At 71.0% G+C, this 56929-nt stretch carries 56 protein-coding genes and 3 tRNA genes (2 of these 59 cut by a window edge); 24 read left to right on the top strand and 35 right to left on the bottom strand.

What is annotated here, in order from left to right; all coding sequences use genetic code 11:
• Positions 1–546 carry the 3' end of a CYTH and CHAD domain-containing protein gene (locus MED01_RS25370; RefSeq protein WP_238671059.1) on the top strand. 975 nt of this gene lie to the left of the window's left edge, so 546 of the gene's 1521 nt are visible here — the last part of the coding sequence; its start codon lies off the left edge, out of view; its stop codon occupies positions 544–546.
• Positions 534–1412 (top strand): NUDIX hydrolase, encoded by an 879-nt coding sequence (locus MED01_RS25365; protein WP_238671058.1) that lies wholly within the window; start codon positions 534–536, stop codon positions 1410–1412. The genes MED01_RS25370 and MED01_RS25365 overlap by 13 nt, the downstream gene beginning before the upstream one ends.
• A 29-nt stretch (positions 1413–1441) precedes the next feature.
• On the opposite strand, the gene MED01_RS25360 is transcribed toward MED01_RS25365, so the two are convergent.
• From MED01_RS25360 to leuC, 4 genes are all read right to left on the bottom strand, one after another.
• A complete protein-coding gene (locus MED01_RS25360; RefSeq protein WP_238671057.1) occupies positions 1442–3406 on the bottom strand; it encodes an endonuclease/exonuclease/phosphatase family protein in 1965 nt (654 codons plus the stop codon).
• Positions 3407–3568: 162 nt separating this feature from the next.
• Complete coding sequence (locus tag MED01_RS25355) at positions 3569–4252, bottom strand: HU family DNA-binding protein (RefSeq protein ID WP_238671055.1); 684 nt, start codon at positions 4250–4252, stop codon at positions 3569–3571.
• A gap of 172 nt (positions 4253–4424) precedes the next feature.
• The gene (leuD, locus tag MED01_RS25350) at positions 4425–5012 is read right to left on the bottom strand and encodes a 3-isopropylmalate dehydratase small subunit (RefSeq protein ID WP_238671054.1); all 588 of its coding nucleotides are present in this window, start codon (positions 5010–5012) and stop codon (positions 4425–4427) included.
• Positions 5013–5026: 14 nt separating this feature from the next.
• Complete coding sequence (leuC, locus tag MED01_RS25345) at positions 5027–6472, bottom strand: 3-isopropylmalate dehydratase large subunit (protein ID WP_238671053.1); 1446 nt, start codon at positions 6470–6472, stop codon at positions 5027–5029.
• Positions 6473–6521: 49 nt separating this feature from the next.
• On the opposite strand from leuC, the gene MED01_RS25340 reads away from it, so the two are divergent.
• Entirely contained in the window at positions 6522–7208 is a 687-nt protein-coding gene (locus MED01_RS25340) for an IclR family transcriptional regulator (RefSeq protein ID WP_007456408.1), read from the top strand.
• A 206-nt stretch (positions 7209–7414) separates the two neighbouring features.
• On the opposite strand, the gene MED01_RS25335 is transcribed toward MED01_RS25340, so the two are convergent.
• The 4 genes from MED01_RS25335 to MED01_RS25320 all read right to left on the bottom strand — a co-directional run bounded on the left by MED01_RS25335 (position 7415) and on the right by MED01_RS25320 (position 8851).
• Positions 7415–7487: transfer RNA gene (locus MED01_RS25335), tRNA-Glu, on the bottom strand.
• Positions 7488–7660: 173 nt separating this feature from the next.
• A tRNA-Glu gene (locus MED01_RS25330) sits at positions 7661–7733 on the bottom strand.
• Positions 7734–7867: 134 nt separating this feature from the next.
• Positions 7868–7939 (bottom strand) — tRNA-Gln (locus MED01_RS25325).
• 108 nt (positions 7940–8047) lie between these two features.
• The gene (locus MED01_RS25320) at positions 8048–8851 is read right to left on the bottom strand and encodes a fumarylacetoacetate hydrolase family protein (RefSeq protein ID WP_238671052.1); all 804 of its coding nucleotides are present in this window, start codon (positions 8849–8851) and stop codon (positions 8048–8050) included.
• A 174-nt stretch (positions 8852–9025) separates the two neighbouring features.
• On the opposite strand from MED01_RS25320, the gene MED01_RS25315 reads away from it, so the two are divergent.
• Together MED01_RS25315 and MED01_RS25310 are read left to right on the top strand one after the other, a co-directional pair.
• The gene (locus tag MED01_RS25315; RefSeq protein ID WP_238671050.1) at positions 9026–10444 is read left to right on the top strand and encodes a hypothetical protein; all 1419 of its coding nucleotides are present in this window, start codon (positions 9026–9028) and stop codon (positions 10442–10444) included.
• A 34-nt stretch (positions 10445–10478) separates the two neighbouring features.
• Positions 10479–11345, top strand: a complete 867-nt coding sequence (locus MED01_RS25310) for a 3-methyladenine DNA glycosylase (RefSeq protein ID WP_238671048.1) — start codon at positions 10479–10481, stop codon at positions 11343–11345.
• Positions 11346–11527: 182 nt separating this feature from the next.
• On the opposite strand, the gene arfB is transcribed toward MED01_RS25310, so the two are convergent.
• The 7 genes from arfB to MED01_RS25275 form a co-directional block, all read right to left on the bottom strand.
• Complete coding sequence (arfB, locus tag MED01_RS25305; protein WP_210786405.1) at positions 11528–11953, bottom strand: alternative ribosome rescue aminoacyl-tRNA hydrolase ArfB; 426 nt, start codon at positions 11951–11953, stop codon at positions 11528–11530.
• A gap of 34 nt (positions 11954–11987) precedes the next feature.
• Positions 11988–12284 carry a hypothetical protein gene (locus MED01_RS25300; protein WP_238671047.1) on the bottom strand — a complete coding sequence of 99 codons (297 nt, stop codon included), beginning with the start codon at positions 12282–12284 and terminating at the stop codon, positions 11988–11990.
• A 98-nt stretch (positions 12285–12382) separates the two neighbouring features.
• Complete coding sequence (locus MED01_RS25295) at positions 12383–13237, bottom strand: S1C family serine protease (RefSeq protein WP_238671046.1); 855 nt, start codon at positions 13235–13237, stop codon at positions 12383–12385.
• 38 nt (positions 13238–13275) lie between these two features.
• On the bottom strand, positions 13276–14235 hold the full coding sequence (locus MED01_RS25290; RefSeq protein WP_238671044.1) for a VWA domain-containing protein: 960 nt from the start codon (positions 14233–14235) through the stop codon (positions 13276–13278).
• Entirely contained in the window at positions 14232–15245 is a 1014-nt protein-coding gene (locus tag MED01_RS25285; protein WP_238671043.1) for a DUF58 domain-containing protein, read from the bottom strand. The genes MED01_RS25290 and MED01_RS25285 overlap by 4 nt, the downstream gene beginning before the upstream one ends.
• The gene (locus tag MED01_RS25280; RefSeq protein WP_238671041.1) at positions 15242–16291 is read right to left on the bottom strand and encodes an AAA family ATPase; all 1050 of its coding nucleotides are present in this window, start codon (positions 16289–16291) and stop codon (positions 15242–15244) included. Before MED01_RS25280 ends, MED01_RS25285 begins: the two co-directional genes overlap by 4 nt.
• Before the next feature lie 308 nt (positions 16292–16599).
• Complete coding sequence (locus MED01_RS25275) at positions 16600–17106, bottom strand: hypothetical protein (protein WP_238671040.1); 507 nt, start codon at positions 17104–17106, stop codon at positions 16600–16602.
• Between the two features lie 386 nt (positions 17107–17492).
• Between MED01_RS25275 and MED01_RS25270 the strand changes: the two genes are divergently transcribed.
• A complete protein-coding gene (locus MED01_RS25270) occupies positions 17493–18431 on the top strand; it encodes an endonuclease/exonuclease/phosphatase family protein (protein ID WP_238671083.1) in 939 nt (312 codons plus the stop codon).
• Positions 18432–18596: 165 nt separating this feature from the next.
• Here the strand turns inward: MED01_RS25270 and cimA are convergent, their stop codons facing one another.
• Positions 18597–20180: a citramalate synthase gene (cimA, locus tag MED01_RS25265; RefSeq protein WP_238671039.1), complete on the bottom strand. Its 1584-nt coding sequence runs from the start codon at positions 20178–20180 to the stop codon at positions 18597–18599.
• Positions 20181–20495: 315 nt separating this feature from the next.
• On the opposite strand from cimA, the gene MED01_RS25260 reads away from it, so the two are divergent.
• The 4 genes from MED01_RS25260 (at position 20496) to MED01_RS25245 (ending at position 22777) form a co-directional block, all read left to right on the top strand.
• Positions 20496–20690, top strand: a complete 195-nt coding sequence (locus MED01_RS25260) for a hypothetical protein (protein ID WP_238671037.1) — start codon at positions 20496–20498, stop codon at positions 20688–20690.
• A 2-nt stretch (positions 20691–20692) separates the two neighbouring features.
• Positions 20693–21223 (top strand): alkylhydroperoxidase, AhpD family, encoded by a 531-nt coding sequence (gene ahpD / locus MED01_RS25255; RefSeq protein WP_238671036.1) that lies wholly within the window; start codon positions 20693–20695, stop codon positions 21221–21223.
• 269 nt (positions 21224–21492) lie between these two features.
• On the top strand, positions 21493–21951 hold the full coding sequence (locus MED01_RS25250) for a PRC-barrel domain containing protein (RefSeq protein WP_238671035.1): 459 nt from the start codon (positions 21493–21495) through the stop codon (positions 21949–21951).
• Positions 21952–21970: 19 nt separating this feature from the next.
• Positions 21971–22777: a tyrosine-protein phosphatase gene (locus MED01_RS25245; protein WP_372493714.1), complete on the top strand. Its 807-nt coding sequence runs from the start codon at positions 21971–21973 to the stop codon at positions 22775–22777.
• A gap of 52 nt (positions 22778–22829) precedes the next feature.
• Here MED01_RS25245 and MED01_RS25240 read toward each other — a convergent pair whose 3' ends face one another.
• Positions 22830–23927 carry a branched-chain amino acid aminotransferase gene (locus MED01_RS25240; RefSeq protein ID WP_238671032.1) on the bottom strand — a complete coding sequence of 366 codons (1098 nt, stop codon included), beginning with the start codon at positions 23925–23927 and terminating at the stop codon, positions 22830–22832.
• Between the two features lie 154 nt (positions 23928–24081).
• Positions 24082–25113: a 3-isopropylmalate dehydrogenase gene (locus tag MED01_RS25235; protein WP_238671031.1), complete on the bottom strand. Its 1032-nt coding sequence runs from the start codon at positions 25111–25113 to the stop codon at positions 24082–24084.
• Positions 25114–25339: 226 nt separating this feature from the next.
• Here MED01_RS25235 and MED01_RS25230 point away from each other — a divergent pair, with 226 nt between their 5' ends.
• Complete coding sequence (locus tag MED01_RS25230; protein WP_238671029.1) at positions 25340–26182, top strand: FAD:protein FMN transferase; 843 nt, start codon at positions 25340–25342, stop codon at positions 26180–26182.
• 297 nt (positions 26183–26479) lie between these two features.
• Complete coding sequence (locus MED01_RS25225) at positions 26480–26836, top strand: hypothetical protein (RefSeq protein WP_238671028.1); 357 nt, start codon at positions 26480–26482, stop codon at positions 26834–26836.
• 75 nt (positions 26837–26911) lie between these two features.
• Here MED01_RS25225 and serA read toward each other — a convergent pair whose 3' ends face one another.
• From serA to MED01_RS25200, 5 genes are all read right to left on the bottom strand, one after another.
• Complete coding sequence (gene serA / locus MED01_RS25220) at positions 26912–28510, bottom strand: phosphoglycerate dehydrogenase (RefSeq protein WP_238671026.1); 1599 nt, start codon at positions 28508–28510, stop codon at positions 26912–26914.
• Between the two features lie 392 nt (positions 28511–28902).
• Entirely contained in the window at positions 28903–29916 is a 1014-nt protein-coding gene (gene ilvC / locus MED01_RS25215; RefSeq protein WP_112625850.1) for a ketol-acid reductoisomerase, read from the bottom strand.
• Positions 29917–30011: 95 nt separating this feature from the next.
• Complete coding sequence (gene ilvN / locus MED01_RS25210; protein ID WP_088946549.1) at positions 30012–30527, bottom strand: acetolactate synthase small subunit; 516 nt, start codon at positions 30525–30527, stop codon at positions 30012–30014.
• The gene (locus MED01_RS25205) at positions 30527–32407 is read right to left on the bottom strand and encodes an acetolactate synthase large subunit (RefSeq protein ID WP_238671025.1); all 1881 of its coding nucleotides are present in this window, start codon (positions 32405–32407) and stop codon (positions 30527–30529) included. The genes ilvN and MED01_RS25205 overlap by 1 nt, the downstream gene beginning before the upstream one ends.
• A 188-nt stretch (positions 32408–32595) precedes the next feature.
• Positions 32596–34950 (bottom strand): putative bifunctional diguanylate cyclase/phosphodiesterase, encoded by a 2355-nt coding sequence (locus MED01_RS25200; RefSeq protein WP_274526245.1) that lies wholly within the window; start codon positions 34948–34950, stop codon positions 32596–32598.
• 129 nt (positions 34951–35079) lie between these two features.
• On the opposite strand from MED01_RS25200, the gene ilvD reads away from it, so the two are divergent.
• Both ilvD and MED01_RS25190 read left to right on the top strand, forming a co-directional pair.
• Positions 35080–36927 carry a dihydroxy-acid dehydratase gene (gene ilvD / locus MED01_RS25195; RefSeq protein ID WP_238671023.1) on the top strand — a complete coding sequence of 616 codons (1848 nt, stop codon included), beginning with the start codon at positions 35080–35082 and terminating at the stop codon, positions 36925–36927.
• A gap of 197 nt (positions 36928–37124) precedes the next feature.
• Positions 37125–37949 (top strand): SCO4651 family lipoprotein, encoded by an 825-nt coding sequence (locus tag MED01_RS25190; protein ID WP_238671021.1) that lies wholly within the window; start codon positions 37125–37127, stop codon positions 37947–37949.
• 271 nt (positions 37950–38220) lie between these two features.
• On the opposite strand, the gene MED01_RS25185 is transcribed toward MED01_RS25190, so the two are convergent.
• Genes MED01_RS25185 through MED01_RS25175 form a run of 3 tightly spaced genes read right to left on the bottom strand, consistent with a single transcriptional unit; the run spans position 38221 to position 40594 of the window.
• A complete protein-coding gene (locus MED01_RS25185; RefSeq protein WP_238671020.1) occupies positions 38221–40056 on the bottom strand; it encodes a hypothetical protein in 1836 nt (611 codons plus the stop codon).
• Positions 40053–40304 carry a hypothetical protein gene (locus MED01_RS25180; protein WP_204943698.1) on the bottom strand — a complete coding sequence of 84 codons (252 nt, stop codon included), beginning with the start codon at positions 40302–40304 and terminating at the stop codon, positions 40053–40055. Before MED01_RS25180 ends, MED01_RS25185 begins: the two co-directional genes overlap by 4 nt.
• On the bottom strand, positions 40301–40594 hold the full coding sequence (locus MED01_RS25175; RefSeq protein ID WP_238671019.1) for a DivIVA domain-containing protein: 294 nt from the start codon (positions 40592–40594) through the stop codon (positions 40301–40303). The genes MED01_RS25180 and MED01_RS25175 overlap by 4 nt, the downstream gene beginning before the upstream one ends.
• 207 nt (positions 40595–40801) lie before the next feature.
• On the opposite strand from MED01_RS25175, the gene MED01_RS25170 reads away from it, so the two are divergent.
• The 3 genes from MED01_RS25170 (at position 40802) to MED01_RS25160 (ending at position 42301) form a co-directional block, all read left to right on the top strand.
• A complete protein-coding gene (locus tag MED01_RS25170; RefSeq protein WP_238671082.1) occupies positions 40802–41683 on the top strand; it encodes a helix-turn-helix domain-containing protein in 882 nt (293 codons plus the stop codon).
• Positions 41676–41870: a DUF397 domain-containing protein gene (locus tag MED01_RS25165; RefSeq protein ID WP_238671018.1), complete on the top strand. Its 195-nt coding sequence runs from the start codon at positions 41676–41678 to the stop codon at positions 41868–41870. The genes MED01_RS25170 and MED01_RS25165 overlap by 8 nt, the downstream gene beginning before the upstream one ends.
• 89 nt (positions 41871–41959) lie before the next feature.
• Positions 41960–42301: a hypothetical protein gene (locus tag MED01_RS25160; RefSeq protein WP_238671017.1), complete on the top strand. Its 342-nt coding sequence runs from the start codon at positions 41960–41962 to the stop codon at positions 42299–42301.
• Between the two features lie 84 nt (positions 42302–42385).
• Here the strand turns inward: MED01_RS25160 and MED01_RS25155 are convergent, their stop codons facing one another.
• Together MED01_RS25155 and MED01_RS36180 are read right to left on the bottom strand one after the other, a co-directional pair.
• Complete coding sequence (locus tag MED01_RS25155) at positions 42386–43627, bottom strand: hypothetical protein (protein ID WP_238671016.1); 1242 nt, start codon at positions 43625–43627, stop codon at positions 42386–42388.
• Between the two features lie 199 nt (positions 43628–43826).
• The gene (locus tag MED01_RS36180) at positions 43827–43991 is read right to left on the bottom strand and encodes a hypothetical protein (protein ID WP_238671015.1); all 165 of its coding nucleotides are present in this window, start codon (positions 43989–43991) and stop codon (positions 43827–43829) included.
• A 3-nt stretch (positions 43992–43994) separates the two neighbouring features.
• On the opposite strand from MED01_RS36180, the gene MED01_RS25145 reads away from it, so the two are divergent.
• Positions 43995–44465, top strand: a complete 471-nt coding sequence (locus tag MED01_RS25145) for an RloB family protein (protein ID WP_238671014.1) — start codon at positions 43995–43997, stop codon at positions 44463–44465.
• A 15-nt stretch (positions 44466–44480) separates the two neighbouring features.
• Here MED01_RS25145 and MED01_RS25140 read toward each other — a convergent pair whose 3' ends face one another.
• On the bottom strand, positions 44481–45308 hold the full coding sequence (locus MED01_RS25140; protein WP_238671013.1) for a DUF3152 domain-containing protein: 828 nt from the start codon (positions 45306–45308) through the stop codon (positions 44481–44483).
• Positions 45309–45430: 122 nt separating this feature from the next.
• Positions 45431–46621 (bottom strand): ROK family transcriptional regulator, encoded by a 1191-nt coding sequence (locus MED01_RS25135; RefSeq protein WP_238671012.1) that lies wholly within the window; start codon positions 46619–46621, stop codon positions 45431–45433.
• A gap of 163 nt (positions 46622–46784) precedes the next feature.
• Here MED01_RS25135 and MED01_RS25130 point away from each other — a divergent pair, with 163 nt between their 5' ends.
• Genes MED01_RS25130 through MED01_RS25105 form a run of 6 tightly spaced genes read left to right on the top strand, consistent with a single transcriptional unit; the run spans position 46785 to position 51784 of the window.
• The gene (locus MED01_RS25130; RefSeq protein WP_210781094.1) at positions 46785–47513 is read left to right on the top strand and encodes an amino acid ABC transporter ATP-binding protein; all 729 of its coding nucleotides are present in this window, start codon (positions 46785–46787) and stop codon (positions 47511–47513) included.
• A 19-nt stretch (positions 47514–47532) separates the two neighbouring features.
• Complete coding sequence (locus MED01_RS25125) at positions 47533–48501, top strand: glutamate ABC transporter substrate-binding protein (protein WP_238671011.1); 969 nt, start codon at positions 47533–47535, stop codon at positions 48499–48501.
• 16 nt (positions 48502–48517) lie between these two features.
• Complete coding sequence (locus MED01_RS25120; RefSeq protein ID WP_112582064.1) at positions 48518–49162, top strand: amino acid ABC transporter permease; 645 nt, start codon at positions 48518–48520, stop codon at positions 49160–49162.
• The gene (locus MED01_RS25115) at positions 49159–50028 is read left to right on the top strand and encodes an amino acid ABC transporter permease (protein WP_238671010.1); all 870 of its coding nucleotides are present in this window, start codon (positions 49159–49161) and stop codon (positions 50026–50028) included. The genes MED01_RS25120 and MED01_RS25115 overlap by 4 nt, the downstream gene beginning before the upstream one ends.
• Positions 50025–51044, top strand: a complete 1020-nt coding sequence (locus MED01_RS25110; protein ID WP_238671009.1) for an asparaginase — start codon at positions 50025–50027, stop codon at positions 51042–51044. The genes MED01_RS25115 and MED01_RS25110 overlap by 4 nt, the downstream gene beginning before the upstream one ends.
• Positions 51041–51784, top strand: a complete 744-nt coding sequence (locus MED01_RS25105) for a copper homeostasis protein CutC (protein WP_238671006.1) — start codon at positions 51041–51043, stop codon at positions 51782–51784. The genes MED01_RS25110 and MED01_RS25105 overlap by 4 nt, the downstream gene beginning before the upstream one ends.
• A gap of 119 nt (positions 51785–51903) precedes the next feature.
• On the opposite strand, the gene MED01_RS25100 is transcribed toward MED01_RS25105, so the two are convergent.
• The 5 genes from MED01_RS25100 to MED01_RS25080 all read right to left on the bottom strand — a co-directional run.
• Positions 51904–52440, bottom strand: coding sequence for a hypothetical protein (locus MED01_RS25100; RefSeq protein ID WP_238671004.1), 537 nt, complete (start codon positions 52438–52440; stop codon positions 51904–51906).
• A gap of 144 nt (positions 52441–52584) precedes the next feature.
• On the bottom strand, positions 52585–53121 hold the full coding sequence (locus MED01_RS25095; protein WP_238671003.1) for a hypothetical protein: 537 nt from the start codon (positions 53119–53121) through the stop codon (positions 52585–52587).
• Between the two features lie 76 nt (positions 53122–53197).
• Positions 53198–54889, bottom strand: a complete 1692-nt coding sequence (locus tag MED01_RS25090; RefSeq protein ID WP_238671002.1) for a SulP family inorganic anion transporter — start codon at positions 54887–54889, stop codon at positions 53198–53200.
• Positions 54886–55224, bottom strand: a complete 339-nt coding sequence (locus tag MED01_RS25085; protein WP_112604395.1) for an ArsR/SmtB family transcription factor — start codon at positions 55222–55224, stop codon at positions 54886–54888. The genes MED01_RS25090 and MED01_RS25085 overlap by 4 nt, the downstream gene beginning before the upstream one ends.
• A 492-nt stretch (positions 55225–55716) precedes the next feature.
• A protein-coding gene (locus tag MED01_RS25080; protein ID WP_238671001.1) for a glycoside hydrolase family 2 protein crosses the window boundary here: on the bottom strand, positions 55717–56929 show its end. 1253 nt of this gene lie beyond the right edge of the window; the window shows 1213 of its 2466 coding nt (coding positions 1254–2466); its start codon lies beyond the right edge, outside the window; its stop codon occupies positions 55717–55719.

Below are 56929 nucleotides of genomic sequence, written 5' to 3'. Positions count from 1 at the left end.
GCCGAACGGCAGCGGCGGGCGCTCACCGCCATCGACGAGATGCTGCGTTCCGCGCGCTACCTGGCCCTGGTGGACTCCCTGGTGCTGGCCGCCCGCGCGCCCCGGTTCACCCGCCGGGCCGCAGCGCCCGCCGGGCAGGCGCTACCCGCGCTGGTGGCCCGCCCCTGGCGACTGTTGGCCGGGCCGGACGGCGTCGGTGGGCTCGACGCGCAGTCGCCGGACGACCGCTGGCACGCCGTCCGCAAGGAGGCCAAGCAGACCCGGTACGCGGTCAACGCGGTGGCCTCGACGGTCGGCACTGGCGCACGACGGCTGTCCCGCGCACTCGCCGGCGTGCAGGACGTGCTCGGCGAGCACCAGGACGCGGCGGTGGCGGCGGACACCTGGTTGGAAATCGCCGCCGAGCGACCGGACGACCACGAGCTGGCCGTCACCGCCGGGCGGCTGGCCGAGCGGGAACGTCTGTCGGTACGCCGGATGCGGGGTCTCCTCCCGGCCGCCTGGCACCGGGCCACCCGGCGACGGCGTACCAGTTGGCTGCCGTGACGGGCATCCGGGCGGCCGGCGGGGTGCCCTGGCGGCCGACCGACGACGGCGTACACGTCTGCGTGGTGCACCGCCCCCGCTACGGCGACTGGACGCTGCCGAAGGGCAAGCTGGAGCCGGGCGAGCACGCGCTGGCCGCGGCGGTCCGTGAGGTGGCCGAGGAGGCCGACGTGCGGGGTGTGCCGCAGGTGCGGCTGCCGTCGGTGCGGTACCGCAGCGAGGGGCAACCCAAGCTGGTCGACTACTGGTCGATGCTCGCGGTGGCCAGCGGCGGTTTCCAACCGGACACCGAGGTGGACGACATCCGCTGGCTCGCGGTGGACGACGCGATCCGGTTGGTCAGCTACCCGCACGACGCCGAGGTGTTGGCGGCGTTCGCCGCGCTGGAGTCGGTCACGGCGACTGTCGCGCTGGTCCGGCACGCGCACGCCGGTAAGCGGGCCACCTGGTCCGGCCCGGACGTCGGGCGGCCCCTGGACGCCGAGGGGTGGGCCCAGGCGAGCAGGCTGGCCGAGCTGATCGCCCTGATCCGACCGGCCCGACTGGTGTCGGCGTCACCGCGACGGTGCGTGCAGACACTCGACCCGGCCGCCGCGTTGCTCGACCTGCCGATCGAGGTCTGCGGCGACCTGGACGAGCCACAACCCGGCCAGCAGAGCGACGAGCAGATCCTGGCCACCGCCGCCCGAGTGCTGGAGCTGGCCAGCGCCGGTGGGCAGTCGGCGGTGTGCAGCCAGGGCAAGGTCCTGCCGGGCGCCCTGGAGCGGCTGACCGGCCGCACCGATGAGGACTTCACCACCCCGAAGGGCGCCGGCTGGCTGCTCGCCTTCGCCGCGGACCGGCTGCTCGCCGCCGACCGGCTGTAGGGCACCGCGTTCGTACGGACCCGGCCTGGTCAGCGGGGCGGCAGGGTCACTGTCACAGCGACCGGCAGATGATCGCTGGCGGTGCTGCGCGGCGCGACCGGATCGCCGGGGGTCAGGCCGGGCGAGACGAAGATGTGGTCGATCTGCTGGCGCGGGTCGTCCGCCGGGCTGGTCGCCAGTGGTCGGGCGGCGGCCAACGCGTCGACCAGGCCGGCCTTGGTGAACTGGGCGAACGCCTCGTCGCCCGGCTCGGTGTTCAGGTCACCCGCCACCACCAACGGCCGACCGGCGGCGTACCGGGTGGCGAAGTCGGCGACCGCGCGGGCCTGGACCACCGGGCCCTTGCCGGGCGGCGGTTGCAGGTGGGTGCTGACCACTGCGGTACTGACACCGTCGCCGAGATCCAGCGTGACGGCGAGGGCCTGCGCTCCGGTGGGCGCGCCAACGGCGGCCAGCGGAAGGGTCCGCGGATCGCGTACCGGCCAACGGCTGAGGACCGCGTCACCCCAGACCGGGTCGGCGGCCGGCCCGAAGACGTACGGCATGGCGAGCCGGTCGGCCAGCAGGTCCAGGGTGTCGTGCCCGCCGTTGAGCAGCCACGCCCGGTCCACCTCGCTGAGCAGCACCACGTCGGGCCGTTGCCTCTCGACGACCTGGGCGAGGCCGGTCAGGTCGAACCGGCCGTCCAGCCCGAACCCCATCCGGATGTTGTACGCCACCACCGTCAACCGTTGCGGTGGGCCGTCGCGGTTGCTGGCCACCGGCACCTCGTCGGCGAGCACCGGTGCCAGCACCGCCAGCGCGGTGACAGCGGCGGCGGCCCGGAGCGGCGGAAACGGCCCGGGAAGCCGGGGGACGACGGGCCGGGCGGTGAACGCCACCGCGGCGATCAGCACTGCCACCACCACCGGCACCGCCGCGTTGGGGTAGCCGAGGTCGTAGGCCGAGTAGTAGCCGACAGCACCGAGCGCGAAGACGAGCATCCCGGCGGCGACCGCGTACCCCCGCCGGGAGGCGCTGGCGCCACCAGCGGTGTCGACGTTCGCGGTGTCGTTCGCAGGCTGGCTCGTGTCGTCGGTCAGGGCGAGGCAGGCACCGAGGCCGACAGCGGCGAGGAGGATCGCCGGCAGGAGCAGGTCGCCCCGGTCGAGGGCGAACAGCACCGCGCCGCCGAGCAGCGCCACCGGGCCGTACGCCCGGCCCCACCCACTGGGCGGCCGGGTCAACGCGGCGCACAGGAACCCGGCGACCGCCACCGGCACCGGCGCCAGGCCGAACAGCGGCGAACGAGCCACCCCGTCCCCGGCGACCAGGTACGACATCCCGGTTCGGGCCAGCGCCGGGGAGAGCGCCACCATTCCGGCCAGCAGCAGCGCCGGCCCGGCCAGCAGCCAGGCTCGGCCACCACCAGGGCCGGCAGCGGCGTCAGCGGGGCCGACAGGGCCGGCAGCGGCGTCAGTGAGGGCGTCCCCCGCACCGCCGCGCTGGCCGGGTTGCGCCGTGCCGGCCAGGAACACCACCACCGCGACGGCGCTGAGCAGCCAGGCCACCCAGTCACCCCGCCAGACCAGGTCGACGGTGTCCAGAACCGCGTGCACCGCCGCGTTGACAGCGAATCCCAACGCCAGCCCCGGGACCGGGCGGTCGGTGTCGGCGGCGACGCCGACCAGCCAGACCAGCCCGGCGAGCAACCCGGCGGTGGCCAACCAGAGCTGCGTACGCCCGCCGGGACCGGCGGTGAGCGCTAGCCGTGCGACGGCGAGCGCGACGGCGGCGACGACAGTGACCGGGCGGGCTCCGACTCGGCGGACCACTGCGGGTGCGCCCATCGCGAGCACGAACCAGCCGAGGGCGAACGCCCCCATCAGCTCGGCCGGGGTGGACGCCGCCTGACCGAAGATGGTGATGATGCCGGGCAGCCAGACCCGCAGCACGTCGATGAGGAGGAGCACGCCCAGCGCGAGCGTTCCGGTGGTGAGCTGGCGGTAGCGCACCGGCGCCCCATTTCCCGTCGACGGGCCGGCCCAGGGGTGGCCGGCACGGCGATTCTGCGCGAGCGAGCCAACCCGGTCAACGGTCCCCGTACGCCGAAGAGCCGTCCCGGTACGCCGCAAGGGCGCCCACCCACTGGTGGACGCCCTTGCGGTTCGGGTCGGTCAGCGCTTGCTGGCCGCCTTCTTGGCCGGAGCCTTCTTCGCCGGCGCCTTCTTGGCCGCCGTGCTCTTGCTCGCCGCCGCGGTGGTCTTCTTCGCCGCGGTCGACCGGGTCGCGGCGGTGGTCTTCTTCGCCGCGGTGGTCTTCTTGCTGGCAGCCGTCTTGGTCGCCGTGGTGGTCTTGCTCGCCTTGGCCGGGGCGGTCTTCTTGCTGGCGGCCGTCTTGGTCGCCGTGGTGGTCTTGCTCGCCTTGGCCGGGGCGGTCTTCTTGCTGGCCGCCTTGGCAGTGGCCGCCTTGGTGCCCGCCGCCTTGGCGGTGGCCGCCTTGGTGCCGGTCGCCTTGGTGCCCGCCGCCTTGGCCGTGGCGGTGCTGGTGGCGGTCTTCTTCGTCGCCACCGTGGCCTTCGGCACCTTGCCGCTGGCCACCATCTCCTTGAACCCGGCGCCGGGGCGGAAGGTCGGGACTGACGTCTTCTTGACCTTCACCGCCTCGCCGGTACGCGGGTTGCGCGCTGTTCGCGCGCCACGCACACGCTTTTCGAACGCTCCGAATCCGGTGATCGCCACCTTCTCGCCCTTGGTGACCGCCGCCTGGACCTCGGTGAGGACCGCGTCGAGCGCGGCCGTCGCCATCTTCCGGTCCCCCAGGCGAACGGCGAGCGCCTCGATGAGCTCGGCCTTGTTCACGACTTCCTCCCGATTGTGCAACTGACTCGTCGCGAGCCATTCTGCGCGCACGGTATGCCCTGTGCTGCCGGGACACAAACATTCGGTAGAAAAAAGCCCTTGTGTCGTAACGGATTCACCCCCACCGGTTGGACCGATGGGGGTGAAATCCGCTGTGCGAGCGGCCTAACGGCTATGCCACGGAGGGCAGGAACGGCAGTCGGCGCGCCTCGTAGGAGTCGATGTCGGCGGCGTGGCGGAGGGTGAGTCCAATGTCGTCGAGGCCTTCCAGGAGCCGCCAACGGCTGAAGTCGTCCAGCGGGAATGACCAGCTCGCGTCCCCCGCCCGGAGCTGGCGGGCGGTCAGGTCGACTGTCACCGCAGTGGTGGGATCCGCCTCGACCAGGTCCCACAACTCTTCGACGGCTTTCAATTCCAACTCGACCGGCAACAGACCTTCCTTGAGGGCGTTGCCGCGGAAGATGTCACCGAAGCGCGGGGCCACCACGGCACGGAAGCCCCAGTCCCGTAGCGCCCAGACGGCGTGCTCCCGGGATGAGCCGGTGCCGAACTCCGGGCCGGCGATGAGGATCGACGCCCCGGAATAGTTTTCATCGTTGAGCACGAATGTCGGATCTTCCCGCCAGGCGCTGAACAGCCCGTCGGCAAAGCCCGTCCGGGTCACCCGCTTGAGGTACACGGCGGGGATGATCTGATCGGTGTCCACGTTGGACCGGCGCAGCGGCACGGCGGTGCCGGTGTGGGTGGTGAACTTGTCCATCTCGTCGGTCCCTTCTACAGGTCGGCGGGGGCGGCCAGCCGGCCGGCCACTGCGGTGGCGGCGGCCACCGGCGGGGAGACCAGGTGGGTACGCCCACCCCGGCCCTGACGGCCCTCGAAGTTGCGGTTCGAGGTGGAGGCGGAGCGCTCGCCCGGCTTCAGCGTGTCGGGGTTCATCCCCAGACACATGGAGCAGCCGGCGAACCGCCACTCGGCCCCGGCATCGGCGAAGACCTTGTCCAGACCCTCGGCCTCGGCGGCCTCGCGCACGGCGGCGGAGCCGGGCACCACGAGCATCCGGACGCCGTCGGCGACCCGGTGCCCACGCAGCACGTCAGCGGCGGCCCGCAGGTCCTCCAGGCGACCGTTGGTGCAGGACCCCACGAAGACGACGTCGATGGGCAGCTCCCGCAGCGGGGTGCCGGGGCGCAGGTCCATGTACTCCAGGGCCCGGCGGGCGGCCGTGCGCTCCGAGTCGGTGGTGAACTCCTCAGGGTCCGGCACCGGGGCGCTCAGCGGCGCACCCTGCCCGGGGTTGGTGCCCCAGGTGACGAAGGGGGTGATCTGGCTGGCGTCCAGGGTCACCTCGGCGTCGAAGCGCGCGCCCTCGTCGGTGGGCAGCGTCCGCCACCACGCCACCGCCGCGTCCCAGTCCGCGCCCTGCGGCGCGTTGGGTCGACCCTTGAGGTACGCGAAGGTGGTCTCGTCCGGCGCGATCATGCCGGCCTTGGCACCCCACTCGATGGACATGTTGGCGATGGTCATCCGCCCCTCCATGGAGAGGGCGCGGATCGCCTCGCCGCGGTACTCGACGATGTGCCCGCGACCTCCACCGGTGCCGACCTGCGTGATCAGCGCGAGCACCAGGTCCTTGGCGGTCACGCCGGGCGCGAGGCGACCGGTGACGTTCACCGCCATCGTCTTCGGCCGGCTCTGCGGCAGCGTCTGGGTGGCCAGGACGTGCTCCACCTCGCTGGTGCCGATGCCGAAGGCGAGCGCGCCGAAGGCGCCGTGGGTGGCGGTGTGCGAATCGCCACAGACGATCGTCAGACCCGGCTGGGTGAGGCCGAGCTGCGGGCCGATCACGTGCACGATGCCCTGGTTGTCGTCGCCGAGCGGGTGCAGTCGCACCCCGAACTCGGCGCAGTTGCGGCGCAACGTCTCGATCTGCGTACGCGACGTGGGGTCCGCGATGGTGAGCAGGTCACCACGGCGGAGGCGGAACGCCGGGTCGGCGTACCCGGTAGGGGTGTTGTGGTCCTCGGTCGCGAGGGTCAGGTCGGTACGACGCACCCGGCGTCCGGCGAGCCGCAGCCCGTCGAAGGCCTGCGGGCTGGTCACCTCGTGCAGCAGGTGCAGGTCGATGAAGAGCAGGTCCGGCTCACCGGCGGCGGACCGTACGACGTGCGCGTCCCAGACCTTCTCGGCCAGGGTCCTCGGCTCAGGAGTGACTCCCACCATCTGGACATCCTAAATTCTGGGAGGTAAGTTTCGGCTTGTGGGACACAGTATGAGCGGTGTCGGCGTTCTCGACAAGGCGGTGGTCATCCTGGCCGCCTGCGTCGACGGCGCCAGCCTTGCCGAACTCGTCGAACGCACGAAGCTGCCCCGGGCCACGGCACATCGCCTGGCCCAGGCCCTGGAGATCCACCGAATGCTGGTGCGTGACACCCAGGGCAGATGGCGGCCCGGCCCCCGCCTGGGCGAGTTGGCCAACGCCGCGCCGGACGTTCTGCTGACCGCCGCCGAGCCGCTGCTGGCCGCGCTGCGCGACGCCACAGGCGAGAGCGCGCAGCTCTATCTGCGCCGCGCCGACGAGCGGATCTGCGTGGCGGCGGCGGAACGCGCCAGCGGTCTACGGGACACCGTTCCGGTCGGCTCGGTGCTGCCGATGACGGCCGGCTCCGCGGCCCAGATCCTGCTCGCCTGGGAGCCGCCGGAGGCGGTGATGCCGCTGCTGCCGCGCAGCAAGTTCACCGGCCGCACCCTCGCCGAGGTACGCCGTCGCGGCTGGGCGCAGAGCGTCGCCGAGCGGGAGGCCGGTGTGGCGAGCGTCTCCGCCCCGATCCGCGACCGTACCGGCCGGGTCATCGCCTCGGTCAGCATCTCCGGCCCGATCGAGCGCCTGGGCCGCCGCCCCGGCGAACGCCACGCCATGGCAGTGGTAAGAGCCGGCCAACGCCTATCCGGCCTCTAACCCCACCCCTAACCCCCCCACCCCCACCCTCCCCCTCCCACCCTCTCCCCGTTGATCATGAAGTTATTGCCACCCACTCCGGCGTGTCATGGCAATAACTTCATGATCAACGCCGGGAGGGGGGAGGGGGGAGGGGGAGGGAGGGAGGCTGCGGTGGGTGGATGTGGGAAAGGCTCGTCACGCTTTGCGTGACGAGCCTTTGGTTGTAGCCCCGACCGGATTCGAACCGGCGCTACCGCCTTGAGAGGGCGGCGTCCTGGGCCACTAGACGACGGGGCCAGAACTTTTCCGTTCACCACCCTCGCGGGCGGTGCGAATGTAGTCTAGCGGCACCGCACCCGGGCACGAGCGCGGGGTGCGCTGTCACCCGAGGGCCCGACGGAGGCCGGAACGGGCCCGGCCGCGGACACGAAACAGCCCGCCTCACGAGGTGAGACGGGCTGTGCACGCTGTAGCCCCGACCGGATTCGAACCGGCGCTACCGCCTTGAGAGGGCGGCGTCCTGGGCCACTAGACGACGGGGCCAGAACAACTTTCGCTCCCCCACCTCAGCGGTGGAGGAGCTGCACTCTACCGAAGACCACCCTCCGCCCCCGAAGGGGCGGAGTCGAACTCCGTCAGAATCCAGCGTCTGGAAATTCTCGCGAATTCCAGCAGCGCTGGGGTACCAGGACTCGAACCTAGACTAACTGAACCAGAATCAGTCGGGCTGCCAATTACCCCATACCCCATTGGCCCCTTGCGGCGCCGGGAGTGAACTTTACCCTCCCGGTGCCGGCAGGCCAAATCCGATCCCCCCGAACCACCCGTGAGCTGCGGAAACAGGGGCATCAGACGGATCAGGCGACGGGTACCACCGGGTTGGTGAGCTCACCGATGCCGTCGATCCGCACGGTGACCGTATCCCCCTCGACAAGCGGGCTAACCCCGGCTGGGGTGCCGGTGAGAACGACGTCGCCGGGCAGCAGAGTCATCACGTGCGAGATGTACGACACCAGACCCACCACGTCGAAGACCATGTCCTTCGTCCGGCCAAGCTGGCGTACCTCCATCTCCTCCGGGTTGCGACCCACCTCACACCGGATCTCCAGATCGGAGACGTCCAGACCGGTGGTGATCCACGGGCCGATCGGGCAGAACGAGTCGAAGCCCTTGGCCCGGGTCCACTGCCCGTCCGAACGCTGGAGGTCCCGAGCGGTGACGTCGTTGGCGCAGGTGTAGCCGAAGATGGCGCGTTCGGCGGCGGCGCGGTCGGCGCGGCGCGCACCCGGCGCCCCGATCACGACGGCCAGCTCCGCCTCGTGCTCGACCTGCTTGGAGAAGATCGGCAGCCGGATGGCGTCCCGGGGGCCGATCACCGAGGTGGACGGCTTGAGGAAGAGCAGCGGCTCCTTGGGCACCTCGTTGCCGAGCTCGGCGGCGTGGTCGGCGTAGTTGCGGCCGACACAGACGACCTTGCTGGGCAGGATCGGGGAGAGCAGCCGAACGTCGGAGAGGGCCCAGCGGGCCCCACTGAAGGACAGATTGCCGAACGGGTGGCCCTCGATCTCGGCGATGGTCAGGCCCTGCGGCCCGGCCTCCGCTTCGCCTTCGACGGCACCGAACGACATTCCCTTGGCATGGGCGAAACGAGCGATACGCACCCGGCCAATCTAGCGCCGCCGGTGCCCCGACCGGCCAGGACCGGCTGTCGGGTGTGCTCAACCCGTCAGCCCGCGGCACCCTATCGGAGCTGGAGGTGACCGGGGCGGACTTCTCGACTTCGTACCCGCACGGAGGCGACTCGCCCCTAGCGTCGGCTCCGGAGGTTCGTTCGTATGCCTGCATCGACACGACACCACAGAGCCCTCGCAGTGTTCGTGCACTGCCTCGGCATCCTCGCCGCCGTGCCGGCCCTGCCGACGGCGGCCCCGGAGGCGGCGGCCGCGCCACGACCACCGGCCGCCACGCCACAACCAACGGCGGCCGCACCACCACCGGCCGCCATCCCGCCACCAGCGGGAACCCGGCCGCCGGTGGCGATGGTCGCGCGGGTGACCGAGCCCACCCCGCCCTCGGCGCCACCGGCGATGGCACCACCGACCCGGGCACCGGCGTCGGCGCCCCCGCAACAGGTCACTGTGGCGGTCGCCACGGAGAGCAGCCCGGCACCGAGGTACCGGATCCAGGTGCGCAACGTGAGCAACTCGCCGCTGGAGACCACGGTGCGACAGGAACTCCCGCCCGGCTCGACGACCACCGCGATCAGTGGTGGTGGCCGGTCCACCCCGGCCAGCGGATCGACCACCGAGGTGACCTGGCGGTTGCGGCTGCCCGCGCACAGCACCACCACCCTGGGCACCGCGCTCGCGGCGACCGCGCCGGGCCGGCCGCTGACCGCGCCGACCTGCGCGTTCACCAGTGACGGCAGCCGGCCGTACGACTGCGCCACGGCCACCTGGCAGGCGGCGGCGGCACCGGCGGCCGAGGTGAGCGAGGCGCCGCCGTGGCGCCGCTACCCGGTGCTGCTCGCCGGACTGGCGGTCCTGCTGCTGATCAGCGCCGCGGTGGTGTGGGTGTGGCGACGTCGGCGCGGGCGTCGGGTGACGGCTGCCGCGCTCTCCACCGGCGGCGGCGCCGAGGGTGGCCGTGGGACGGTCTATCCCCGCCCGGCAGCCCCGAGTCCGGTGCGACGCCGGCGTACCCCGCCGGTCTGGATGTTGGTGGGCGCCGCCGTCGTGGTGCTGGCCGGAGTGGTCGGCACCGCCGGTTGGACGGCGACCCGGCAGGTCTCGGCGATCGACACGCAGAAGCAGCCCACCAGCGGCGCGTGGATGGGCACCGGGGTCACCGGGTCGCTGGGCGTGCCGCTGCGCGAGTCGGCGTTCGAGTTCACCGTGTACCGGATGATCTGTGGCGCACCGGGCACCGCGGGCAAGCCCGACGGCGGCGGTGCCGCGCCGGCCAACGGGCGACGCTGCGAGGCCACCGTCGGCGTGCGCAACGTCACCGGCGACCACCAGCCCTGGCACAGCGAACTGCAACGGGCGTACCTGCCCGGCGGCCGCTGGGTGAGCACCGACGAGGCGGCCACCCGGACGGCGAACCTCGGTCGGGACGTCTTCGCCGACCCGATGGCGTCGGGCACCCGGATGGTGCTGCCGCTGGTCTTCACGGTGGACGGGCGGGACCCGCCCCAGCAGCTGGAGCTGCGCAGTGGGGTGTTCTCCGCCGGGGTCCGGGTGCAGATGCCCTGACCGGTGTGCGGGCGGCGGTCGTACCCTGGGGTGCGTGACCGCCGCCCTCGCCCCCGCCGTGCTCGACGCGACGCAGTGGCAGGCCCGCCGACGGGCCCACGAGGAGCGGGTGGACGTCTGGCTGACCCCGCACCTGGCCCGGCGACGACGCGGTGAGCGGCATCCGGTGGCCGACTTCCTGTTCACCTACTACTCGCACCGTCCGGCCCAGCTGCGGCGATGGCATCCGGGGCCGGGGGTCGAGCTGCGCGACGCCGATCCGGCCGAATTCGGCCGCGACTACCGCGCCAGCGCCGCCGGGGTCACCCTCGACACCGAGGGGGTACGCGCCCGGCGCGGCGAGTCGATCGCCTGGATCCGCTCCCTGCTGGAGGCGACGCGGGGACGTCCGGCGCACTTCGGCTGCTTCGGGATGCACGAGTGGGCGATGGTCTACCGGCAGACCCGGGAGGAGCTGCGGCACAACGCCTGGCCGCTACGGCTCAGCGCGGAACGCACAGCCGAGGTCGTCGAGGAGCGGGGTGTGCGGTGCAGCCACTTCGACGCGTTCCGGTTCTTCACCCCGCCGGCCCGCCCGTTGAACCTGCTCACCCCGACCCGCGAGACGCAGCACGCGCACGAGCAGCCGGGCTGCCTGCACGCCAACATGGATCTGTACAAGTGGGCGTACAAGTTGTCGCCGTTGGTCTCCTCGGAGCTGGTCGCCGACGCGTTCGACCTGGCCCGGGACATCCGCACGCTGGACATGCAGGCCAGCCCGTACGACCTGGCGGCACTCGGCTACCCGCCGGTGCGCGTGGAGACTCCGGACGGCCGGGCGGAGTACGCGGCGGCCCAGCGCGGGTTCGCCGAGCGGGCCGCCGTGCTGCGCGACCGCCTGCTAACCGCCGCCCCGGCCTAGCCGTCGCCCCGCGCCCCCACGCCCCACGCCCCACGCCCCACGCCCCACGCCGTCGATTATGGAGTTGTGGTGGGCCACAAAGTGTCCGCTATACGAACAAACTGGGCACCACAACTCCATGATCGACCGGGGCTGGTTTCGTGACTTCGTCAGCGTCGACCTCGCTGCCGGACGGCGTCGGATCAGTCGTCGTCGGCGCGGCGGTCCCGCTTGCGCTGGGACTGGCGTTTCTTCTCGGCCAGCCGGCGTTCCTTGGCCCCACGGGACGGGCGGGTCGCTCGGCGGGTCGGCGGTGGGGGCGCGGCGGCCTCCCGCAGCAGTGCTGTCATCCGGGCCCGGGCCGCCTCCCGGTTGGCCAGCTGGGCCCGGTGCTCGCTGGCGGCGATCGTCAGCACCCCGTCGACGAGGCGGTTGGCCAGCCGGGCCAGTGCCCGCGGCCGCAGCCACTCGGGCACGGCCGGCGAGTTGGCCACGTCGTAGCTCAGCTCGACCCGGGAATCCGCGGTGTTCACACCCTGCCCGCCCGGCCCCGACGAGCGGGAGAAGCGCTCCCGTAGCTCCCCGGCGGGGACGACCCACCGGTCGGTCACCCGCAGTCCGTCGTCCACGCCCCGAGGCTAACCCGCGACGACGCGCCGGGGGTCATCGGTGCGGAGGCTCACTCTGCGTCGGGGACTGGCTGGGCACCGGCCCGGCGGTCTCCTCGTCGGAGCCGACGGCCGCGTACGCCACCGCGCCGAAGAACAGCACCCCGATCACCGCGGCCTTCACGACGACGCCACGGATCAGCGACCAGGCGCCCCGGCGGGCGCCTGGCACCGATTTCTTGACGGTCTGGTAATCGTTCCACCCGCGTCGTGCCCGGGCGTACGCCGACCCCACTGCACATCCGATGACCAGGCCCACCAGCAGGAGGACCGTGAGAAGAGGACGCTCCACCTCCGCCAGTATCCATACCGAGCGTAATATTTCCATGGTCCGATGCCGTCCGGCCGGATATCTGACAGTGCGGGCCCCCGTCAGGGCGTTCGGGCAGTTCAGCCGCCCTTGCCGATGATCGTGTCGGCGGTCTGCTGCACCTGGTCGATCGGGATGGCGAATCCGATGCCGATCGAGCCGTTTCCGTCGATGGTGGCGATGGCGGTGTTCACCCCGACCACTTCTCCACGCGCGTTCACCAGCGGCCCACCGGAGTTGCCGGGGTTGATGGACGCGTCGGTCTGCACCGCGCTGTGCCGGTTGTTGCCGAGCCGCACCTGCCGGTCGAGCGCGCTGACGATGCCAGCGGTGACGGTTCCGGCCAGGCCGAGCGGCGAGCCCACAGCGAGGACCGGCTCACCGACCCGGGTCGCGCCCGGTTTGGCCAGGGGCAGTGGGGTGAGACCGGCGGATGCCGGCACCTTCAGCACCGCCAGGTCGCTGCGCGGTTCCCGGCCGACCACCTCGGCGGCGAACCGGCGGCCGTCGGGCAGCTCCACCGTCACCGGCCCGCCACCCCCCTTGGCCAGGATGTGGTCATTGGTGATCAGGTGCTGCTGGTCGTCCACAGCGAAGCCGGAGCCGGTAGCGGACCCGCTGGTCGCACCACCGGCCAGCACCGACACCACCCCGGGTACGGTCCGTTCGGCCGCGGTGACCAGCTCGGCCGGCACCGGGGCGGCGGACGCCGCGGCCGGGCCACCAGCACCGTCCCGGCTGGCCACCACGCCACCGGCGAGAGCACCGGAGACGGCCGACACCGCCACCACCGCCAGCACGGCGAGCAGCCGCCCAGGCCGTCGCCCGCCCGGGTCGCGCTCGGGTGCGTCCCACCACCCGCGCCCGTCCGGGTCGAGTTCCGGTGAGATGAACCAGGGACCGCGCGGCTCGCCCAGTCCGGTCTGCACAGCCATGCGTGCTCCTCACTGTCGACGTCGGTTGTGCGTGGCGGTCAGGGCAGCCGGGAGAACCAGCGCATCGAGCCGGCGGCGGCGCCCATCGCGAACACCAGTCCGAGGCCGATGAACCGGGCCGAGATGTCCTGCCGCTCGGTGCGGTAGCCGACCGAACTGCCGATGTCGTCGTAGACGGCCCGCAGCTCGTCGGTGGTGCTGGCCTCGTGGAACATGCCGCCGGTCTCCTCGGCGACCGCCTTGAGGGTCTGTCCGTCCACAGGCACCTGGATGGGCCGTCCACCTCTGTCGACGAACCCGGACGGGGTGCCGAACGAGATCGAGTGCACCGGCACCTCCGCCTTCACCGCTTCCGCGGCCGCCTCCATCGGGTCCATCCCGGAGGTGTTGGCGCCGTCGGAGAGCAGGATGACCCGGGCGGGTGGGGGCTCCTTCGCGGCTTCGCTGTCCAGGCTCTTGACCGCGCCGAGTGAGGTGTTGATGGCCTCGCCGATAGCGGTGCCCTGGACACCGGTGATGCCTTCGGCGAGCCGGTCGATCCCCTCGTCGAGGGCGTCCCGGTCGGTGCCCGGTGGCACCAGCACGGCGGCGCTGCCGGCGAACGCGACCAGACCGACGTTGAACTCGTCGGGCAGGCCCTCGACGAAGCGCCGGGCGGCCTCCTTCGCCGCGGCCAGCCGGTCCGGCTCGACGTCGGTGGCGAGCATCGACGTGGAGACGTCCACCGCCACCATCACAGTGGCCCGTTCCCGGGGCACCCGGACCTCGGCGCTCGGTCGGGCGAAGCCGACCACGAGCAGCGCCAGCATGGCCAGGAAGAGCCCGGCTGGTACGTGTCGACGCCAGGCGGGCCGCTGCGGCGCCACCCGGTCCAGCAGCCGCAGGTTGGTGAAGCGGACCGCGTAGCGGCTACGGCGCCGCTGCAGTACCAGATACGCGACGACCACTGCGAGCACGCCGAGCAGCAGCCAGAGTCGCAGCGGCGACTCCCAGCTCACGCGGCACCTCCCCGGGGCCTGCCGGCCGGCGCGGCGGCCAGCCGACGCTGGGCGTGCACGTGCCGGACGATGTCCGCGCTCCAGTCGCCGTCGGTGCGCAGCGGCAGATGGGTGGCTCCGCTGCGGCGCAGCGCCTGGTGGACCTGTTCGCGCTGGGCGGTGGCGGCCTCGGCGTACCGCTCGCGCAGCCCTCGGTCCGATGTGCACACCTCGCGGTGCCGACCGGTCTCCGGGTCGACGAGCGTGATCAGGCCGACGTCCGGTAGTTCCAGCTCACGCGGGTCGGTCACCTCGATCGCCAGCACCTGGTGCCGGACGGCCAGCCGGCGCATGGTCCGCTCCCAGGGCGCTGTCTGGCCGGGGTCGTCGGGCAGTCCGTCGAGGAAGTCGGAGACCACCACCACCAGCCCACGCCGGTTGGCGATCCGGTGCAGCGCGTCGAGGCCGTCGGCCAGATCGGGCGGTAGGGCCTCCGGCCCGCGCCCCGGCCGTTCGGTGGGCGCGGTGGCCCGGGGGGCGGCGAGCAGCGCGCGGAGCAGGGCGAGCAGGTGGGTACGTCCGCTGCGGGCCGGGAAGCGGCGTACCCCGTCGGCGTGCAGCACCTGGGCGCCGAGGCGGTTGCCGACGCCAGCGGTCAGGAAACCGACCGCCGCGACGGCGGCTACCGCCAATTCCCGTTTGTCCAGCTCGGCGGTGCCGAACTCCATGCTGGCGCTGCCGTCGACGAGCAGCCAGGTGGTCAGCTCCCGGTCGGCGTCGACCTGCCGGACGTGCGGCACGGCGGTCCGGGCGGTCACCGCCCAGTCCATCCGGCGGACCTCGTCCTCGCCCGGCCGGTATTCGCGACTGCCCGAGGGTTCACTGCCGGGACCGGGCAGCAGACCCCGGTACTGGCCGTGCAGCAGGCCGTTGAGCCGGCGCGTGACGGTCAGTTCCAGGCGGCGCAGGCGCTGGTCCGGCGCCAGCTCGGCCAGGCCGGGGTCGGCGGGCGCAACGGCGGCGCGTCTCATGCCGCCGCCAGATCCGGTGTCTGCTGCGGGTGTCCGGTGGCCAGCCGGGGCGGCGGCACCGCCTCGACGAGCCGTCGCACCACGCTCTCGGCCGACACCCCGTCGGCCACCGCGTCGAAGGAGAGCACCAGCCGGTGGGCGAGGACGTCCACGGCAAGCTCACGGATGTCCTCGGGCAGCACGTACTCCCGCCCCCGCAGCAGGGCCTGTGCCCGGGCGGCCGCGACCAGGCCCAGTGTGGCCCGTGGACTGGCCCCGTACGCCAACAGCGGGGCGATCTCCGGCAGCCCGAACCGGCCCGGGTCGCGGGTGGCGAGGATGAGCCGCACCACGTACTCGGCCAACGCGTGGTGGACGAAGACCCGCTCGGCGTGGATCTGAAGGTCCCGCAGCCGTTGCGCGTCGAGCACCTGGCGCGGGGTCGGCCGGTCGGTGCTCATCCGGTAGAGGATGGCCAGCTCGTCGGCGTCGCTGGGGTAGTCGACGACCACCTTCATCAGGAACCTGTCACGCTGCGCCTCGGGGAGCTGGTAGACCCCCTCGGACTCGATCGGGTTCTGGGTGGCCAGCACCAGGAACGGCTCCGGCACCGGCCAGCTTCGCCCGCCGATCGAGACCTGCCGTTCGGCCATCGCCTCCAGCAGCGCCGACTGGACCTTGGCCGGGGCCCGGTTGATCTCGTCGGCCAGCACCAGGTTGGCCATGATCGGCCCCAGCTCGATGTCGAAGGTTTCCTTTGACGCCCGGTAGATCCGGGTGCCGACGATGTCGGAGGGCACCAGGTCCGGGGTGAACTGGATCCGGGAGAAGGTGCCGCCGACCACCGTCGCGAGGGTCTGCGCGGCCAGTGTCTTGGCCACGCCGGGTACCCCCTCCAGGAGGCAGTGTCCGTTGGCGACCAGGGCGGTGAGCAGGCGTTCGACGAGGCGATCCTGCCCGACGATCACGCGTTTGACCTCGAAGAGGGTCTGTTCCAGCTCGATGCCGGTCGGCTCCGGATCGACCGGGCTGGGCATGCTGGCCAGGGTGTCCGAGATGTCCGTCACGGTGCTTGCTTCCCGGGCACACGCCCGGCAAACGTGGGATTGTGCGGCCCGGACCGGCCCGGAGTGGCCGGAATGGGGATAAGCCGCGCGGAAGGGTGACGACCGTCGCGAGCCGGCCGAGGAGGGCCCAAAGTCCGCGCGTTCACGGAAGTCGGGGTGTCCCGGATCCCCGGACACCCCGACTTCCTGAAACCCGAGTCGATCAATGCCCGGACCCGGCCGGCCGAGGTGCAGCCGGCGAGTCCCGCGCTGAGCGGACAGGGTCCGGCCCCCGCGCCGGAGGCGACGGGGGCCGGGTGTCGGGTTGGTCAGGGTGTGTGGGTGAGCAGTGTGAAGCCCAGGTTGGCCGGCGCCCCGGCCGAGTTGCGGGTCTGCACGAAGAGCGCGTTGGGCGTCAGCAGCCGCGGGGCGACCGAGACCTCGCCACCGGGCGGAATGCAGCAGGAGCCGGAGAGGGACAGGGTGGCCAGGAAGGCACCAGCCGAGACGGTGTAACCGAAGATCACCTCGTACTCGCCGACGCCGTACTTGACCACGGTGCCGCTGCCGCGCGCCTTGGTGCCGTTGGAGTTGACGACGGTGAAGACGTTGGTGGCCACCAGTGGGGTGGCCGCACTCGCCTTCAGCGCGGCTTTCGCGATGCGCGCCGACTCGGCGCTGACCGGCGGCTGGGCGTTCGTGCCGCGTGCCGGCTGGACCGCTTCCTGCGGCGCCTTCGCCGACGGCTGGGCGATAGCGATGCCCCCACCGGCGAGACTGAGCCCCAGAACAGCGAACGTGACCGCCGCCACCTTACGTCGGAAGGATGTGCTCATGACAGGTCCCCCTTGTGTGACCGTGCGAATTCGGCCGACCCGCGGGACGGGACGGATGACTGCCCATAAATAGGCGTACGACGACAGTTGGGCGGGGGAAAGCTGCCTCGCTCACACCCGACGAGATTGATTAACCATCAATCCATATCCCCTCTGAGCTGCGGTTACTACTCAGAGTTGCGTCGTTTAAGCCAGATGGAACGTAGCACCGGAAAAAGCCGCCAGTCAATAGTTGATCTCGCTTTTCCAGGGTGTCATTCAGCCGTCAGATAATTGTGAAATGTGAGCGCATCGCCATTCATGAAATGGGTTCGTCGGGCCCGACTACGATCAACTCCGTGATCGTCGATGCCCCACCCGCACAGCGGAACACTCGGCTCGGCACTGTGCTCTGCTGGCTTGCCGTCGTACCCACCGCAATCTGGGCGGCCACCCGACTGCTCGGCCTGGACCGGGGGCCGTTGGTGCAGGCGCTCGCCTTCACGCCGTACGCCGCGGGCGTCAGCGTGCTGGTCCTGGCCCTCGCGCTCGCCCTGCGGCGCTGGTGGCCGGCGGCGCTCGCGGCCCTGGCGACGGTGGCGTTGCTCGGCGCCGTCGCACCTCGGGCGCTGGCCAACCCGCAGCCGGCGGCGGCCGGGCCGACCGTGCGGCTACTCACCGCCAATCTGCTCGCCGGGGCCGGCGACGCGCGGACACTGGTGGAGCTGGTCCGGCGACACCAGGTGGACGTGCTCACCGTGCAGGAGTTCACGCCGGACGCGCAGGCCGCCCTGGATCGGCTCGGCCTCGCCACGCTACTGCCGCACCGACAGCTCAACCCGGAGATCGGCACCCCCGGCTCCGGGCTCTACTCGCGGTGGCCGATCACCGACGGCGGCGTCCGACGCAACCTCGAGGGGTGGGGCTTCACCCAGGCGTACGCGACGGTGTCCGTCCCCGGCGGGCCCCCGGTCCGCGTCGAGTCGGCCCACCCCTCCGCGCCGTACGCGCTGGACCAGGTGGGTGCCTGGCGTGCCGACCTGACCGCCCAACCACCTGCCACCCCGGACGGTGGCCTGCGGATCCTCGCCGGAGACTTCAACGCGACCCTCGACCACAGTCCACTGCGGGCCCTGCTGCGCAGCGGTTACGTCGACGCCGCCGACGCCACCGGAGAGGGCCTGACCGGCACCTGGGGTCCCTACGACGGAGACCTCATCCCACCCGTCACCATCGACCACGTCCTGGTCGACCACCGGATAGCGGTCCACTCGGTGCAGGTGTTCACCCTGCCCGGCAGCGACCACCGCCCCGTCCAAGCCACCCTCCGCCTCCCCCTCCCCTAACCACCCACCCACCCCGCCCCGCCCCACCCCGCCCCGCCCCGTCGATCTTGCACTTACTGTCCCGGCATCAGCGACAAAAGCCGCAGACCGTCGACACAAAGTGCAAGATCGCGAGAGTGGGGGTGGGGTTGGGGGTGGGGGTGGGGGTGGGGTGGGGTTGGGGGGTTAGACGGGGGTGGGGGCCAGGCCGTAGGTGAGGGCGTCCACCAGGGCGTGCCAACTGGCCTCGACCACGTTGGGGTGGACGCCGACAGTGGTCCAGTCCCGGCCGTTGTCGTCGGAGGTCTCCAGCAGGACCCGGGTGACCGCGCCGGTGCCGTGGCTGCCCTCCAGGATGCGCACCTTGTAGTCGGCCAACTCGAAGTCGCGCAGCTGCGGATAGTGCCGCGCCAGCCCCACCCGCAGCGCCTCGTCGAGGGCGTTGACCGGGCCGTTGCCCTCGGCGGTGGCGATCACCCGCTCACCGCGAACCCGGATCTTGACGGTCGCCTCGGAGACCACAGCGCCGTCCTCGCGGTGCTCGACCAACACCCGGTACGACTCCAGGGTGAACGGTCGGGCCGGGCTGCCCTCCGGCAGCTCGGAGCGGACCAGCAACTCGAAGGACGCATCGGCAGCCTCGAAGGACCAGCCATCCGCCTCCAGCTCCTTGACCCGCTTGGTGACCCGGGTCAGGGCGTCCGGGCTGGCGGCCAGGTCCAGGCCGAGCTCACGACTCTTGAGCTCGACGCTGGCCCGACCGGCCATCTCCGTGATTAGGATCCGCATGTCGTTGCCCACCACCGACGGGTCCACGTGGTTGTAGAGCAACGGGTCGACCTTGATCGCGCTCGCGTGCAACCCCGCCTTGTGGGCGAAGGCAGCGGCCCCGGCGTACGCCTGGTGGGTGTCGGGGGCGATGTTGGCGATCTCGGCGATGGCGTGCGAGACCCGCACCATCTGCGCCAGGCAGCCCTCCGGTAGGACGGGCATGCCGAGCTTGAGTTGGAGGTTGGCGACGACCGCGAAGATGTCGGCGTTGCCCGGGCGTTCGCCGTACCCGTTGGCGGTGCCCTGCACGTGGCGGACGCCCGCCTCCACGGCGGCGATCGTGTTGGCCACCGCGCAGGCGGTGTCGTTCTGGGCGTGCATACCGAGCAGCCCGGCGTCGATCCCCAGCCTGTTCGTCAGGTCGTTGATCACGGCGCTCACCTGGGACGGCAGCATGCCGCCGTTGGTATCGCAGAGCACCATCCGCTCGGCGCCGGCGGCGAGCGCGGTCTGCACCACGGCAGCGCCGTACGCGGGGTCGTGCCGGTAGCCGTCGAAGAAGTGTTCGCCGTCGACGAAGACCCGTCGCCCCTCGCGGACGAGGTGGTTGACGGTGTCGTGGATCATCGCGAGGTTTTCCGCGCCGGTGGTACGCAGCGCGCGCTCGACGTGCCGGGTGTCGGCCTTGGCGACCAGGGCCACGGCCGGGGTCTGCGCGTCCAGCAGGGCGCGCACCTGGGGGTCGTCCGCTACCGCGACGCCGGCCTTGCGGGTGGCGCCGAACGCGACGAGTACGGCGTGCCGCAGGTCCAGCTCGGTGCGGGCGCGACGGAAGAACTCGGTGTCCTTGGGCACCGCGCCCGGCCAGCCGCCCTCGATGAAGCCGACGCCGAACTCGTCGAGCAGCCGGGCCACTGCCAGCTTGTCGACCACCGAGTAGGTGAGCCCCTCGCGCTGAGCGCCGTCGCGCAACGTGGTGTCGAAGACCTGGAACGTCATCAGGATCCTTTCTCGGAGCAACAAAAAGACCTCCCGCGGATGCGGGAGGTCTGCGCGCTCGGCAGAGGGGAGAGCCGGCGCGCTAGGTCGCAATAATCAGGGCGGTGCTGGTCACGATGGCCACTCTGCCACCTCTCCCCCAAATTTGGGAGGAACAATCCACATGCCGGGATGGTGACGGAGGGTTCGGTCGCCTCGAACCGCCGCTCGTGATCGGCTTCACAAGCCACCAGGCCACTCATCGGTGAAAACAGTCATGCGGAAGCATCTGAACGGATCCGATGATGGCCACCGTGCCGTCTGCAAGGAGGACCTGTGCTCACCGTCAGTGACCGCTTACGTGAGCACGGACTCGCCGCCTGCGTATCGCTGGGCGCCAACAACGCGTCCGAGACGATCGACCACACGTCCCACGAGGGCACGTGGTGTGTGGTCTTCGTCGGGCCGATGGATTTCACCTCCATCAGCCCGGCGGAGATCGCCGACGAGACCCCCGCCTCCGAAGTCTGACCATGGGCCTGGACGCGATCAGGGCAGCACTGCCGGAGTACGCCAGGGACATCAAGCTCAACCTCGGCTCCACCGTCGCTTCCGCTGCGTTGACCCCGACGCAGACCTGGGGCACAGCGCTGGCCTGCGCGGTGACCGCTCGCAACCCGCTGGTGTTGCGGGAGATCGCAGCAGAGGCGCTCGGGCACCTCGGGCCGGAGGGGGTCGAGGCGGCCAAGGGCGCTGCGGCGATCATGGCGATGAACAACATCTACTACCGGGCCAAGCACCTGATCGGCGACGAGCAGTACGCCTCGATGCCGGCCCGACTGCGTATGCAGATCATCGCGAGGCCGGGGGTGGACAAGGGCGACTTCGAGCTCTGGTGCTTCGCCGTGTCGGCCATCGCCGGCTGCGGGGTGTGCCTGGAGTTGCACGACAAGAAGCTGCGCGGCAGTGGCTACACCCGGGAGCAGCTGCACGAGGCCCTGCGGATCTCCGCAGTGGTGCACGCCGCGGCGGTCACCCTGGACGCCGAGGCCGCACTGGCCTGAACACGTACGCCCCGACGGGCCGACGCCGCACCTCGCGGCCTCGACCCCTCCCGTACCGCGCAGCGGCCCGTCGCCGTAGCGCGGCCCGTCGCCGTAGCGCGGCCCGTCGCCGTAGCGCGGCCTGTCGCCGTAGCGCGGCCTGTCGCCGTAGCGCGGCCTGTCGCCGTAGCGCGGCCTGTCGCCGTTTCCGGCCCCCGACGGCCGGGTAGCTCCTGCGGGGAAGCACCCACCTACGCCGAGACGATCGGCGACAGTCAGGAGTGAACGGCATGGACAGGATCGATCCGCACGCCACCCACGCCGGGCCGGACCCGCTGCGCGGCGGCGACCAGGGCACGGTGCCCGGCGGCGCGCCGGCCGGCACGTTCGACCCCTGGCGCTACCGGGACCAGGCCGGCGTGGCCGACGTCGACCTGGTCGGCTACAAGGTCGAGGCCACCGACGGTGGAATCGGCAAGATCGACAGCGCCAGTCACGAGGTCGGCGGCAGCTACCTGGTGGTGGACACCGGGCCGTGGATCTTCGGCAAGAAGGTGATGTTGCCGGCCGGCACCGTCAACCAGGTCGACCACGACGAGCGCGTCGTCTCCGTCGACCGGACCCGGGACCAGATCAAGGCCGCCCCGGAGTACGACGAGACCAGCCACAGCGACCCGAGCTACCGGGATCAGCTGGGTGGCTACTACGACGAGACGTACGGCGCGCTCCCGCCCGGCACCGCACGGTGAGCGATCGACCCGACGGCCGGTGGGGCACTGCCCCACCGGCCGTTACCGTGTGAACGTGGACGCCACCGGGAACAACCCCCAGCTCTCGCTCCCCGCCACCTTCAACTTCCGCGACGTCGGTGGCTACCTCGGCCACGACGACCGGTCGGTACGCCGAGGTCGGCTCTACCGCTCCGACTCACTGCACCGCCTCACCGAGCAGGACCGGGACGCGTTCGCCGCGATCGGGATCCGCACCGTCATCGACCTGCGCCGCCCCACCGAGGTGGAGCGCGACGGCCGGGTGCCGGAGTACCAGGGGCTGACCTACCGGCACATCCACCCGGAGCACGCCGACTGGGCGGGTACGCCGCACGAGGAGGGCGCCGACCTGGCCCGGTACCTCGCGGACCGGTACGCCGACCTGGCCCAGACCGGCACCGCCGGGCTGGCCGAGGCGGTCGGACTGATCGCCGACTCCGCCAATGCCCCGGTCGTGGTGCACTGCGTCGCCGGCAAGGACCGCACCGGCATCGTGTGCGCGCTGACCCTCGCCCTTCTCGGCGTCGACGACGCGGACATCACAGCGGACTACGCGTTGAGCAGTGCGGCGTCAGCCCGGTACAGCGCCTGGTTGGCTTCGGTCACCCCGGGCGGCGTGGACGTGCCGGCGCCGTTCCTGAGCTCACCCGCGGAGGCGATGCAGATCTTCCTGGACGAGCTGCGCGCGGGGCACGGTTCGGTCGAGGCGTACCTGCGCCACGCCGGGGTGACCGACGAGCAGCTCGCCGCGCTCCGCGACCACCTGCTCGACGCGCCCACCGAGGCGCGGCCCACCGACGCGTAGGGCCGACTGCGCCGGCCCGTCCCGGGTGGACGGGCCGGCGCAGCGACGAAGATCAGAAGACCCGCTGCACCCAGCCGTGCGGGTCGGCCGCCTTGCCCCGCTGGATGTCGACCAGCTGCTGACGCAGCGCCATCGTGACCTGACCGGGCTCGCCACCACCGATAAGGAACTCGCCGTCCGGGAAGCGGACCCCACCGATCGGGGTGACCACCGCGGCGGTGCCGCAGGCGAACACCTCCTTCAGGCGTCCGCTGGCGGCGTCGGCCTGCCAGTCGGCGAAGCTGACCGGCCGCTCCTCGACCCGGTGCCCGGCAGCGCCGGCCAACGTGAGGACGGCGTCGCGGGTGATGCCCGGCAGGATCGTGCCGGTCAACGGTGGGGTGACCACAGTGCCGTCGTCGTAGACGAAGAAGACGTTCATGCCGCCCAGTTCGTCGACGAACCGGCGCTCCACCGCGTCCAGGAAGACGACCTGGTCACAGCCGGCCTCGATGGCCTCCGCCTGCGCCGCTAGCGACGCGGCGTAGTTGCCACCGCACTTTGCCGCGCCGGTGCCACCGGGCGCGGCCCGGGTGTAGTCCGGGGACACCCAGACGGTGACCGGCTTGACGCCACCGGTGAAGTACGCCCCGACCGGTGAGGCGATCACCATGTAGAGGTACTCGTTGGCCGGGCGGACGCCGAGGAAGACCTCGCTGGCGAACATGAACGGCCGCAGGTAGAGGCTGCCGTCCTCGCCGGTGGGGATCCACTCCCGGTCGATCTCGATGAGCTTGTGCAGCGAGTCGACGAACACCTCCGGCGGCAGCACCGGCATCGCCATCCGCTGCGCGGAGGTGGCGAAGCGGGCCGCGTTGGCGTCCGGCCGGAACATCGTCACGCCGCCGTCGGCGGTGCGGTACGCCTTGAGCCCCTCGAAGATCTCCTGCGCGTAGTGCAGCACCGCGCTGGCCGGGTCCATCGGGATCGGGGCACGGGCTTCCACCCGGGCGTCGTACCAACCCTTGCCGTCGGCGTAGCGGACGGTGACCATGTGGTCGGTGAAGACCCGGCCGAACCCCGGGTTGGTCAGCAGTGCTGCCCGGTCGGCGGCGGATACCGGCGCGAGATTCGGACGGATCTCGAAGTCGAGCTTGTCACCACCGCTCATCGCGCTGACCTCCCTGCGGAACAACGGCATGCGGGACCGCACACCGACATGGCTGTGCCAGAAACTTACCCCGAACGGTCGTTAAGCGGGTAGCGCCGGTCGGGCTGCCCGTGGCAGACCGGCCCCGGGGCCGGTCGTCACTCGGGCCGGGTGATCAGGCTACGGCGTGGGCGGCGAGCCGGTCGCCGACCTCTTCGGTACGCAGCGTTACGCCCGGAACCCGGCTGGCCAGCTCGGCGGCGACCGCATCGTTGACCCGAGCGGCCGACTCGCTGTGCCCGAGTTGCTCCAGCAGCAACGCGGCGGAGAGCACCGCGGCGACCGGGTCGGCGATGCCCTGCCCGGCGATGTCCGGCGCGGAGCCGTGCACCGGCTCGAACATCGAGGGGTACGCCCCCTCGGGGTTGATGCAGCCGCTGGCGGCCAGCCCGATGCCGCCGGTGACGGCCGCGGCGATGTCGGTGAGGATGTCGCCGAAGAGGTTGTCGGTGACCACCACGTCGTAGCGCTGCGGCTGGGTGACCAGGAACATGGCCGCCGCGTCGACGTGCTGGTACTCGGTTTCGATGTCCGGGTGCTCGGCGGCGACCGCGTCGAACGTGCGCGCCCAGAGCGACCCGGCGTGGGTGAGCACGTTGGTCTTGTGCACGAGGGTGACCTTGCGCCGCTCCCGGCGGCCGGCGCGGGCGAACGCGTCGCGGATCACCCGCTCCACGCCGTGCCGGGTGTTTAGGCTCTCCTCGGTGGCGACCTCGGCCGGGGTGTCCCGGTGCAGGGAACCACCGGCACCGGCGTAGAGCCCCTCGGTGCCCTCGCGCACCACCACGAGGTCGACCTCGCCCGGCTTCACGTTGCCCAGCGGGCCGGCGACCCCGGGCCAGAGCCGGGACGGGCGCAGGTTGACGTACTGGTCGAAGGCGAAACGGAGCTTGAGCAGCAGCCCTCGCTCCAGCACACCCGGCGGGACCGTCGGGTCACCGACAGCGCCGAGCAGGATCGCGTCGTGCCCGGCCAGCTCGGTCAGCACCGAGTCGGGCAGCGCCTCTCCGGTACGGTGCCAGCGGGCGGCGCCGAGGTCGTACTCGGTGGCCTGCACGTCGGGCAGCACCGCGTCGAGGACCTTGCGGGCCTGCGCGACCACCTCGGGCCCGATGCCGTCTCCGGCCACCACCGCGATCCGCGCCACGACCGCACTCCTCTGCTCAACGGGTCCGTTCGGGCAACGGTACGTCGCCGTCCCGCCTCCCGGTACGTGACGTCCAAATTGTGGGATTTGCAATGCACAGCACCCTCTCAGCTGGGACTCATGAGGCGGTCATGTCCGCTGCCTAGGGTGGTGGTCGGTGGGTCACGGGGCCCTACTGATCGCCGGGTCGTGACGACTCGGCACCGAGCGCGAGGGGGCAGATGCGATGCGCATCGACGAGCAGCCGCGGACCCGCTGGCCGGACCCGTCGGCGTTCCGCAACCGTCGGCCCGACCTCCGACTCGGCAGCCGTCGGCACCGGATCGACCCCACCGCCGCCACCGAGGGCCGGATCGCGGTGCAGCACACCGTACGTACCGCGACCGCCGAGTACACACTGCTGCTCAACGCCCCCGAGTGGCTCGGCCGCCGGGGCGTGGGCGAGGCGCTGCGGGACAGCGTCGCCGAGCTGCGCGCCATCGACATCACCTACGGCCCCAACCGACCGGAGAGCCTGGTCTCCCGGCTACGTCGGGGGGAGATCAGCCCGGAGTCGTACCCGCCGCTCGCCGATCTGGTCGACCGCTGCGCCGCGATGCGCGCGGCCACCGACGGGTGGTTCGACGCCTGGGCGGTGCCCGGCGGTTTCGACCCGGGCGGCCTGCTCGGCGGTTGGGCCGTGGAACGCGCCGCGGAGCGGCTGCGCGCCGCCGGCATCCACGACTATGCGGTACTCGCCGGCGCCGACCTCGTCGTCAGGGGCCGCGCGCCACACGGCGGACCCTGGCGGGTCGCGGTACACCACCCGACAGCACCCGAGCGCGCGCCGCTGGTGCTGGAGATGACCGCCGGCGCGATCGGCACCTCCGGGGTGACCGGGCGGCAGGGGCACGTGGTGGACCCGCACACCGGCGAGCCGGCCGATCACCTCGTCGCCGCCACAGTGGTCGGCCCCGACCTGACGATCGCCGACGCCTACGCCACGGCGCTCTACGCCGCCGGCCCTACCGGCCTGGCGTGGTTCCGGGGCAACTCCGACTATCGCGCGCTCTTCGCGCACCGTCGCTGAGCCGGTCGGCCCCCACGGTCTCGGCAACGACAGTGGGGGCCGGTCAGCGACGAGTGCGCGTGGCTCGCACAACCGAGGGGTGCGGACCGGTCGGGCCGGACGTCGACCGCGCCACCCGAAGACGGGCCGGCGCCTCGAACTCGGCCAGTGACCGCAGTGCGTACGCTAGCGAATCGACGCAACTCGACGCAAGAGTCTCCACACCGGACCGTCGTGGCCGGAGACTGCGGCGATCGGTGGTTGACCGGCGGCGAGGCAGTTTCGACATGCTGAACGGCGGATGGCACGCTATCCGCCGTGAGTTTCGATCTGAGCGTGTGGGCCCTGGAGGACGGGGCGACGCCCGAGGACGTGCGGACAGCGGTCAACGGTTGCCGGCAGGGGCGGCACGTGGACCGCTACCCCGATCCCCGGGTGGTCAGCTTCTACCGGGCGATCACCGCCTCCTATCCGGACCGTCACCCCGGCCCGAACAGCCCGTGGGCGGTGGCGCCGCTGCACGCGGCCCACGACCACGTCGAGCTGAACCTGCACCCGACCTGCGCGGACCAGGTGCTACTGGACATCGAGCGGCTGGCCGGCGAGCACGGGCTGATGCTCTTCGACCCGCAGGACGGCTCGGTCTACCCGCCGCCGGCGCGGCTGCACGGCTGACCTGACCGGCGGCACGGACGGGAAATGACGAGGGGCCCGGCGAATCGCCAGGCCCCCCACGGTGTTTGTCGTCTACTACTCGTCGCGCAGGTCGGCGGCGCTGGCCGCCGTGGCGCCGATCGACTCGGCGGCCGAGGTGAGCAGGTCGGCGCCGAGCGCCTGGTCGACGGTGAGCGTCATCAGCGTCTCACCGCCCGCCTCCCGACGAGCCACCTGCATGGCGGCGATGTTGATGCCCGACTCGCCGAGCAGGGTACCGACAGTGCCGACCACACCGGGCCGGTCGGCGTAGCGCAGGAAGAGCAGGATGCCCTCCGCGCCGATCTCCACGTCGAAGCCGTCCACCTCGGTCAGCTTCAGCACGTCCCGAGCGCCGGAGTGGGTGACAGTGCCGGAGACACTGACCGTCCGGCCGTCCGGCAACGCGCCGCGCACAGTGACCAGGGTCGGCTGCTCGGCAGTCTCGGCCAGAGTGGCCAGGGCGACCTCGACGCCACGCTCGGCGGCCAGGTGCGGGGCGTTGACGTAGGTGACCTGCTCCTCGACCACGGAGCTGAACAGGCCCTTGGTGGCGGCGAGCTTGAGCACCGACACGTCGTGGCTGACGATCCCACCGCGAACCTCGACAGTGACGCTGGCGGCGACCCCACCGGCGACAGCGGTGAACGCCCGACCCAGCTTCTCCGCCAGCGGCAGCAGCGGCCGAACGTCCTCGGCGACCACACCGCCGGCCTGTACGTTCACCGCATCCGGGACGAACTCGCCCTGCAACGCCAGCTTGACGCTCTTCGCCACGGCCAGGCCGGCCTTGTCCTGCGCCTCGTGGGTGGAGGCGCCCAGGTGCGGGGTCGCCACCACGTTGTCGAAGGCGAACAGCGGCGACGAGGTGCACGGCTCCTTGCTGTACACGTCGACACCGGCGCCGGCGACCCGGCCCTCGGCGATCGCGTCCGCGAGCGCCTGCTCGTCGACCAGCCCACCACGGGCGGCGTTGATGATGCGGACACCGGGCTTGACGAGCGCCAGCTCCTTCTCACCGATCAGACCCACCGTCTCCGGCGTCTTCGGCAGGTGGATGGAGATGAAGTCGCTCTCCCGCAGCAGCTCCTCCAGGCCGACAAGGCGGACGCCGAGCTGCGCCGCACGGGCCGGCTGGATGTACGGGTCGTACGCGATCAGCCGGGTGCCGAACGCGGCGATGCGCTGTGCGAAGAGCACCCCGATCCGACCGAGCCCGACCACGCCGACGGTCTTGCCCTGCACCTCGACGCCGGTGTACTTCGACCGCTTCCACTCCCCCGCCTTGAGCGCGGAACTGGCGCTCGCGGTGTTGCGGGCGACGGCCAGCAGCAGCGCGACGGCCTGCTCGGCTGCGGAGACGATGTTGGAGGTGGGCGCGTTGACGACCATGACGCCCCGCGCGGTGGCGGCCGGCACCTCGACGTTGTCCAGTCCGATGCCCGCCCGGGCGACCACCTTCAGTCGCGGCGCGGCGGCAATCGCCTCGGCGTCGATCTGGGTCGCGCTGCGCACGATGACGGCGTTGGCCTCGGAGAGCGCCGAGAGCAGGGCCGGACGGTCGGTGCCGTCGACGTGACGGACGTCGAAGTCGTGGGCGAGCACCTCGATGGCGGCGGGGGCGAGTTCTTCGGCGATCAGTACGACAGGATTCATCGGTCCTCGTAGAGGTCGTGTTTGCGATCGGCCCGGGCGGCCGGGCGCCGCACTGCGCCCTGCGCTGATCCGTGCCGTGGCCGTCAGGTGCCGGCTGCTGCACCTACAGGCGATCGTAGGGGCCGCGCTGGTCGGCGTGTTCCGGTCTTCGGGGTGAGTGCCCTCACACGCCCGGTCGGGCGACGGACATCGGTCGTTCACCGCACCGACACTGTTGCTCCGGCCGCGCCGAGCACCCGGCGGCGTCGGTCACCCGGTCACTGCGGGAGAGTCGTGGCGCACGAGCACTGCCGCCCGACGTATCGACGGGCGGCAGCATGCCGGGCAGCCCCGGGGCGGCGCTGGGGAGAGCGCCGGCCCGAGGGCTGTCGGTGGATCGTCGTTCGGACGGGTCAGGCGGTCTCGGTGATCGGACGGTCGACCCAGCTCATCATGCCGCGCAGCTTCTTGCCGGTCTCCTCGATCGGGTGCGCCGCACCCTCGGCCTGCCACTTGGTGAAGTTGGGCCGGCCGGCCTCGTCCTCGGCGACCCACTCGCGGGCGAACTCGCCGGACTGGATCTCACCCAGGATCTTGCGCATCTCGTCCTTGACCCGGGAGTCGATGATGCGCGAGCCACGGGAGAGGTCGCCGTACTCGGCGGTGTCGGAGATGCTGTAGCGCATCTTCGCGATGCCGCCCTCGTACATGAGGTCGACGATCAGCTTCAGCTCGTGCAGGCACTCGAAGTAGGCGACCTCCGGGGCGTAGCCCGCCTCGGTGAGCACCTCGAACCCGGTCTGCACCAGCGCCGAGGCGCCGCCGCAGAGCACCGCCTGCTCGCCGAAGAGGTCGGTCTCGGTCTCCTCGGTGAAGGTGGTCTTGATCGCGCCGGCCCGGGTGCCGCCGATCCCCTTGGCGTACGCGAGAGCGAGCGCGAGAGCGTTGCCGCTGGCGTCCTGCTCGACGGCGACGAGACAGGGCACGCCCTTGCCGTCGCTGTACTGGCGGCGGACCAGGTGGCCGGGGCCCTTGGGCGCGACCATCGCCACGTCCACCTCGGCCGGCGGCTTGATCAGGCCGTACCGGATGTTGAAGCCGTGGCCGAAGAAGATCGCCTTGCCCGGGGCGAGGTGCGGGGCGATCGACTCCGCGTAGATCCCGCGCTGGGCGGTGTCCGGTGCGAGCACCATGATCACATCGGCCTCGGCGGCGGCCTGTGCGGGCGTGACCACCCGCAGGCCCTGCTCCTCAGCCTTGGGACGGCTCTTCGAGCCCTCCGGCAGACCGATCACCACGTCGACGCCGGAGTCGCGCAGCGACAGCGCGTGGGCGTGGCCCTGGCTGCCGTAACCGATCACCGCGACCTTCTTGGCCTGGATCAGGCCGAGGTCGGCATCGTCGTCGTAGTACACCTCAACGCTCATGAGAACTTCCCTTTCGTACGACGGCCGGGGCGGCCCGTCGTGGTCTGTGCGGATGAATTCGCCGGACGGCCGGCCGAGGGCCGACCAGCGGCGGGTCAGGCGGCCCGTAGCGCGGGACCGGCGGTGATCGAACGCGAACCGCGCCCGATGGCCACCAGCCCGGACTGCACCATTTCCTTGATGCCGAAGGCCTCAAGGTCGCGTAGCAGCGCGTCGAGCTTGTCAGGGGTGCCGGTGGCCTCGATGGTCAGCGTGTCCGGTGCGACGTCGACCACCCGGGCGCGGAACAGGTTGACGGTCTCCAGCACCTGTGACCGCGCGGACCGGTCGGCGCGAACCTTCACCAGCAGCAACTCCCGGGCGACCGAGACCTGGGGGTCCAGCTCAACGATCTTGAGCACGTTGACAAGCTTGTTCAGCTGCTTGGTGACCTGCTCCAGCGGGGACGACTCCGCGTTGACCACGATGGTGATCCGGGAGACGTCCGGGTTCTCGGTCTCGCCGACGGCGAGGCTGTCGATGTTGAACCCGCGCCGGGAGAACAGGCCGGAGACCCGGGCGAGCACGCCCGGCTTGTTCTCCACAAGCACGGACAGCGTGTGCATCGTCATTAAATGTCATCCTCGTCGAAGGCCGGGCGGACGCCACGGGCGAACATGATCTCGTCGTTGCTGGTGCCGGCGGCGACCATCGGCCAGACCATCGCGTCCTTGCCGACCACGAAGTCGATCACCACGGGCGCGTCGTTGATCTCCATGGCGGCGGCGATGGTCTTGTCCACGTCATCCGCGCTCTCGCAGCGCAGCCCGATGCAGCCCAGGGCCTCGGCGAGCTTGACGAAGTCGGGGATGCGGTGCTTGTGGGTGCCGAGTTCGGTGTTGGAGTAACGCTCGTTGTAGAAGAGCGTCTGCCACTGCCGGACCATGCCGAGATTGCCGTTGTTGATGACGGCGATCTTGACCGGGATGCCCTCCAACGCGCAGGTGGCCAACTCCTGGTTGGTCATCTGGAAGCAGCCGTCCCCGTCCACCGCCCAGACCACAGTGTCCGGCTTGCCGACCTTGGCGCCCATCGCCGCGGGCACCGCGTAGCCCATGGTGCCGAGGCCGCCGGAATTCAACCAGGTGTACGGCTTCTCGTAGGAGATGAACTGCGACGCCCACATCTGGTGCTGGCCCACCCCGGCCACGAAGATCGCGTCCGGGCCGACGATCTCGCCCAGCCGCTTGATCACGTACTGCGGGGACAGGGTCCCGTCGACCGGCTCGTCGTAGCCCAGCGGGTAACGGGTGCGCAGGTCGTTCAGCTGCGTCCACCAGTCACCGAGGTCGGCGGTGCGCCCCGCCGCCCGCTCGGCGGTCACCGCGGCGATCAGCTCGTCGATGACGTGCTTGGCGTCGCCGACGATCGGGACGTCCACGTGCCGGTTCTTGCCGATCTCGGCGGGGTCGATGTCCGCGTGCACCACTGCCGCGTCCGGGGCGAACGAATCCAGTTTGCCGGTGACCCGGTCGTCGAAGCGTGCGCCCAGCGCGACGATCAGATCCGCCTTCTGCAGACCGTAGACAGCGGCGACAGTGCCGTGCATGCCGGGCATCCCCAGGTGCTGCTGATGCGAGTCGGGGAACGCCCCGAGCGCCATCAGCGTGGTGACGACCGGGATGCCGGTCAGCTCGGCCAGCCGGCGCAGCCCGTCGGTGGCACCGGCCTTGAGCACCCCGCCGCCGACGTAGAGCACCGGCCGTCGGGCCGCGGCCATCAGCCGCGCCGCCTCCCGGATCTGCTTGCCGTGCGGGTGCAGGGTGGGCCGGTAGCCGGGCAGGTCCAGGGTGGGCGGCCAGGAGAAGGTGGTCGGCGCCTGGAGCACGTCCTTGGGGATGTCGACCAGCACCGGGCCGGGTCGCCCGCTGCTGGCCAGGTGGAACGCCTCAGCCAGCACCCGGGGGATCTCCTCGGCGTTCTGCACGAGGAAGTTGTGCTTGGTGATCGGCAGGGTGATGCCCTGGATGTCCGCTTCCTGGAAGCCGTCGGTGCCGATCAACGGGCTGGCCACCTGCCCGGTGATCGCCACCATCGCCACCGAGTCCATGTACGCGTCGGCGATCGGGGTGACCAGGTTCGTCGCGCCCGGGCCGGAGGTGGCGATGCAGACGCCGACCTTGCCGGTGGCCTGCGCGTAGCCGGTCGCCGCGTGCCCCGCGCCCTGCTCGTGCCGCACCAGGATGTGCCGGACCGTCGAGTCGTAGAGCGGGTCGTACGCCGGCAGGATCGCGCCGCCCGGAATGCCGAAGACGACGTCGACCTCGAGCGCCTCAAGGGACCGCACAAGCGAGCCGGCCCCGGAGATCGGGTTCGCGGCGGCGGGCCGTACCGCCGGGGCGGCCGGGGTGGCCGTGCGTGTGGCGGCCTGGTCGACGTCGAGGGTCGGGTCGGCGGCCGCGCGGGCCCGGCGGGCGGTGTGGGCGAGGGTCTCGGGCGTGGGTCTCGTCATGGCGGTTCTGGCCTTCGGCTGGAGTGGCTGGTGGCTAGTCAAGCGATGCGACGCGGGCGGGGCCCGCCTCGCCAGGTTCCGATGGCAATAAAAACGGCCCTCGTGCAGATGCACGGGGCCAGCGCACTCTCGGTGAGGGAGAGTGCGCTCAGGTAAGTACTCGCAGCGACCGGTACGACGACATGCGGCTAAGCCTGACGCATCTCACGCGATGAGTCAACTGATCCCACATGTTGGTTAACGGGGGTCGGCGCGTCGGCCTGCGACGCGCCATCGCCAGGCGGGGTGAGCTGCTCGGACCCACCCGCAGCACGCCGTGGCGCGGGCACCGGAGCGGGACGCGCGCCTGGTGACGTGGCCGCCTCCAGCATCGCCTCCAGGTGCTCGGCCGGCACTCCCCAACCGAAGAGCGCGCCCTGGCCGAAGCGGCAACCGGCCGCCACCACCGCGGCCAACTCGGTCGGGGTGGTCACCCCCTCGGCGATCACCTCCAGCCCCAACTGGTGACCCAGGCGCATGACGATGTCGACCATCGGGGCGAACGCCGGGCCGTCCTGGCCGACCGGGCGGACCGGCTCGTGCTCGGCGACCAGACTGTGGTCGATCTTGAGGATGTCGATCGGCAACCGGCGCAGCTGCCCCAGCGACGAGTAGCCGGCCCCGAAGTCGTCCAGCGCGATCCGGACACCTGTCAACCGCAGGGCGGTGAGCCGTCGGATCAGCTCGTCCAGGTCGGTGGCGACAGCGTGCTCGGTGACCTCCAGCACCAGCCGCTGCGGCGGCACGTGGTGGGCGCGCAGCGCCTCGGCGACCTGGACCACGTACTCCGGGGCGTGCAGCTCGCGCGGGGAGACGTTCACCGACACCCAGACGTCGTGCCCGTCCGCCAGCCACCGGGAGAGCTGGTAACAGGCCTGGTGCAGCACCCAGGCGCCGAGCGGGGCGATCATGCCGCACTCCTCGGCGAGCGGGATGAACTCGTCCGGACGCACGTTGCCCAGCTCGGGATGGTGCCAGCGGAGCAGCGCCTCGGCGCCGACCGGCCGCACCGACGGCAGCGACGCCACCGGCTGGAACGCCAACCGCAGCTCGTCGCGGTCGATCGCCCCGCGCAGCTCGTGCTCCACAGTCGTACGACGGCGCAGCAGTTTGTCGTACGCGGCGTCGTACCGCTCGATCCGGTTCTTGCCACGCTGCTTGGCGTAGCGCAACGCCAGGTCGGCGTGGCGCAGCAGCAACTCCACGTCGGGTTCGTCGGCCCAGTCGGCCACCCCGATGCTCACCGACAGGAAGACCGGCCCCTCCGGCTGGTCGTAGGGTCGGTTGAGCACCCCGAGGAGCCGTTCGGCGACGCGGTCCGCCTCGACCGGCCGGCCCTGCATGAGTACGGCGAACTCGTCGCCACCCAGCCGGGCGGCCACGTCGCCGGGGCGCAGGTTGCCGCGCAGCCGCCGGCCCACCTCGGCCAGCACGGCGTCGCCCACGTCGTGGCCCCGCATGTCGTTGACGTTCTTGAAGCCGTCCAGGTCCAGACCGAGCAGCACACACGGGTTGTGGTCGGCGGCGTTGCGGTGCAGCGCCCGGAGCAGCCCGCGCCGGTTGGCCAACGACGTCAGCGGATCGGTGTGCGCCAGCTCCCGGAAGTGCGCCTCCCGCTCGACCAGCCGGCTCGCGTAACCCCTGACGTCGCGAAGGGTGAGGTACTGCCGTGCCACCAGGGCGAAGCCCTCCACGCTGCCGGCCACGATGCCCGGCGCTGTGAACCGGCCGTCCTGGGCGAGGTGGTACATGGCCGAGGCGGCCATCGCCAACATCGGGGCGATCGCGTACTCGCCGTCGCTACCGACCAGGTCCAGGTCGATCTGCCCCGGCCGGTCGGCCCGGTACACAGCGAGCGCGATGGTCAGCAGACCGGCGGCGAGCACCGCCGCACCGGTCAACGCCATGGTCGGTCCGGCCTGGCAGAGCCCGGCGCTGAGCCCCAGCCCGCCGCAGGTCACCGCGCTGATGCCGGCGCCCAGCGCGGCGAGCCGTCGACGTGGCGCGGCGGCCCGGAAGACGACGATCACGACGAGCCCGGCACCGAGCGCCGCACTCACAGTGGCCACCAGGATCGCCGGGCAGGCCATCGGGGTGGCGGCACCGAGCAACCGGGTGGGCTCGGAGAAGAGCACCCAACCGACGAACCACAGCGCCGCCGCCATGACCAACCCGTCCAGGGCGAGTCGAGCAGTTCCGGCCGCTGTGGCGGCCACCCCCGGCAGCCGGAGCAGACCAGCGGCGAAGGCCAGCCCGCTCACCGCCGTGCCGATCGCCACCATTGTCGCCCAACCGGTGCGCTGCCCCTGCTCGTGGGCCCAGTGGTCGTTCGCGCTGAGCGCGGCGACGACCCCGGCCAGGAGGCTGAGCACTGCCACACCGGCGGCCGCCGCGAGCAGCACGTGTGCCGGCCGACGCGGCACCGTCCGCCGCCGGGCGACGAGGGTCAGCAGCACGGTGGCCACCGCGGCGACGAGCCCGCTGAGCGCCGCGACAGCGACCATGCCCGGTGGAAGATGCACGCCTCCAAGAGTGCCGGATGGGCGCACGTCATGGGGGGCTGAGTGTGCATCTGTTGGGACACGGCAGATACCCGGGTGGGTCCGCGCGCCGACGGTGTCATGCTGGTATGCATGCCTGAGCTGCGGTCGAGGACCTCCACACACGGTCGGACGATGGCCGGCGCCCGGGCCCTCTGGCGGGCCACCGGGATGACCGACGACGATTTCGGCAAGCCGATCGTCGCCATCGCCAACAGTTTCACCCAGTTCGTGCCTGGTCACGTACACCTCAAGGACATGGGTGGCCTGGTCGCCGACGCGGTCGCCGAGGCCGGCGGGGTGGGCCGGGAGTTCAACACCATCGCTGTCGACGACGGCATCGCGATGGGCCACGGCGGCATGCTCTACTCGCTGCCCAGCCGTGAGCTGATCGCCGACGCTGTCGAATACATGGTCAACGCGCACTGCGCGGACGCCCTGGTCTGCATCTCCAACTGCGACAAGATCACCCCCGGGATGCTGCTGGCCGCGTTGCGGCTCAACATCCCGACCGTCTTCGTCTCCGGCGGCCCGATGGAGGCCGGCAAGACGATGGCGATCGAGGGCGTCGTGCACAGCAAGATCGACCTGATCGACGCGATGATCGCCTCCTCGAACGAGGCGGTCACCGACGAGCAGCTCGGTGAGATCGAACGTTCCGCCTGCCCGACGTGCGGCTCCTGCTCCGGCATGTTCACCGCCAACTCGATGAACTGCCTCACCGAGGCGATCGGGCTCGCGCTGCCCGGCAACGGTTCGACGCTGGCCACCCACGCCGCCCGCCGGTCGCTCTTCGTCGAGGCAGGCCGGACCATCGTGGAAATCTCCAAGCGGTGGTACGACGGCGACGACGACTCGGTGCTGCCGCGTAATGTCTCCTCCAAGGCCGCCTTCGAGAACGCTGTCGCCCTGGACGTGGCGATGGGCGGCTCCACAAACACCGTGCTGCACCTGCTCGCCGCCGCCCGCGAGGCGGAGATGGACTTCGGCGTCACCGACATCGACGCGATCTCCCGGCGGGTGCCGTGCCTGGCAAAGGTCGCGCCGAACTCGCCGAACTACCACATGGAAGACGTGCACCGGGCCGGCGGCATCCCGGCGATCCTCGGCGAACTGGACCGGGCCGGGCAGCTCAACCGGAACGTGCACGCCGTGCACTCCCCCTCCCTCGCGCAGTGGCTGACCGACTGGGACGTGCGCGGAGGCTCCCCCACCCCGACGGCTGTCGAGCTGTTCCACGCCGCCCCCGGCGGGGTGCGCACAGTCGAGCCGTTCTCCACCACCAACCGGTGGTCGTCGCTGGACACCGACGCGGCCGGCGGCTGCATCCGGGACCGCGAGCACGCCTACTCCGCCGACGGTGGGCTGGCCATCCTGCACGGCAACCTGGCACCCGAGGGCAGTGTGGTGAAGACCGCCGGCGTGCCCGACGACTGCCTGACCTTCCGTGGCCCGGCAAAGGTCTACGAGTCGCAGGACGACGCGGTGACAGCGATCCTCGCCAAGCAGGTGGTCGCCGGGGACGTCGTGGTGATCCGGTACGAGGGGCCCAAGGGCGGCCCCGGCATGCAGGAGATGCTCTACCCCACCTCGTTCCTCAAGGGCCGCGGGTTGGGCCGCTCCTGTGCGCTGCTCACCGACGGCCGGTTCTCCGGCGGCACCTCCGGGCTCTCCATCGGGCACGTCTCCCCCGAGGCGGCCTCCGGCGGGCTGATCGCCCTGGTCCGCGACGGCGACGAGGTCGTCATCGACATCCCGAGCCGGTCGATCGAGCTGAACGTGCCCGCCGAGGAGCTGGAGGCTCGCCGGGTGGCCGAGGAGAAGCGCGACAAGCCGTACACCCCGACCGATCGGCAGCGGACGGTGTCGGCGGCGCTGCGCGCGTACGCCTCGATGGCCACCTCGGCCAGCGACGGCGCCTACCGTCGCGTCCCGGAGTAACCACCCGGCCCTGCCCCGCACCGGCGACGTCCGCGATGTCGGGGTGTCCTGTCGACCCGGATACCCCGACATCAACGATCGCGTCTCGATCAGGCGCGCATCGATGGAAACGCGGTGCCCACGAATCGACAACGTGGGCTAGCGTGTCGTCGGTCTACTGGGGATCGCCCCAGATTCATACGGGGGAAGGCGTGTACGTGTCATCTTGGAAGAAATCCGCTCTGGTGGCGGTCTCGGCGCTCGCTGCGTTCGCTGTCTCCGCCTGCGGCGTGACGTCCGGCGCGTCCGAGGCGCCGAAGCAGCCCAGCGTCCTGGAACTGCTGGCCAGTGATCTCAAGGGGTCGCTGCTGAAGGCGGCCGAGACCACCGACAAGACCGACTCGGTGACCGTGACGATGACGGGCACGATGGGCGGCGAGAAGATCTCGATGCAGGGCGTCCTGGACCTGGGTGATCCGCTCAAGGCCGAGATGAAGATGACCAACAAAAAGGGCGTCACCACCCTTCGGATGATCGGCGCCGTGATCTTCACCGAGATGCCAGCCGAAGCCCGCACCGCCACCGGCGGGAAGCGCTGGATGAAGATGGACCTGACCGGTCTGAGTGGGATGACAGGCACGGATTTCAGCAAGCAGTTCGAGGACGCCGACCCGGTCAAGCAGGTCAAGACGTTGCTCGCCCTGGAGGGCACGACGGTGGTGGGGCAGGAGACGGTGAACGGGGTGCCGACTGTCCACTACACGGTCACCACTCCAGTGGCGACCTATCTCGCGCAGATCGACGCCGCGCGCCGTGACGCCACCGAGCAGACGCTGACCAGCCAGGGCGTCAAGGAGTTGAAGATCGACCTGTGGGTCGACGAGCAGTACCGCCCGCGTCGGGCCGGCCTGGTGATGGGCACGATGGGCGACATGGTGATCGACTACACCGACTACGGCAAGGCAGTGGCCATTGAGCCGCCGCCGCCGTCGGAGACCGCCGATTTCGCCGAGATGCTGAAGGGCCTGACCGCCGACAGCTGATCAGGACAGCAAGGCTGCCCGGCCGGCGCGAAGACGCGCCCGCCGGGCAGCGCCGTGTCCGCCCGCTCGTCGCGCTTGGCTGACAGCCGACTCCGGGTCAGCCGAGGTCGCGCAGGTCGAGGGCCTCGGCGAGGAGGCGTACGCCGTCGTCGTCGTGCAGGTGCACGGTGCAGCCGGCGCGGGTGAAGCGAACGGTGACCACATGCCCGGCGTGCTGGGCCGCCAGGCGTAGCAGTTCCGGCTCGGGATCGGCGACGTGACGCGACCCGGATCAGGGCAGCGGGATGGGCGCCGTCGGGTCGGTTCGGGCGGCCCCGGCGACGGCGTCGGTCAGGCACTCGACGCACCAGGAGAGCGCGGCGGCCAGACTCGGCCGGTAGGGGAAGTCGTCCGGGCGGACAGGTGCGTGAAGCGGCTTCACCTCGACCGACCAGCGCAATCCGTCGGCCAGCAGTGGGTCTGCGGCGTTGCGCCGCAGGTCGCACACGGCCACCACGAGGGCCAGGTCGAGGCCGAGGGCGAGCCGCAGCAACTCGGCCAGCGGCGGCGCGTCGGGAGGCGTCGCCACGACGATCAGCCGGCCAGCCGGCACACCCCTCGCCGCGCTACGCACGTACTCCCCGACCGGGTCGGCCCCGACCCAGGGCACTGTGACGTAACCGTCGCGGAGGTCTTTGCTGATCTGCTGCCCGCCATCGGCGTCGGCCAGGTCGTCGGGCCGCGCGCCTAGCACGGCGGCCCAGGAGCCGAGCCGGTAACGGTCCGGAAGCCGGACGACGGGCTTGCCGCCCGGTTGGGTGGCGACCAGCGGAGCGACTTCGGGCGTACCGGCCTGCCAGGCCAGGTGCACCACCCGGTGCCGCAGGTCGGTGATCGTGACCACCACCGTCCGGTGCAGACGGTGGGTGTCGCCGCAGGTGAAGCAGTGCAGCGCGGATGGGCGCAGGCCGGCGCCGCAGCAGTGCGGGCAGTCGGGGTCGGCCGCGCGATTGCCGAGCCGGCAGTCGCAGGCGCGTAGCCGGCTGTGGGGTTGGCAGTCGGGGCAGCGCTGCCAGTCGACGGGTTCACCCAGCCAGGGCGGGTCGGGCGGTTCGTAGCCGCGGCTGACCGGCACCAGCACACGGCGGACGACCTGGCCGGTGGGCTGCTCCGCGAGGGTCTCCACTGGCTCGCCAGCGCGCAGAGTCGTGTGCCACCAGCAGCCGTTGCGCCACAGGGCCTGCGCGCCGGGCAACTCGTCGCCGCCGGCCGCATCGACGCAGTCGGCGAGGACGCGCCGTTCGAGTTGGTCGACGTCCACGGCCGAAGCGGCGGGTGGGCGCGGCGAGTCGGGGCGCAGCAGCCGGGCGGGAGCGGCCAGGCCGCGCTCGGCAAGGCCGCTGAGCGCCTCGGCCACGTCGGTGCAGGCCAACACCTCCGGCAGGTCCCGGCACCAGCCGGGCGACCCGAGTAGCACCGGGGAGCCGGGCACCTCGTACCAGATGGCCCAGCAAAACATCGCATCCTGCCGGCGGGCCTCGACGACCAGGTCGAGCAGCAGCAGGTCGGCCAGCGCGCACAGCCGGGCCAGCCGTGCGGTCGGGTCGACGCTCGTCGGGGCGGTGGATCGGCCCAGCACCAGCCGCCAGGGAGCGTGATCGGCGCGCAGAATGGCGTGGGCCTCCAGCTCGTACCGAAGCGCTGCGGGCAGGTCGGGCCGCCACTGCCAGTCCAGCCACAGCGAAGGCGCGTCGGCCTCGTCCGGGACCGCGCCGACGGTGGCGGCGAGTTCGCGTACCCGGAAAGAAAGGTCGACCACCCAGTGGCCCGCCGGGTCGCGGTGGGGGTCGAGGCCGCCGGGCACGACCTGGAGGGAGGCGACAGCGCCGGTGTCCAGGTTCGCGACGGTGACCACGAGCTGCGTCCGCCGCCGGCCGCAGCGATAACAGGGGTACGCGACGCTGCCCGCGCCGCGACACTGCTCGCACCTCCGGTACGCCTCCCGGCGCGGCCCGAGCACGTCGGCGTCGGCGAGGAACCGGTCGCCGTAGGTGGTGCACCGGCACGGTTCCAACGTGAAGGTCATCCCGTCGCAGTCCGGGCAGACGACGACGGGCACGGCGGTCACCGACACCGCCGGGCCGCGCAGTCGCCGTCGTGCTCGACGCGTCGCACGCACCGCCGACCGCCGTCGAGCGGTAGGTCGCAGAACACCCGATGGCGTACGCCCTGCGCGTCCTCGGCGGACACCGTGGTCTCACCGGCGTCCACTTCGGTGAGGAAGGTCAGGGAGCGGGCCAGGGTGCCGGCGAAGTGCTGGGCGGCCGGCAGGTCGGCGGCGGTGAACGGCAGGTGCGCCACCCAACGGGCGCTCACCGGCGGGCCGCCAGATCCTCGCGGGCCCGCCGTGACTGCCAGCACTTCAGCGCATCCTTGATCCGCTCGGTCTCCCGCCGGCTGCTGCCCAACGCCGCGTACACCTCGGCCAGATCGTGGGCGACGCGGTCGAGGAACTCGGCGACCTCTGCGGCGTCCACGCCACGCCGGCCGCGTCTGGTGAAGGTGCGCTCACGGACCTGCCAGGGCTTCAGGGGTACGTAGTTGGCCGCCCGATAGGGCGCCGGCCGGGGTGGCTCGGCCCGGAGATGACGGAGAAACGCGCGCACGAAGCAGCACCACCCTTCCTCATATTTGATCGACGATCACCGGCGCGGTAATTGCGCGTCCATCGCTGATGTCGGACCAATCTTGTAAGGTCGGAAGCACCATCGCAATGAATGTCGACTCACACTGTTCCGCTATTTTTGGGCAACATTCCCCTGTTGCAGAACGGCTGTTGGGATGTTGCAAAACTCAACAGGAAGGAGAGCCGGGTGGCCGATGACATGGGCTCGACGGTGCCCCGACGCCAGCTCGGCAGGGCGCTACGTGACCTGCGCACCGAGGCGGGGGCGACCCTCGACGCGGTCGCCGAGGCGCTGGAGTGCAGCCGCCAGAAGGTGTGGCGAATCGAGAGCGGGCTCGGCTCGGTGCGCGGCGTCGACGTTCGCGCGATGTGCGAGCTGTACGGGGCAACGGCCGAGCTGACCCGGGCGCTGACCTCTCTAGCCGGCGAGACGAAAGCGAAGGGCTGGTGGCACGCGTACGGCGATGCCGTCCCGGAATGGTTCGAGCTGTACGTGGGCCTCGAATCCGCCGCGTCCCATCTGCGCTTCTTCAACGAAGCAATGGTTCCGGGTCTCCTACAACATCGGGGTTACGCACTGGGCGTCTACCAACACCGAGCGGAGGTGAGCGACGAAGAGAGGGAGTGCCTGGTGCAGGTCCGCCTGCAACGTCAAGCCCTGCTGAGACGCCGCCTACCTCCACCTCCGAAGCTGGACGTGATCCTCTCCGAAGCTGCCCTCCTGCGGACAGTCGGCAGCCCCGAAACCATGACGGATCAGCTCAATCACTTGCTGATGTTGGGGGACACAGCAACCAACTCGATCCGAATCCTCCCGCTCACTGCCGGCCTGCACCGTGGGGTCGAGGCGGGATCCTTCGTGATGCTCGACTTCCCGTTGGGCAACCGGGCCCAAGCAGAGCCTTCGGTGATCTACTGCGAGTCCTGGACAGGCGCTCTCTATCTTGATCGTCCTGAGGAGTTCGCCGCCTACGAGCAGGTCTGGTCAAGCCTGGATCAGCTTGCCCTCGATGAAGGACAATCAAGGCACCTGATCAACAAGATCATCGGGGAGGTCCATCGTGGTTGATTTGACCGGCGCCCACTGGCGCAAGAGCACCCGCAGTGGCAGCAACGGCGGCGAATGTGTCGAGGTTGCCGACAACCTGCCCGGCATCGTCGCCGTACGCGACAGCAAAGACCCGCACGGCCCAGCCCTCACCTTCTCCCCCACCGCCTGGGCAAGCTTCGTGCGCTCGACCCACTTCTCCCGCTGAGGCTTTTCGGTGGGTGTCTCGGAGTCTCCTGGGACACCCACCCGCCGCGGGGGCTGCGCTCGACGACCGAGTTCGGTTAACGTGCGGCAGTGACCATCGGCAATGTCAAGGTGACGATCCGGAAGGGCGATCAAGCACTCGACAACGCTCGGATGAGCATCGAGAAGGCCAACGCCAAGCTCGCCGACGCGACCGCTTTGGCAATCGCAGCCCTGCACGACAGCGAACGCGGCGAGGCGAGGCGAAGCAGTCCCGGAAGGCCCTCCGTGAGGCTGCCGACTGCCATGTCGGTGCAGGCGTTCCTCTATGTCGTCGCGGTCATCCTGCTCGTGCTCGCCTCGTTGCCGGTCCCCACTCGGGGAATCTCGCTCGCCCTGCTCGGAGCGGCGTGCGCCCTGCTGGCCTATGCCTGGCCGCTCATTACCGGTTAGGTCAACCAATAGAAACGATCAAGCCCGCAACCCGTGGAGACGCCGGTTGCGGCCTTGACTTGTGCGCGATGGCCAGGGCCTGCCTCAGACCCCCCGATCGAGCACCTGGCCGAGGAAGCTCTGTGCATCGTAGGACCTCGGGCCGAGGGCATGTGCGTACGCCTGGAGGCTCACCAACTTAGTACCCCGGGTGGCCTCTCGTACCTTGCGGAACAGCGGCTCCAGCAGGCCACGGAAGTATGCGGTCGCCAGGTCCTGGCTGGTGATCAGTCCACGGTCGATCAGAAACTCGACTCCCGACCGTTGGCTGGCGTACTGCGCGTCGTTGCGGACGACGTCCTCCGACTCCGCCAGCAGTAGCCGGGTGAAGTACTCGGTGGCTCCCTCATTGAAGTCCCAGCCCATGACGGCCCGGAACGTGCGATGGGAAAGCTTGTGCATGGCCTCGTGGTACTCGGTGCCGGTGCCGAGATGGTCGATGCGTACGTAGATGTGATCGTCGAGCCGCACTCCGGGACTTGTCAATCCCTGTTGGAAGAGTTCGGGGTCGTTCTGGCGTGTCTGCTCGATCTCGCCCTCGTCGGCCGGCATCCGGCGAAGCACGAATACCGCCCCCATCTGAGTCGGTGTCGGATAGTGGAGTTGCGTGTCGGTGAGCCAGTCGGAGGCAGGGACGTAGGGCCTGACGATCGTGGCGGTGGTGGCGAAGCGGGCCCTGACTGTGGCGGCCGGCAAGCGGGTCGCCCTGCCCTCTTCCTGAGCCGCGACCACATGCGAGTCGTCGACGCCTTCGACGTCGTCGGGGGAGACGGAGACGAGCACGTCGTCGATGGGCAGCAGGATGGAGAAGGGCGCGAGTTGATCCTGCCAGGTCTCGCCGTCGACGACGATCTGCTTGGTGTACCGGCCCGCCGGGACAGTGACCACGTCAGGCGCAGCTGTCACGGTGGTGCCGTTGATCTCCGTCTTCAACACGATCTCGGCGAGTTCCGCGTAGTGCTTACGCTTCCCGGCCCAGAACGTTTTGAGAAGTTGCTGCCGCGACTGTTCCGCAAGGAGTTCGATTTCCAGTTCGGTTACCCGGTAGGCACCGTCCCGCAGGAACTCGCGGGCGGCCCACACCCGTACCTCACCGGGTGCCAGCGCGAGCACAAGTGCCTGACCGTCAGGGGCCGTCTCCCACACCGCATCGTCGACACCGGTGCTGCTCATGATGACTGGCATCAGGTAGTCGATCTGTTCGGTTAGTCGTGCGCCGACCTGGTCGGTGTCGCCCGCCGCATAGGTCGGGATCTCGTCGTACTTCTTCAGCGGCGCGCCGTTCAACGCGAATGGTTGAGGGTGGGCGGTCCAACCCTTTTCGAAGGGCACGGGGTCTCCGTTTCACTGGGGTCGCTGAGGTCGACGGGAATTGTTTCCGCAGCTTCGTCCCAAGACGCTACGCGTCACCCGCTGGCCCGTCCGTGTTCTGTAAGCAATAAGGCAGGCGCTCGTCGATTCCGCCCGCACGACGCAGCTGACGGACTCAGTGTGGGGGACGGCCGGGGGCGTCGGGCAGCCAGGAGTCGAGGGCGCTCGGATCGGCGACGGCTTCGCGCACCTGATCGCGCTCCGCCGGGGCGAGGGCGAGCGCCCGGAGCCGGTTTCCCCACTCGGGCACCCGCTCCGGCTCATCCAGCGCGGCCGACACCCCGTGACCAAAAGCGCCGCCAGCAGCAGTCTCAAGCAGGAGGCGTGGGTGCGTCCTCGGGTGGTCGTAGTGGCAGAACGCGGCTCGCCGGTCAACGTGGTACGAGGTGCGGCGCGGCGCCGCCAGCGCGACGACTTCGACGAAGCGTGGGCCGTCTGCGACGTCGATGACTTCGCCACCGAGCCGGCGTCCCGCGAAGCTGTAGACGCCGATGTCAATCTGGCCTGGTCCAATCCCTGCTTCGAGGTGTGGCTCCTGCTCCACTACGGCAACTGCACCCGTTTTGTGGACAACGCCAAGCGAGCCCGCGACCTGCTGCGGGAGCACGACCCCGCTTGGGACAAGACCAGGCTTGACTTCGGCAACTTCCGCGACCGGGTTGAGGACGCCTGTCAGCGGGCTGATCGACTCGACCCGCCCCCGGATGGCAATCCGCCTACCTCCGTCGGGCACATAATTGCTGCGCTTCGTTGAGACAGAGAAGCCAAGTCAGGATGGCGCCCACGGTCCGCTGACGAACTGTCCGTTGCCGACGAACGGGCTGACGTTCGGCACGCACCCGCTCAGGCCCATCGTCTGCGTCATCATGACCGGGGCCGGCTTGCCGCGACCGCCGCACTTCATGTGGGCGAAGCCGAGGAAGTGACCGAACTCGTGATTGATCACGCCGGCGTGGTACTCGTCGATGCTGACCGGGTATCCCGGTGAGCCCTGGAGCCACCGCCGCAGGTTGATCATGATTGTCTTGCCGTACTTGCAGGAGTAGACGCCCTCGGTGTCGACGCCGCTCGCGCCGCAGAGCCTGTCCACCGTCCTCGGCGTCGCGAGCCGCACGTCGACGTCGACGGTGGAGGTGCCGACCCGCTGGAAGGACCACGACGCCCGGGTCAGGTTCACCGCCGCGTTGGTGACCGGGTGCTGTGCCGACGTGGCCCACCCGTTCGGGGCCGCCAACACCTGCTCGATGCTCGCGGCGAACCGGTCCGGTTTCCAGGCGGGGATGTCACCCCATTTGATGCCCTTCTCCACCGAGACGCTGTAGCGCACCCGCTTCTTGCCCTTGCCTATCACGCGACCGTTGCCGCTGGCGGTGGTGAAGGTGCCGCCTGCCCTGGTGGGGATCTGCGCGTCGGTCGGGATCTCCGGAGTCGGGCTGGAGGTCGGCGTATCGCTGCGGCTCGGAGCTGAGCTCTGCGCAATCGGGCCGGGGCGTGGGACTTCGGCCTGCCCGGACGCCGGTGTGGACAGGCCACAGGCGGCGGTCGTCAGCACCGCTGCCAACGAGATCGGCACGAGCAACTGTCGGCTGATCCGCACGTCGAAACCTCCAGGAGCGATCACGGTGAAGTGAGGAACACCGGGAGGCTACGTGACTGCGGGTAAGGAAATTGTCAGTAGAAAACTGCCCTACGTGATCGTCGCAGTCGGTTTGAGCGAGGTCAGGCGGCCGCTACGACGTGGTCGATCACCAGGTGGGCGGCACCGGTGATGCCGACGTCCTGGCCGGCGGCCACGCGTTCGATGAGCAGGGTCTGGGTGGCCAGTGGGAGGCACCGCTCGTAGAGGGTGGCCCGCATGCTGGCCAGCAGGGGCTCGCAGTCGGCGAGCCGACCACCGATCGCCACCACCTGCGGGTTGAAGAAGTTGACCACCACGGCCAGGATCTCGCCGACGGCGCGGCCGGCCTGCCGGGCGAGGGCGGTGGCCTGCCGGTCACCGTCGTCGATCAGGCGGATCACACCGGTCAGGTCGGAGACCGGCACACCCTGCTCCCGGAGCGCGGTGACCAGTGCGGCGCCGCTGGCCACCGCCTCCAGGCAACCGGCGTTGCCGCAGGTGCACGGTGGCGCGGGATCGGCCACCACCCGACAGTGGCTGATGTCCCCGGCCGATCCCTGCGCGCCCCGGTGCAACCGTCCACTGGCGATCACACCGGAGCCGATTCCGGTGCCAGCCTTGATGTAGACGGCGTGGTCCAACTCGGAATGCGCGGTGCGGTGCGCGCCGAGCGCCATCAGGTTGGCGTCGTTGTCCACGATGACCGGCACGTCGACACGGCCGGCGCAGAACGCGGCAACGTCGAAGCCGTTCCAGCCGGGCATCCGCGATGGGCTGACGATCCGTCCGGTGGAGTGCTGCACCGGACCGGGAATCCCGATGCCGACGCCGCGGAGCGCGCCTCCCGCGGAGCCACCGGCCACCGCCCCGTCGCCGGCCGCCGGAGCGCTGCCCACCAGCGTGGCGACCTCGGCGAGCAGCGCGCCGAGCACCGCCTCCGGGCCGTCCTCGATGCGGACCGGCAGGGTGCGGGCCTTGACCACCCGCCCGGAGAGATCCAGGGTGCCGACGCGGGCGTGATGCGCGCCGAGGTCGATGGCACCGACCACTGCGCCGCCGGTGGGCACGGCGAGTTGGCGGGGTCGCCTGCCACCCCGGGACCGCCCGGCGCCGGCCTCCTCCAGCAGCCCCTGACTGATCAACGCCTCGACCCGCTGGGAGACCGTCGACGGGGAGAGCCCGGAGAGGCGGGACAGGTCGGCCCGACTGACGGCCGCACCGGTGGCCACCCAGCGCAGTAGCTCCCGGGGGCCGCCCCGGAGGGCATCGCGTGGCGCGTCGTCAATCGTCACGTCAGCTTCTTAGCACCCGGAGTTTGTTCAAGCAACCGGTTGACTTAGTTTGCTGGCTACCTTTAGATGACGCTGTTGGTTCGATATGAAGCTGACTTAGTTTTGTAGTCGAAGGAAGTGAGGCCGTCTGGTGGCACCGGAGACGACGGGTGCGAACCGACCGATGGTGTCGGTACGCGGCCTGAACAAGTGGTTCGGTCCGCTGCACGTGCTCAAGGACATCGACCTCACTGTGGCCGCTGGCGAGGTGGTCGTCGTGGTGGGGCCCTCCGGCTCCGGCAAGTCGACACTGTGCCGCTGCCTCAACCGGCTGGAGACCGCCGGGCAGGGCAGCGTCGAGATCGACGGTGAGCCGCTGCCCGCCGAGGGCCGCGCGCTGGCCCGGCTGCGCGCCGATGTCGGGATGGTCTTCCAGTCCTTCAACCTCTTCGGCCACAAGACGGTGCTGGACAACATCACCCTCGGCCCCACCCGGGTCCGTCGGATCCCCCGACCCGAGGCGCGGCAGCAGGCGATGGCCCTGCTGGAGCGCGTCGGCATCGCCGACAAGGCGGACCACCACCCGGCCCAACTCTCCGGCGGGCAGCAGCAGCGGGCCGCGATCGCCCGAGCCCTGGCGATGCAACCGAAGGTGCTGCTCTTCGACGAGCCGACCTCGGCCCTCGACCCGGAAATGGTCAACGAGGTGCTCGACGTGATGGTCTCTCTCGCCGCCGAGGGGATGACCATGATCGTGGTGACCCACGAGATGGGCTTCGCCCGTCGCGCCGCCGACCGGGTGGTCTTCATGGACGACGGTCGGATCGTCGAATCCGGCGCACCCGACGACTTCTTCGCAGCTCCGCGCACCGAGCGGGCCCGCGATTTCCTTTCCAAGATCCTCCAGCACTAGCCCCCAACGGGAGGGTGTCATGTCAATCCTCAAGATGAGCTTCACCGGGCGGCGGTCGCTCGCCCTCACCGCCACCGCGGTAGCGGTGGCCCTCGCCGCCACCGGCTGTGGCGGCGACAGCGGCGGCAGTGCTCCGGCGCTGCCCGGCAACCCCGGCCTGGGCGGCGACGGCGTGGTCGCCCAGTCGGTGTACGACGCCGCCCCGGTGGCCACCGACGCGGACATCCCGGCCGGTTCGACGATGGACGCGATCCGCAAGCGCGGCTACCTGAACATCGGCGGATCGCTGGACGCGCCGCTGCTCGCCCAGCAGAACCCGGTCAGCGGCACCATCGAGGGCTTCGACGCCGACATGGCGAAGTTGCTGGCGAAGTACATCACCGGCAAGCCCGAGGTGAAGACGACGACCATCGGCACCCAGACCCGGGAGGCCATGCTCCAGGCCAAGTCGGTGGACGCGGTCTTCCAGACGTACACGATCACCCCGCAGCGGGCCACCCAGGTCGCCTTCGCCGGGCCGTACCTCACCTCCGGCCTCGCCGTCGGGGTCCGCAAGGACGACACCTCGATCAAGAGCGTCAAGGACCTCGCCGGCAAGACCGTGATCGTCGGGGCGAACACCCCCGCCGTCACCGCGCTGCCCTCCGCCGCGCCCGGCTCGAAGCAGATCGCCTTCGGCACCGACCCGCAGGCGTTGCAGGCGCTGCTGCAGAAGCGCGGCGACGCGTACGTGCAGGACTTCACGCTGCTCGCCTCGGGCGCCAAGGCGAACCCGGGGATGAAGGTGGTGGGCGAGCCGTTCACCACCGAGGCCTACGGCATCGGCCTCAACAAGGAGGACGCGCAGTTCAAGGAGTTCGTCAACAACTGGCTGAAGAAGATCCAGGCCGACGGCACGTGGGCGAAGGTCTGGGAAGGCACCCTCGGCTCGGTGGTGGAGGGCGGAGCGCCCACTCCGCCCGCCCTCGGTTCCGCCGACGGCTCCTGAGCAGCCTCTCGTACCGATGGAAGCCCTCACCGCCCACCTGAGCGAGCTTGGCCACGGCCTGGTCACGACTGTCGAACTGACAGTCGTGACCACCGTCGGCGCGATGCTGCTGGGCATCGTCGTGGCCACCCTGCGCATCGCCCCTGTCCCGCTGCTGCGCGCCATCGGCACCGCGTACGTGGAGGTGTTCCAGAACCTGCCGCTGCTGGCGTTGCTGGTCCTCTTCGTGTTCGCGCTGCCGACCATCGGCATCACGTTCCCGCTGTTCACCTCCGCCGCGATCGTCATCGCGGTGTACGAGGGGGCGTACCTGGCCGAGGCGATCCGCGCCGGGATCAACACGGTTGGTGTGGGCCAGGCTGAGGCAGCCCGAGCCATCGGCCTCACCTTCGGCCAGTCCCTGCGGCACGTGATCCTGCCGCAGGGACTCCGGGCGGTGATCCAGCCGATCGGCAACATCTGCATCGCGCTGCTGATGAACACCTCGCTGGCCGCCGCCGTCGGCGTGGTCGAGCTGACCCAGGCGGCCAACACCGTCAACCTGGTCGAGGCTCAACCGATCGCTGTGTTCACCGGCGCGGGCCTCGCCTACATGCTGCTGGCGCTGATCATCGGTCAGGTCACCGGCCTGCTCGAACGAAGGCTGGCGATCGTCCGATGAACAAGACGCAACAGATCCTCTTCGACGAGCCCGGTCCGCGCGCCCAACGGCGGATCCGGATCGCCACAGTGCTGGGCGCCGTTCTCCTGGCCGGTGCAGTGGTCGCGGCGGTCTATCAGTTCGCCAGCCACGGCGAGTTGGCCGCCGCCCGGTGGGAGCCGTTCACCACCTGGCCCATCTGGCGGTACCTGCTCAACGGCCTCTGGGCAACGGTGCGCGCCGCCGCCGCGACAGCGGTGCTCAGCGCCGCGCTCGGACTGCTGCTGGCGCTCGGCCGGCTGTCGACGCACCGACCGCTGCGCTGGCTGGCCGGCGCGTACGTGGAGATCTTCCGGACCGTACCCACCCTGCTGCTGATCTACGTGACGCTGTTCGCGCTGCCGCAGTACGGGCTGAACTTCCCGCTGTTCTGGAAGCTCGTGGTGCCGCTGGTGGTCTCCAACTCGGCGGCGTTCGCGGAGATCTTCCGATCCGGCATCCTGGCACTGGACCGAGGGCAGACCGAGGCCGGCCTCGCGGTCGGGCTGCGCCGCGGGCAGGTGATGGCACTGGTGGTGCTGCCGCAGGCGCTACTCCAACTCGCCCCGTCCCTGGTCAGCCAGCTGGTCGGGCTGCTCAAGGACACCTCGCTCGGCTTCGTGGTCAGCTACACCGAGCTGCTCTACAGCGGGCAGGTGCTCTCCTCGTACACCCACCTGCTGATCCAGACATTCCTGGTGGTGGCGCTGATCTATCTGGTGGTCAACGCCTCGCTGTCGAAGTTCGCCCGCGTACTCCAGGCCCGCAACGGCCGCTTCGGCGGACGGCGCGGACGGCGGACCGCCGAACTGCCCCCACCACTCCTCGAAGGGAACACCCCCCGGTGACCATCTTCCGTTACGCCGAACTGGGCCGGGTCGTGCGCAACGGCTTCGTCGAGAGCCGGCACTACGGCAGCGTCGTGGTGCTCGCCCCGGACGGGACTGTCGCCCTCGCCGCCGGCGTACCCGACGAGCCGGTGCTGCCCCGCTCCACCCTCAAGCCGGTGCAGGCGCTGGCCTGCCGGATCGCGGCGGGTGACGAGCTGATCGGGCCGGCGCTGGCCCTCGCCGCTGGCAGCCACACCGGCGAAGACAGGCACGTCGAGGTGGTTCGGGCGATGCTGGCCGGGGCCGGCCTGACCGAGGACGCGCTCGGCTGCCCGGAGGACTGGCCGGAGGACGAACCGACCCGGGACCGGTTGATCCGCGCCGGCGGACAGCGCGACCGGATCCGGATGAACTGCTCCGGCAAGCACGCCGCGATGCTGGTCGCCTGCGTCGCCCGGTCCTGGAGCACAGACGACTACCTCGACCCGGAGCACCCGCTCCAGCGGGAAACCGCCGCCGCCGTCGCCCGGCTGGCCGGCTCGCCGATCGCGCACCACGCGGTCGACGGCTGTGGGGCACCGCTGTTCGGCCTGTCGCTGACCGGCCTGGCCCGCACCTTCCAGGCGTTGGTCACCGCGCCCGCCGGCAGCGACGAGGCGCTGGTCGCGCAGGCAATGCGCCAACACCCTGAGTACGTCGGTGGTTGGAACGGGCACCCGAACACCGATCTCATGCGGGCGCTGCCCGGCGTCCTCGCCAAGGGTGGGGCCGAAGGCGTGCTCGCGGTGGCCGCACCGGACGGTCACGCGGTGGCGGTGAAGGCGATCGACGGTTCGCCCCGCGCCACCACCGCCATCGCCCTCGCCGCCCTCGACGCTGTGGGCGTACCGGTTGGTGGGGCCGACGCGCTGCGCCAGGTGCCGGTGCTCGGCGGCGGCGTACCCGTTGGTGCCGTCACGGCCGTCATCGACTGGACCACAGCACCGTCTCGGACCGAAGCGGCATCGCCTCGCACGGAAAAGGAAGAATCATGAACACATTCGAGATCTGCATCGACAGCGTCGAGGGAGCGGTCGCCGCAGAGGAGGCCGGCGCCGACCGGGTGGAGTTGTGCTCAGCGCTCTTCGACGGCGGGCTGACCCCCAGCCTGGGCACCATCGAGACGACGATGCGGGCGGTCAGCCGGATCCGGGTACACGTGATCGTCCGTCCCCGGGCCGGCGACTTCATCTACTCGCCGTTCGAGATCGAGGCCATGGAGCGGGACGTGCAGGCCGCAGTGGCAGCCGGCGCGCACGGCATCGTGATCGGCGCGTTGACCGCCGAGGGTGACGTCGACGTCCCGACCACCCGCCGGCTGATCGCCGCCGCGGGCGACGCCAGCATCACCTTCCACAGGGCGTTCGACATGACCCGTGACCCGCACGCGGCGCTGGAGCAGCTGATCGAGCTGGGCGTGCACCGGGTGCTCACCTCGGGGCAGGAGGTCAGCGTGCTGGAGGGTGCTCCGCTCATCGCCGACCTGGTGCGCCGGGCCGCCGGCCGGATCGTCATCATGCCGGGCGGTGGCATCACCCCGCGCAACATCGCCCGGATCGTCGAGGCGACCGGCGCCGACGAGTACCACTTCGCGGCACTGGTCAGCTCGGACAGCCCGGCCGTGCACCGCAACCCCGCGCCGCTGATGGGTGGCAGCCTGAACCGGCCCGAGTACGAGCGTTCGGGCACCTCGGGCGCCCTGGTCGGCCAGGTGCTCGCCGCCGCCCGCGCCTGACCGGAAGCGCGCCCTGACCAGCGGTGGGGCCTGGAGGAGTTGCCTTCAGGCCCGCCGCTCGCGGGTGTCAGCCGATGGACCAGCGCCGCGATGTCACCCCGGGATGACGGCGACCGTCCTCAGTAGCCCAACAGGGCGATGAGCAGCGAGGACACCGCGGCGACCAGGAGCACTCCGCCAGTACCGAGCCCGACCACCGCGCTCACCGCCACGGCACGAGCCCGGGCCACCGGCACCGCCGCGAGGGCCACCACGGTGACGAGCGCGGCGACCAGATGAATCAACGGGTAGTCGATCAGCGCCGCAACTGGGAAGAGGTGCACGCCCACGACGAGGGCGATCCAAGGGGCTGCCAGCTCATTACGCCGCAGCAGAGCGAGCAGCCCGGCACCGACCGCGGCGGCGCCGAACTCGATGCCGACGACGATGCCGAAGGTAGGGCTGGTGTCGGCGTCGAACGCCGTACCGTCCGACCAGTGACGCCAGGCGAGCAGGGCCCCAGCGGCCGCCGTGAGCAGGGACAGAACCGAACCAGCGATGAGCACCGGCCGCCATCGCTTCGGGGGTGCCTCCTGCGCCCAACCGAACCAACTGGTGGCGAAGAAGCCGAAGACGAACGCCGTCGCCGCCGCATCCCGGACATGTTCGGTGATCATTGCGCTCCCCGCGATACCACTGGTTCGACGTCGGACTTCGCCGCTGTCGGGGGCGCTGTCACCACCGGCCACGACGGGGTAATACTGCCCTGACAGGTGTGTTCGAGGAGCGCGTGGGGTTGCGGTCGCTCACGCCGCGGCCCGCTATCCGGTGACGAGGTTGATCGCGACGCCGATCGGGACCGACGCCGCCAGACCCGCGACCAGCCACCACAACTGCTCACGCCGGGATCGCTGCTGCCCCGTATCGATCAGATGCTGAATCTGGGCCACCTTGGCCGCCACCATGGTCAGCTGATCAGCGTCAGGCGACGGCTCGCCCGCGAGGTGCCTGCGCCCGCCGGAGCGCCGCACCCGGCTGGTCGCCGACAACATCAGCCGATGCCGGCGACGCTGTTCGACGAAGACCGGCGGCACCTCACCGCAGTAGTCAGCGCTGGGGGTGGTGACACCGCTGCCCGGCGTCAGGGTGCCGGGCACGCCGCTGCGCCTGAGGCCGAGCCAACGGCGTTTCCGGTGGAAGTCCAGCCACCACAGAGCACCGCCGCCAGCAAGCAGGAGGAGGTTGGCGACGATCGCGGCGACCGCCCACGGCTTGGCGACGAAGAAGCCGACACCACCGATGGGAATGGCGGCCAGGATGAGTACCTTCGCCGTCGCCGTGCCGTTGAATCCCCGCATACCTGTCATTGAACCGGTCGTACCGTCTCGGCGAAGCCCCTGCTGACCAGAAGGCGACACGGGGGCGGCCTACCGCTCAGTCGGCGGGTACGACCGTCGGGTGGTCCGCCGCGGGGAGCGCGACCGTGCGGGCGTACCGGATGGCGGCGGGCGTGTCCGGGAAGAGCAGTTCCTCGCGGCGCAGGTCGTCAGCCACACCCAGTGTGGCCAGCACCTGGTCGTGTGCGGGGGTGATGCCGGAGAGCAGGACGGTGATCCCGCGTCCGCGTAGCCGCCGGATCGCATCGCCGAGGACGTGCGCGCCGGTGGCGTCCATGGTGGTCACCCGGGACATTCGCAGGATGACGACACGGACGTCGGTGACCTCGGAGAGTTCGAGGAGGAAGGTGTGGGCCGCAGCGAAGAAGAGCGGCCCGTCCAGCCGGTACGCGACGATGTGTTCAGTGAGCAGCGCGTACTCCTCGGCGCTGTGTTCGCCTGGGTCGAGGGGCACCTGTTCCAGCCGGGCGCTGCGGGCCACCGCGCGCAGGGCGAGCACCACGGCGACGCCGACGCCGACCGCGACGGCGGTGACGAGGTCCCAGATCACCGTGACGGCGAAGGTGAGTACCAGCACGACGGCATCACCCCGGGTGGCCCGGGCCAGCGCCCACAGCGAACCAGCCTCCACCATGCGGACGGTGGTGGCCAGCAGCACCCCGGCCAGGGCGGCGAGTGGGATCCGGCCGACCAACGGCGCGGCGGCCAGCACGATGGCGGCGAGGGCGACGGCGTGGGTGAGGGCCGCCAGTTTCGAGGCCGCCCCGGCGCGGACGTTGACAGCTGTCCGGGCGATGGCGGCGGTCGCCGGGATGCCGCCGAAGAGGGGGGCGGCGAGGTTGGCCATCCCCTGACCGAAGAGTTCCCGGTCCGGGTCGTGCCGCTCGCCGACGGTCATGCCATCGGCGACGGTGGCGGACAGCAGGCTCTCCAGGGCGGCGAGCGCGGCGACGGCGAGAGCGCTGGGCAGCAGCACGCCCAGCGCGCCGAGGTCGAGGAAGCCGAGCGAGGGCGCGGGCAGGCCCTGCGGCAACGCGCCGATCCGGACCAGATCGACCGGGACGACCTCGGCGACGACGGTGGCGGCCCCCACGCCGAGCAGCGAGAACGGCAGGCCGGGTCGCCACCGGGCACCCAGCAGCATCAGCGCCGCGACGGCGACGGCCACCGCTAGCGCGGCCGGCCGCGGGTGTACGACGAAACGGGCGACCGCGTCGAAGGCGACGGCCCAGACCTTCTCCCCGTGCGCGTCGGTGACGCCGAGCGCGGCGGGCACCTGTTGCAGCGCGATGACCACGGCGATGCCGGCGGTGAAACCCTCCAGCACCGGGGTGGGCAGGTAGCGGACGTACCGGCCCAGGCGGGCCACGGCGAGCGCGATCAGCACCAGGCCAGCCATCGCCCCGACCATCAGCACGCCGGTGGCTCCGAACTGCTGCACCACCGGCACCAGCACCACTGTCATCGCTCCGGTCGGCCCGGAGACCTGGAGGTTGGAGCCCCCGAAGACAGCGGCCACCGCACCGGCGATCACGGCGGTGATCAACCCGGCCTGGGCGCCCAGCCCGGAGGTGACACCGAACGCCAGGGCCAACGGCAGCGCCACGACCGCCACGGTGAGCCCGGCCAGCAGGTCCCGGCGCGGTGAGCGGTGGACCGCGGCCCAGTCGGCCCGCCCGGGTAGCAGCCCGAGGAGTCGCTCTCGGACCACCGGGATGGCCTCGCTCACCTGTCCGCGCCGGTGGCGCGCAGCTCCCCGAGGAGGCCGTCGCGGTCGGTGAGGACCGCGCCGAGGATCCGCCGCCCGGCGGCCAGCAGGTCGGCCACGTCCGGGGTGCTGAGCGCGTACATGACGAGGGGACCGTCGCGGTGTGAGGTGACCATTCCGGCGCGGCGCAGCACCGCGAGTTGCTGGGAGAGGTTGGAGGCCTCGACCTCGATGACGGCGAGCAGGTCGCGGACCGGCTTCGGTCCGTCCTGGAGCAGTTCGAGGACCCGGATGCGCACCGGGTGCCCGAGGGTGCGGAAGAGTTCCGCCTTCGCCTGGTACAGCGGGACCGACATGAGGTTCCTCCCCTCGACACGAAGACTTTAGCACTTGAACAAATCTTCAACTCGATGCCGAGATGTCGTCCCACGCACCACCGGCCGGGTGGCGGGTCAACCCGTGCTGGATCTCTGGACTCCTGGTAGATCAACGTGTGTCGGGTGAGAAGATCGCGCCGATCTTGCAGTTTCGGTTGTCGATATGGGTGGGATGCCCCTTGCGTCGGGACAGAAGGTGCAAGGTCGCGGAGCAGGGGCGGTCCCGCCCCGCCGATCATGGAGTTGTGGTGCCTGGTTTGGTGCTATGCGGGCACTTTGTCACCCACCACAACTCCATGATCGACGAGGCGAGGCGGTGCAGGGCGGGGCGGTGCAGGGCGGTGCAGGGCGGGGCGGGGCGGTGCAGGGCGAGGCGAGGCGGTGCAGGGCGGGGCGGGGCGGGGCGGGGCGGGGTAGGCGGACAGCCACTCCGTCTACGGCAACGGTTTTGACTTCATAGATCGAGCACGATTATGGGACCGTGAGCTGACTCGACGCGATGTCGTTGACGCAGCGCAGCACCGGACGGCTGGCCAGGGCCGCCGGGTCCAACGCCGTGTCGGCGCGCACTGTGAAGGTCGTCGACTCGCCCGGCAACAGGGTGACCAGGGCCTTGTCCACGGTGGCGGTGCCGTCCAGCCGGTCCGCGAACAGCGTCAGGTCGCGCAGCACCGTGCGGGCCGTGACCCGGACCCGCTGCCCGCCGTCGACAGGCTCGACGGTCGCGTCCCAGGCCGCCGCCGGCCAGTCCACCTCCCGGTCCTCGGCGAAGAACCACAGGGCGCGCTCCGCGGTGCCACCGGCCTCCGCGACCAGCACCTCGCGCCGGGCATCCTCCGGCCGTGCCAGGTCCGCCGGCAGCGCCACCACCACCGAGGAGTACGCCGGGACGTCGAGGTCGACCGAGGTCTTCGCCCTCGGCTCCCCGGTGAGCGTGAACCGGGTGACAGCGGCTGTCGCGGTCCACGCCTCGGCGGTCTCGTTGACCGCGACCACTGCCAGCCCGCCGTGGCGGGGCTGCACGGTGAGCAGCCGGTCGGCGTACGCGCGGCGCAGCGCGTACCACAGGGGTTTGCGGCGGCCGTCGCCGTCGACTGCCGACCAGGAGGTCACCGGCCAGCAGTCGTTGAGCTGCCAGACGATGGTGCCCGCGCAGACGTCCCGGTGGGAGCGGAAGTGCTCGACGCCGAGCTGGATCGCCCGGGCCTGGTTGAGCTGCGTCAGGTAGTGCCAGTCGTCGAAGTCCGCCGGGGCGGGCAGGTGCGCGTCGAGGCCCCGCTGGAGCTTGGCGTCACCGCCGGCCGCCTTCTGGTGGTGCGCCATGCCCGGTGAGTCGTGGGCCAGGGGTTCGTCGCTCAACGCGCGACGCAGCGTGGCGTACGCCGGTGGGGCCTGGTAGCCGAACTCGGCGACGAAGCGCGGGACGTACTCCCGGTATCTGGTGTAGTCGTCGGTGTTCCACACGTCCCAGATGTGGGTGGTGCCGTGCGCCGGGTCGTTGGGGTGGATCGCCTCCGTTCCCGACCAGGGGCTGCCCGGCCAGTACGGGCGGGTCGGGTCCAGCTCGCCGACGATCCGGGGCAGCACGTCGAGGTAGTAGCCGCGCCCCCAGGTGCGCCCGGCGAGGGCCTGCTGCCAGTCCCAGTCGTGCCAGCCCCAGATGTTCTCGTTGTTGCCGGTCCAG

The sequence above is a fragment of the Micromonospora alfalfae genome, assembly GCF_022230925.1.
Lineage (GTDB): Bacteria > Actinomycetota > Actinomycetes > Mycobacteriales > Micromonosporaceae > Micromonospora > Micromonospora alfalfae.
The sequence above is the reverse complement of the archived record's forward strand: the minus strand, read 5'-3'. Positions and strand labels throughout refer to the sequence as shown.

What these genes read in the sequence shown, in the direction of transcription:
- MED01_RS25205 (WP_238671025.1), bottom strand. Translation starts at nt 32,407, where the DNA reads ATGACGAGACCCACGCCCGAGACCCTCGCCCACACCGCCCGCCGGGCC.
- MED01_RS25095 (WP_238671003.1), bottom strand. Translation starts at nt 53,121, where the DNA reads ATGCGGGGATTCAACGGCACGGCGACGGCGAAGGTACTCATCCTGGCC.
- leuD (WP_238671054.1), bottom strand. Translation starts at nt 5,012, where the DNA reads ATGGACAAGTTCACCACCCACACCGGCACCGCCGTGCCGCTGCGCCGG.
- leuC (WP_238671053.1), bottom strand. Translation starts at nt 6,472, where the DNA reads ATGGTGGGAGTCACTCCTGAGCCGAGGACCCTGGCCGAGAAGGTCTGG.
- ahpD (WP_238671036.1), top strand. Translation starts at nt 20,693, where the DNA reads ATGGGCCTGGACGCGATCAGGGCAGCACTGCCGGAGTACGCCAGGGAC.
- cimA (WP_238671039.1), bottom strand. Translation starts at nt 20,180, where the DNA reads ATGACGTTCCAGGTCTTCGACACCACGTTGCGCGACGGCGCTCAGCGC.
- MED01_RS25120 (WP_112582064.1), top strand. Translation starts at nt 48,518, where the DNA reads ATGGAAGCCCTCACCGCCCACCTGAGCGAGCTTGGCCACGGCCTGGTC.
- MED01_RS25230 (WP_238671029.1), top strand. Translation starts at nt 25,340, where the DNA reads ATGCGCATCGACGAGCAGCCGCGGACCCGCTGGCCGGACCCGTCGGCG.
- MED01_RS25130 (WP_210781094.1), top strand. Translation starts at nt 46,785, where the DNA reads ATGGTGTCGGTACGCGGCCTGAACAAGTGGTTCGGTCCGCTGCACGTG.
- MED01_RS25125 (WP_238671011.1), top strand. Translation starts at nt 47,533, where the DNA reads ATGTCAATCCTCAAGATGAGCTTCACCGGGCGGCGGTCGCTCGCCCTC.
- ilvN (WP_088946549.1), bottom strand. Translation starts at nt 30,527, where the DNA reads ATGACGATGCACACGCTGTCCGTGCTTGTGGAGAACAAGCCGGGCGTG.
- MED01_RS25275 (WP_238671040.1), bottom strand. Translation starts at nt 17,106, where the DNA reads ATGAGCACATCCTTCCGACGTAAGGTGGCGGCGGTCACGTTCGCTGTT.
- MED01_RS25240 (WP_238671032.1), bottom strand. Translation starts at nt 23,927, where the DNA reads ATGAGCGGTGGTGACAAGCTCGACTTCGAGATCCGTCCGAATCTCGCG.
- MED01_RS25105 (WP_238671006.1), top strand. Translation starts at nt 51,041, where the DNA reads ATGAACACATTCGAGATCTGCATCGACAGCGTCGAGGGAGCGGTCGCC.
- serA (WP_238671026.1), bottom strand. Translation starts at nt 28,510, where the DNA reads ATGAATCCTGTCGTACTGATCGCCGAAGAACTCGCCCCCGCCGCCATC.
- ilvC (WP_112625850.1), bottom strand. Translation starts at nt 29,916, where the DNA reads ATGAGCGTTGAGGTGTACTACGACGACGATGCCGACCTCGGCCTGATC.
- MED01_RS25200 (WP_274526245.1), bottom strand. Translation starts at nt 34,950, where the DNA reads ATGGTCGCTGTCGCGGCGCTCAGCGGGCTCGTCGCCGCGGTGGCCACC.
- MED01_RS25250 (WP_238671035.1), top strand. Translation starts at nt 21,493, where the DNA reads ATGGACAGGATCGATCCGCACGCCACCCACGCCGGGCCGGACCCGCTG.
- MED01_RS25285 (WP_238671043.1), bottom strand. Translation starts at nt 15,245, where the DNA reads ATGAGACGCGCCGCCGTTGCGCCCGCCGACCCCGGCCTGGCCGAGCTG.
- ilvD (WP_238671023.1), top strand. Translation starts at nt 35,080, where the DNA reads ATGCCTGAGCTGCGGTCGAGGACCTCCACACACGGTCGGACGATGGCC.
- MED01_RS25085 (WP_112604395.1), bottom strand. Translation starts at nt 55,224, where the DNA reads ATGTCGGTCCCGCTGTACCAGGCGAAGGCGGAACTCTTCCGCACCCTC.
- MED01_RS25295 (WP_238671046.1), bottom strand. Translation starts at nt 13,237, where the DNA reads ATGGCTGTGCAGACCGGACTGGGCGAGCCGCGCGGTCCCTGGTTCATC.
- MED01_RS25340 (WP_007456408.1), top strand. Translation starts at nt 6,522, where the DNA reads ATGAGCGGTGTCGGCGTTCTCGACAAGGCGGTGGTCATCCTGGCCGCC.
- MED01_RS25100 (WP_238671004.1), bottom strand. Translation starts at nt 52,440, where the DNA reads ATGATCACCGAACATGTCCGGGATGCGGCGGCGACGGCGTTCGTCTTC.
- MED01_RS25115 (WP_238671010.1), top strand. Translation starts at nt 49,159, where the DNA reads ATGAACAAGACGCAACAGATCCTCTTCGACGAGCCCGGTCCGCGCGCC.
- MED01_RS25315 (WP_238671050.1), top strand. Translation starts at nt 9,026, where the DNA reads ATGCCTGCATCGACACGACACCACAGAGCCCTCGCAGTGTTCGTGCAC.